Source organism: Lachnoclostridium sp. MSJ-17 (genome assembly GCF_018918205.1).
Taxonomy (GTDB): Bacteria; Bacillota; Clostridia; order Oscillospirales; family Acutalibacteraceae; genus Ruminococcoides.
This window is the reverse complement of the sequence record NZ_JAHLQB010000068.1, coordinates 1-40,445: the sequence shown is the minus strand read 5'-3', so window position 1 is coordinate 40,445 and position 40,445 is coordinate 1. Positions and strand designations below refer to the sequence as shown.

42 protein-coding genes are annotated in these 40,445 nt (G+C 50.4%); 34 read left to right on the top strand and 8 right to left on the bottom strand.

What is annotated here, in order from left to right; genetic code table 11:
• Nucleotides 1–905: 905 nt before the first annotated feature.
• Complete coding sequence (locus tag KQI64_RS05785) at nucleotides 906–1,178, bottom strand: DUF6809 family protein (protein ID WP_216523775.1); 273 nt, start codon at nucleotides 1,176–1,178, stop codon at nucleotides 906–908.
• A gap of 183 nt (nucleotides 1,179–1,361) precedes the next feature.
• Between KQI64_RS05785 and hxsD the strand changes: the two genes are divergently transcribed.
• From hxsD to KQI64_RS05735, 10 genes are all read left to right on the top strand, one after another.
• On the top strand, nucleotides 1,362–1,709 hold the full coding sequence (hxsD, locus tag KQI64_RS05780; protein WP_216523774.1) for a His-Xaa-Ser system protein HxsD: 348 nt from the start codon (nucleotides 1,362–1,364) through the stop codon (nucleotides 1,707–1,709).
• Nucleotides 1,702–1,911, top strand: coding sequence for an HxsD-like protein (locus tag KQI64_RS05775; RefSeq protein ID WP_216523773.1), 210 nt, complete (start codon nucleotides 1,702–1,704; stop codon nucleotides 1,909–1,911). Before hxsD ends, KQI64_RS05775 begins: the two co-directional genes overlap by 8 nt.
• 1 nt (nucleotide 1,912) lies before the next feature.
• Nucleotides 1,913–2,920 (top strand): prepilin peptidase, encoded by a 1,008-nt coding sequence (locus tag KQI64_RS05770; RefSeq protein ID WP_216523772.1) that lies wholly within the window; start codon nucleotides 1,913–1,915, stop codon nucleotides 2,918–2,920.
• A complete protein-coding gene (gene hxsC / locus KQI64_RS05765) occupies nucleotides 2,914–4,041 on the top strand; it encodes a His-Xaa-Ser system radical SAM maturase HxsC (RefSeq protein WP_216523771.1) in 1,128 nt (375 codons plus the stop codon). The genes KQI64_RS05770 and hxsC overlap by 7 nt, the downstream gene beginning before the upstream one ends.
• A complete protein-coding gene (gene hxsB / locus KQI64_RS05760; RefSeq protein WP_253289198.1) occupies nucleotides 4,034–5,428 on the top strand; it encodes a His-Xaa-Ser system radical SAM maturase HxsB in 1,395 nt (464 codons plus the stop codon). Before hxsC ends, hxsB begins: the two co-directional genes overlap by 8 nt.
• 10 nt (nucleotides 5,429–5,438) lie before the next feature.
• Nucleotides 5,439–6,365 carry an MORN repeat-containing protein gene (locus KQI64_RS05755; protein ID WP_216523769.1) on the top strand — a complete coding sequence of 309 codons (927 nt, stop codon included), beginning with the start codon at nucleotides 5,439–5,441 and terminating at the stop codon, nucleotides 6,363–6,365.
• Nucleotides 6,365–6,937 carry a His-Xaa-Ser repeat protein HxsA3 gene (hxsA3, locus tag KQI64_RS05750; RefSeq protein WP_216523768.1) on the top strand — a complete coding sequence of 191 codons (573 nt, stop codon included), beginning with the start codon at nucleotides 6,365–6,367 and terminating at the stop codon, nucleotides 6,935–6,937. Before KQI64_RS05755 ends, hxsA3 begins: the two co-directional genes overlap by 1 nt.
• A 26-nt stretch (nucleotides 6,938–6,963) precedes the next feature.
• Nucleotides 6,964–7,956 (top strand): DUF5050 domain-containing protein, encoded by a 993-nt coding sequence (locus KQI64_RS05745; RefSeq protein WP_216523767.1) that lies wholly within the window; start codon nucleotides 6,964–6,966, stop codon nucleotides 7,954–7,956.
• Between the two features lie 137 nt (nucleotides 7,957–8,093).
• Nucleotides 8,094–8,663, top strand: coding sequence for a helix-turn-helix transcriptional regulator (locus tag KQI64_RS05740; RefSeq protein ID WP_216523766.1), 570 nt, complete (start codon nucleotides 8,094–8,096; stop codon nucleotides 8,661–8,663).
• Entirely contained in the window at nucleotides 8,653–9,399 is a 747-nt protein-coding gene (locus KQI64_RS05735; protein WP_216523765.1) for a DUF6036 family nucleotidyltransferase, read from the top strand. The genes KQI64_RS05740 and KQI64_RS05735 overlap by 11 nt, the downstream gene beginning before the upstream one ends.
• 497 nt (nucleotides 9,400–9,896) lie before the next feature.
• On the opposite strand, the gene KQI64_RS05730 is transcribed toward KQI64_RS05735, so the two are convergent.
• From KQI64_RS05730 to ylxM, 5 genes are all read right to left on the bottom strand, one after another.
• The gene (locus KQI64_RS05730; RefSeq protein WP_216523764.1) at nucleotides 9,897–10,634 is read right to left on the bottom strand and encodes a hypothetical protein; all 738 of its coding nucleotides are present in this window, start codon (nucleotides 10,632–10,634) and stop codon (nucleotides 9,897–9,899) included.
• A gap of 63 nt (nucleotides 10,635–10,697) precedes the next feature.
• Nucleotides 10,698–10,931: a KH domain-containing protein gene (locus tag KQI64_RS05725; protein ID WP_216523763.1), complete on the bottom strand. Its 234-nt coding sequence runs from the start codon at nucleotides 10,929–10,931 to the stop codon at nucleotides 10,698–10,700.
• Between the two features lie 24 nt (nucleotides 10,932–10,955).
• Nucleotides 10,956–11,201 (bottom strand): 30S ribosomal protein S16, encoded by a 246-nt coding sequence (gene rpsP, locus KQI64_RS05720; protein WP_216523762.1) that lies wholly within the window; start codon nucleotides 11,199–11,201, stop codon nucleotides 10,956–10,958.
• Between the two features lie 71 nt (nucleotides 11,202–11,272).
• A complete protein-coding gene (ffh, locus tag KQI64_RS05715) occupies nucleotides 11,273–12,643 on the bottom strand; it encodes a signal recognition particle protein (protein WP_216523761.1) in 1,371 nt (456 codons plus the stop codon).
• A gap of 4 nt (nucleotides 12,644–12,647) precedes the next feature.
• A complete protein-coding gene (gene ylxM / locus KQI64_RS05710; protein ID WP_216523760.1) occupies nucleotides 12,648–13,004 on the bottom strand; it encodes a YlxM family DNA-binding protein in 357 nt (118 codons plus the stop codon).
• A 455-nt stretch (nucleotides 13,005–13,459) separates the two neighbouring features.
• Between ylxM and KQI64_RS05705 the strand changes: the two genes are divergently transcribed.
• The 24 genes from KQI64_RS05705 to ftsZ all read left to right on the top strand — a co-directional run bounded on the left by KQI64_RS05705 (nucleotide 13,460) and on the right by ftsZ (nucleotide 37,674).
• Nucleotides 13,460–14,389, top strand: coding sequence for a PhoH family protein (locus KQI64_RS05705; RefSeq protein ID WP_216523759.1), 930 nt, complete (start codon nucleotides 13,460–13,462; stop codon nucleotides 14,387–14,389).
• Between the two features lie 39 nt (nucleotides 14,390–14,428).
• Nucleotides 14,429–14,926, top strand: a complete 498-nt coding sequence (gene ybeY, locus KQI64_RS05700) for an rRNA maturation RNase YbeY (RefSeq protein WP_216523758.1) — start codon at nucleotides 14,429–14,431, stop codon at nucleotides 14,924–14,926.
• The gene (locus KQI64_RS05695) at nucleotides 14,926–15,417 is read left to right on the top strand and encodes a diacylglycerol kinase family protein (RefSeq protein WP_216523757.1); all 492 of its coding nucleotides are present in this window, start codon (nucleotides 14,926–14,928) and stop codon (nucleotides 15,415–15,417) included. The genes ybeY and KQI64_RS05695 overlap by 1 nt, the downstream gene beginning before the upstream one ends.
• A gap of 82 nt (nucleotides 15,418–15,499) precedes the next feature.
• The gene (era, locus tag KQI64_RS05690; protein ID WP_216523756.1) at nucleotides 15,500–16,417 is read left to right on the top strand and encodes a GTPase Era; all 918 of its coding nucleotides are present in this window, start codon (nucleotides 15,500–15,502) and stop codon (nucleotides 16,415–16,417) included.
• A gap of 96 nt (nucleotides 16,418–16,513) precedes the next feature.
• Nucleotides 16,514–16,687, top strand: a complete 174-nt coding sequence (locus KQI64_RS05685; RefSeq protein ID WP_216523755.1) for a hypothetical protein — start codon at nucleotides 16,514–16,516, stop codon at nucleotides 16,685–16,687.
• Complete coding sequence (gene recO, locus KQI64_RS05680; protein WP_216523754.1) at nucleotides 16,638–17,384, top strand: DNA repair protein RecO; 747 nt, start codon at nucleotides 16,638–16,640, stop codon at nucleotides 17,382–17,384. Before KQI64_RS05685 ends, recO begins: the two co-directional genes overlap by 50 nt.
• Before the next feature lie 4 nt (nucleotides 17,385–17,388).
• Entirely contained in the window at nucleotides 17,389–19,752 is a 2,364-nt protein-coding gene (locus KQI64_RS05675) for an endonuclease MutS2 (protein WP_216523753.1), read from the top strand.
• 14 nt (nucleotides 19,753–19,766) lie between these two features.
• Nucleotides 19,767–20,282 (top strand): ribosome maturation factor RimM, encoded by a 516-nt coding sequence (gene rimM, locus KQI64_RS05670; RefSeq protein WP_216523752.1) that lies wholly within the window; start codon nucleotides 19,767–19,769, stop codon nucleotides 20,280–20,282.
• The gene (trmD, locus tag KQI64_RS05665) at nucleotides 20,272–20,958 is read left to right on the top strand and encodes a tRNA (guanosine(37)-N1)-methyltransferase TrmD (protein WP_216523751.1); all 687 of its coding nucleotides are present in this window, start codon (nucleotides 20,272–20,274) and stop codon (nucleotides 20,956–20,958) included. Before rimM ends, trmD begins: the two co-directional genes overlap by 11 nt.
• Before the next feature lie 240 nt (nucleotides 20,959–21,198).
• Nucleotides 21,199–21,462 carry an HPr family phosphocarrier protein gene (locus KQI64_RS05660; RefSeq protein WP_216523750.1) on the top strand — a complete coding sequence of 88 codons (264 nt, stop codon included), beginning with the start codon at nucleotides 21,199–21,201 and terminating at the stop codon, nucleotides 21,460–21,462.
• 76 nt (nucleotides 21,463–21,538) lie between these two features.
• Nucleotides 21,539–23,362 (top strand): excinuclease ABC subunit UvrC, encoded by a 1,824-nt coding sequence (gene uvrC / locus KQI64_RS05655; protein WP_216523749.1) that lies wholly within the window; start codon nucleotides 21,539–21,541, stop codon nucleotides 23,360–23,362.
• Between the two features lie 307 nt (nucleotides 23,363–23,669).
• On the top strand, nucleotides 23,670–24,218 hold the full coding sequence (gene rsmD, locus KQI64_RS05650) for a 16S rRNA (guanine(966)-N(2))-methyltransferase RsmD (RefSeq protein ID WP_216523748.1): 549 nt from the start codon (nucleotides 23,670–23,672) through the stop codon (nucleotides 24,216–24,218).
• Nucleotides 24,215–24,703 carry a pantetheine-phosphate adenylyltransferase gene (gene coaD / locus KQI64_RS05645; RefSeq protein WP_216523747.1) on the top strand — a complete coding sequence of 163 codons (489 nt, stop codon included), beginning with the start codon at nucleotides 24,215–24,217 and terminating at the stop codon, nucleotides 24,701–24,703. The genes rsmD and coaD overlap by 4 nt, the downstream gene beginning before the upstream one ends.
• Before the next feature lie 59 nt (nucleotides 24,704–24,762).
• Complete coding sequence (locus tag KQI64_RS05640) at nucleotides 24,763–25,218, top strand: ATPase (protein ID WP_216523746.1); 456 nt, start codon at nucleotides 24,763–24,765, stop codon at nucleotides 25,216–25,218.
• 268 nt (nucleotides 25,219–25,486) lie between these two features.
• Nucleotides 25,487–25,894, top strand: coding sequence for a division/cell wall cluster transcriptional repressor MraZ (locus KQI64_RS05635; protein ID WP_216523745.1), 408 nt, complete (start codon nucleotides 25,487–25,489; stop codon nucleotides 25,892–25,894).
• An 8-nt stretch (nucleotides 25,895–25,902) separates the two neighbouring features.
• Nucleotides 25,903–26,826 (top strand): 16S rRNA (cytosine(1402)-N(4))-methyltransferase RsmH, encoded by a 924-nt coding sequence (gene rsmH, locus KQI64_RS05630; RefSeq protein ID WP_216523744.1) that lies wholly within the window; start codon nucleotides 25,903–25,905, stop codon nucleotides 26,824–26,826.
• A gap of 299 nt (nucleotides 26,827–27,125) precedes the next feature.
• Entirely contained in the window at nucleotides 27,126–27,659 is a 534-nt protein-coding gene (locus KQI64_RS05625) for a hypothetical protein (protein ID WP_216523743.1), read from the top strand.
• Between the two features lie 163 nt (nucleotides 27,660–27,822).
• On the top strand, nucleotides 27,823–30,096 hold the full coding sequence (locus KQI64_RS05620) for a penicillin-binding transpeptidase domain-containing protein (protein ID WP_216523742.1): 2,274 nt from the start codon (nucleotides 27,823–27,825) through the stop codon (nucleotides 30,094–30,096).
• 52 nt (nucleotides 30,097–30,148) lie between these two features.
• Nucleotides 30,149–31,177: a phospho-N-acetylmuramoyl-pentapeptide-transferase gene (gene mraY, locus KQI64_RS05615; protein ID WP_216523741.1), complete on the top strand. Its 1,029-nt coding sequence runs from the start codon at nucleotides 30,149–30,151 to the stop codon at nucleotides 31,175–31,177.
• A 40-nt stretch (nucleotides 31,178–31,217) separates the two neighbouring features.
• Nucleotides 31,218–32,477: an FtsW/RodA/SpoVE family cell cycle protein gene (locus tag KQI64_RS05610; protein ID WP_216523740.1), complete on the top strand. Its 1,260-nt coding sequence runs from the start codon at nucleotides 31,218–31,220 to the stop codon at nucleotides 32,475–32,477.
• Nucleotides 32,478–32,491: 14 nt separating this feature from the next.
• Entirely contained in the window at nucleotides 32,492–33,613 is a 1,122-nt protein-coding gene (murG, locus tag KQI64_RS05605; RefSeq protein ID WP_216523739.1) for an undecaprenyldiphospho-muramoylpentapeptide beta-N-acetylglucosaminyltransferase, read from the top strand.
• 61 nt (nucleotides 33,614–33,674) lie between these two features.
• The gene (murA, locus tag KQI64_RS05600; RefSeq protein ID WP_216523738.1) at nucleotides 33,675–34,928 is read left to right on the top strand and encodes a UDP-N-acetylglucosamine 1-carboxyvinyltransferase; all 1,254 of its coding nucleotides are present in this window, start codon (nucleotides 33,675–33,677) and stop codon (nucleotides 34,926–34,928) included.
• A 66-nt stretch (nucleotides 34,929–34,994) separates the two neighbouring features.
• Nucleotides 34,995–36,422, top strand: a complete 1,428-nt coding sequence (locus KQI64_RS05595; protein WP_216523737.1) for a cell division protein FtsQ/DivIB — start codon at nucleotides 34,995–34,997, stop codon at nucleotides 36,420–36,422.
• A 151-nt stretch (nucleotides 36,423–36,573) separates the two neighbouring features.
• A complete protein-coding gene (gene ftsZ, locus KQI64_RS05590) occupies nucleotides 36,574–37,674 on the top strand; it encodes a cell division protein FtsZ (RefSeq protein WP_216523736.1) in 1,101 nt (366 codons plus the stop codon).
• A 48-nt stretch (nucleotides 37,675–37,722) separates the two neighbouring features.
• On the opposite strand, the gene KQI64_RS05585 is transcribed toward ftsZ, so the two are convergent.
• Together KQI64_RS05585 and KQI64_RS05580 are read right to left on the bottom strand one after the other, a co-directional pair.
• Nucleotides 37,723–39,888 carry a stage V sporulation T C-terminal domain-containing protein gene (locus KQI64_RS05585; protein WP_216523735.1) on the bottom strand — a complete coding sequence of 722 codons (2,166 nt, stop codon included), beginning with the start codon at nucleotides 39,886–39,888 and terminating at the stop codon, nucleotides 37,723–37,725.
• Between the two features lie 102 nt (nucleotides 39,889–39,990).
• Nucleotides 39,991–40,236 (bottom strand): hypothetical protein, encoded by a 246-nt coding sequence (locus tag KQI64_RS05580; RefSeq protein WP_216523734.1) that lies wholly within the window; start codon nucleotides 40,234–40,236, stop codon nucleotides 39,991–39,993.
• Between the last annotated feature and the right edge of the window lie 209 nt (nucleotides 40,237–40,445).

The window sequence follows — 40,445 nt, the reverse complement described above, 5'->3', positions numbered from 1 at the left end:
TCGGGTACTTTCCCGACCTTTTCCCAAAAAGCCTACACGTCGGCACACGGGGCGCGACGTCGGCACCGTTTGGTTAGGGACGGTTGGGACGATAAAGACGATATTTCAGGCACCCCCTAAATATCGTACATACCGTACTTATCGTCCCTCTTTACGGTTTTGAAACAGTCCTTTCACTATTCAGTACATTTTTTGTCTGTTTCGGGGTGGGTAAAAAATAAAAAAATGTCTTTCTCTGTTGTGCACAAACGAGAGCTGTGACTTTTGTGAAACATTACGGCAATTGATGATTTGCCCCTCTACTTCTCTATTCCACACTTTTTTCAAAATTTATGCGTACTATTTTTCCCTTCACTATATAGCCGACGAGAAGGGCTTTCTTAGAACCATTTTACAAAGAAAAATATTTTTTACGCTTTGCTAAAAACGCCAATCGTTTTTTACAATTGTTGTTTAGAAAAATTTGTCCTCTACTTTTTATTCCACACTTTTTTTATTGAAATTAAGGTGAAAAGAAAATCTTTTCTGTTTTAACTAAAATAGACATAGATTTTTTGTAGGATATTACATAAGGCAATTTGTTGCCCTACTACTTCTTTATTGCACACTTTTTTCGGTTTTGGTCGGATAAAATTTTCCCCTTCACTTGTATAGGAAAAAACATGGGGGTAAACAACCGATTAAGGAAAAAATATTTCAGATACATAAATCTTTGTATGATTGCACAAAAAATCAGCACATGAATCGGCAAATTGCCAACTCATGCGCTGCTTACTGTGTTTGATTCTTATGGTCAATATTGCGCCCCACAAACCGCGACAAATCGCCTGTGTGGGCTTTGTTTGGTGAGGTTGGGTTCGTATCCGATTTTCTGTTTTGCGCGACACGGGGCAAAACAGGGAGCGTCAGGTTTTGCCGTAGCTCAATGCTTCTACCGCGATTTTGATACCGAGAGAAAACCCCCGGATGAACGCGTCGCGTTCTCCGAGGGTCAATAGCTCAAGGTAACTTTCCTTGAATTTTTGGAATGTTTCCTTCTGCTGTTCCGTCAGCGTAGCTGTCAATGCTTCATCGTGACGGACAACGAGCCTGTTTGCCATGTCATACTCGCTGCCCTTGATGATTGGATTTTCATGTGGAATGATATTCCCGTAATAAAATTTTTCCAGAGTGGTCATTTTGCTCACCTCGCTTTCTCAGCAAGACACAATACCACATGAGCTTTTGAAAGTCCAGAATAAATAAAAAACGAATAGGCGGTTTTTGAGTCAAATAAGATGTTGTTTTCTCTTGAAATTGACAGAGTTGTCAATTATAATATAAACATATATTGATGTGTGAATTTACAAGGAGCACTGAATATGGAAATCAGATACAAGAAAGAATTATATCCAAAGAATGTGCTGTTTCAGGCATGCTACCGATTAACGGATAATGCATATATTCATTTGGATTGTGACGAAAAAGAATATATTGTCAGCATTCGTCCGAAAGATGGTTCTGATACTCGGGATTATGCTTCTTTGTTTTCCAATCAGATGATAGAAGAATCAGCGAGAGAAGAAATTTGTAATCAGACAAACAATATCCGGCAAATTTTGTTTGCACGTTCAATGGCGTCTACCGTTATTTTTGAAGAAGAAAACGACGAAAATGATATGTACGAAGATGATAAATCAGCGATGAAGGATTGGTTTGAAAATGAGTGATCTCAAACTGAAAAAGGAATTGTTTTCTCTTACAAATATCTTTCAATCAGTCAATGCGTTTTCTGAAATTGCGGATATTTCCGTTTCCGAAGAAGCTGATGTATATAACTGTAAGTTCTGTGCTTGTGTGTATGATGAAGATGATACAATCAGAGAATTTGAAAACTACCTGATTGATTTGAGTTACAAGAATAGGCAGTAAAATGATTTATGTAGAGAGTTTTCTGATCAGCGCACTGATTTTTGTTGGGGGATATTGTACCTTTTTTGATATTAAAAAAGGTATTATCCCAAATATTGTAATTTTTATCGGCACGGTAGGTGCACTTATCGGTAACGTGATATTATTTATGCTTTCGGGAGTGGATCAGCTTCCGATATTCTTGTTGCATATTGTTTCGGCATCGGTTATTGCGATGTTAATGTATCTGTTAAGAATATGGGCAGGCGGTGATGTGAAATTGTTTGTATTACTATCCGCACTGACACCCGTAGAATGCCTGAAGCATAGAATACCGCTGCCCGCAATCATGATATTTATCGGAGCTTTTTCGTTCACATTTCTGTTTTTGGTCGTTCAGTCGGTTGTTTTCCTGATAAAGAAAGAAAAAACCTATCAAGTCACTCAAAAAATCAAACTGATTCCGTTTGTTTCCTGTGTTGCGTTTACAATGGCAGTACAGGCGGTGATAAGATTTGCATTGAAAGCGATTTACAGCGAGTATATCGGCGTTTTCATGTTTCTTAATGCTGTTTTGGTTTTGCTTTTTGGCAAGATGAAATTTTTACATAATGTCATATGTATTATTATTTGTTCCGTTATCTGTACTGCCGATATTATTCTTTTTGTTCTGAACCATACAGCGGCTTTTGATGTACGTCCGTTATTGATAGTGTTGCTTGTTATTGCGCTTCGTTTTTTTGCAGGAAGATACAATTATCGTGAAATAAAAACGAAAGACGTAAGAGCAGGCATGGTATTGTCTTATGCGACTGTTTTCCGATTTACGCAGTCAAGGGTAAAGGGTCTGCCTCAGACAACCTCTGAGAACATGGGTTCGCGTATTTCACAAGAGGAAGCTGAGAGCATTATCCGTTGGGCGGATTCCAAATACGGACAAGAAACCATTGTGATTCTTCGAAAAATTCCGTTTGCTGTATTCATTACAACAGGATACATAGCTTATATTGTAATTGGTTTTTTATGGTAAGTTATCTTAGTCAATATCATGGCGGTTACCGCATCTTCACCGTCATCAAGGAAATTGAAAAAGCGGATATATGGCTCTCTGCGGGGCTTTCAGCTGGTGTTTTGAAAGAGGATTCTTTATTACTTCTTCCGGATAATATAATGATTCCTTTTACATCAGAAGAAAAGAGGCGCATGGAGCAGATTCATGAATTTGATGTATTAGATATCAATGAAAACGGTATTGTCTACCGCTGGTATTCGTCGTTTGACGGTGACGCGGGAATTGCAACTACTTCTGCCTGTAATTCAAACTGTATTATGTGTCCTGCGGGAGACAATGAAAGGCGGCACCATAATCATCTGACGGTTGAGCAGCTCGAAACAGTTGTCCGTCATATGCCGAAAGATTTGTATTATTTTACAGTCACGGGTGGAGAACCTACCTTGATCGGAGAGGATTCTTTTATACGACTGATGAATACAGTCAAAAAAGAATTACCTCAGACTAAGATTCTGTTATTGACGAACGGAAGAACGCTCGGTGACCGCAACTTTATGGAAAGATTTCTGAATAGTAAACCTGATTGTTTACGTGTGGCGATACCCTTGCATGGCAGCACTGCTGCAAAACACGATTATATCACAAGGGCACAGGGCAGCTTTCATCAAACTATCCGCGCGATAAAAGCCTTGTTGAAAGAAAAAATAGAACTGGAATTGCGGATTGTTGTCAGTAAATTGAACAGGGATGATATCACCGGGATTGCTGCATATATAGCGCATCATTTTCCGTCTGTTACAGTAGTAAATTTTGTCGGGCTGGAAATGCGCGGAAATTGCGTTATCAATGCCGACAAGGTATTGTTATCATACGAAGATGCGTTTCAAGCTTCCAAAGCAGCGATCAAGCTGTTGATACGCAGCGGCATTGACGTTGGTTTATACAACTTTCCGTACTGTATGATTGATAAGAGCTATTGGCCGATTGCGCAAAAAAGTATTTCTGCGTATAAATCTGTATTTTATCCATCATGCGAAAAGTGCGAAATGAAAAATGCCTGCTGCGGTATTTTTAAAGCGACGATGAGGTTCTACAAGCCTGCGGTGCATCCGATTGTACACGGTGAAAAAGATGATTAACTACTTCAATTTTGCAAAAAGAAAAAACGGATATTTGCTGACAAATGATTTCGGAAAATATCAGTTTGTGAGAAAAAATACCTTTGAGGAGCTGGTTCACAATCGCGTCAGCAACAACAACCCTGAAAAACAGCTATTGGCTGAGAACGGTTTTTTGATTGAACAGCCGATAGAACTGTTTGTCAAGGAGAATGCGCCGTGGCTGAGGGGCATGAAGGAGTATTGTCTGGGCGGCACTTCTCTTCACATCTTTGCTGTGACAAATAAGTGCAATCTTGACTGCGTTTATTGTCAGGCTCACAGCAGTGATTCTTCACTGAACCAATCTATGACGGCGGAAACCGGCAGAAAAGCAGTTGCATTCGCTATGCAGTCTCCCAACAAAAATCTGACATTTGAATTTCAAGGCGGAGAACCTCTGTTGAATTTTGAAGTGGTTAAAGAGATGATTGAATACAGCAAGAAAATTAACCGCGACAAAATAATTCAATACACCATAGTGACAAACCTCGTTCATTTGAATGAAAAAAAGCTGCAATATCTGACAGAGAATAGTGTGTCGATTTGCACATCTCTCGACGGCCCTGAAAATGTCCATAACCATAACCGACCTTTTCGCAGTAACGGCCTTGGCAGTTACAATGATGTTGTAGCAAAAATACTGTCACTCAAACAAAGGCAAATTAAAATCGGGGCAATTCAAACAACCACTAATTACAGCCTGAGCTATCCGCGTGAGATTATCAACCAGTACAGGCAACTTGGTATTAATACGATTTTTCTCCGACCGCTGACACCATTGGGTTTAGCGGATTCATCATGGCGTTCTTTAGGCTATACTTCAGAACAATTTTTGACGTTCTATCGAGCTGCCTTTGATTACATCATGGAACTTAACCTGCGCGGAGAATATTTTTCCGAAACACACGCAGGGTATTTTATCAAGAAAATTTTTTATCACTATGCCGACAATTATATGGAGCTGCGTTCTCCTTGCGGTGCAGGAATCGGTCAGATGAGTTACTATCATGACGGCAGCGTGTACACTTGCGATGAGGGCAGAATGATGTCGGAAATGGGTGATCAAACCTTTCGGCTCGGAAATGTGCTGACAGATTCATTTCAAGATTGTGTTTGTTCTCCCGTATGTGCAGCGGTATGTAAAGCATCCGTTGTGGAATCGCTTCCAAAATGCGCGAGATGTGTTTATCAGCCGTACTGCGGTGTGTGTCCTGTTGTGAATTACGCGGCGGCGGGCAATCTTTATGAGAAGAACAGCAAGGATTTTCGATGCGAGGTATATAAGGGAATCATGGATTTGATTTTTAATGTTATCGAAGAAGGTGACGATCGGAAAATCAATATCCTTAAATCTTGGGCAAACTGAGGAAACATCAATGAAATTGAAAACCCCACACAAAATCATTATTGGAATCGGTTCATTCCTACTGGTATACGGAGCGACCTTTGCGGCTTTCAAAGTGATGGAAAAAACAAAGGGAGTAGAGGTAAACGTTAACGCGTTATCAGGAGAGATAACCGAACACAAAACTTATACAGAGACCGCTGACGGCTCCTATATCGGCGATATCATAGACGGAATTTTTGAGGGTAAAGGTCAGTTTAATTTCTTGTCAGGTGAAATCTATGCCGGCGACTGGCTGGAGTCTAAAATGGACGGCGAAGGAAAAATGATTTTCAATGGCGTCGGAGTTTATGATGGTGAGTATACCGATTCAAAAAGAGGTGGTTACGGTACATTCACTTGGGAAAACGGCGATGTGTATAAGGGCGTGTGGTTGGAGGACAAGATGAATGGCAGAGGAGAATATACCTTTGCCGACGGCTCGGTACTCAGCGGGACTTTTGCCGATAATCGGTTTGACAGCGGTGAGTATACGGTAACCGGAGAAAAATACACACTCAAACGAACCGTAGCCGATGGCAAACTTAACGACAAGGTTTCGATTGAACTTGCATCAGGAGACTCGTTCTACGGAACCGTTTCAGACGGAAAATTCAGCGGAACAGGTACTGTTAATTATGGTAACGGAGACAAATATTCGGGCAGCTTTTCCGCGAGCAAGCGTAATGGTGACGGTACCTACACATGGGACGATGGCGCTCGGTATTCCGGCGCGTGGTCAAAGGACAAAATGTCCGGAAAAGGTACATATTATTACAGTGAAGATGATTATCCGAGATTGGACGGCGAATTTGATAACGGTGTACCCGACGGTACATGTACCTACTATGAAACCGCAGATGTGAAATATCGCACTACATGGTCAGATGGCGAATGTACAAAAGTTGAGGAAAAATAATGAAGGATGATAAATTTCCCAAGATAAAAAAATCCATACAGGATTTCTTTGAGGACGAAGACGGCAGCATCACCAGAAGCAAGGCGCTGGCAATCGGAGGAATGGTAATTGTTTTGGGCGTATTACTGGCGGATACGGCGTATGCTGCACATAGAACGCATTCCACCCACCGAACCCATTCGACACACAGAACCTCGAACAGTCAACATGGCAGCCACAATACGCATTACACCCACTCCACTCATAGTAATACACATAATAATCACGCGACTCACGGTTCACACGATAGTCATTCTTCTCACGTTTCCTATACTTCCGCTTCCAATTACGGTTCGACTCCGACATCCAGCGGACGTGATTGGCCCAGTCTGTCAAAAATGGAGTCTATTTCCATTCCGGCAAAGCCGGGAAGTGAAAATCTATCTCAGTTTTCCGAAATACTGGATAACAGCAAAATACCGGAGATATTGCCTCCCAACATAGCGGCTGATACCCCACAGCAAAGCGTACCGGATGCAGATGCATTACAGACACCGCCCGATACACCGCAGTTTACTGTTTATGAGGATTGAAGATGAGGTCTTTTTTTAAATCAATTATGGGTATTGCAGGTGTAATCCTTCTCGCGGCTGCAGCGTGCGGATTGTCATTGGGAACCTACACCTTGTATCAGAATCATCAAAATGAAGAAACACGTAACGCTTTTTTTCAGGCATCTCCCGATGAAGCAGATATATTGTTAAGTATTTCAAATCATGAGGACCTTCTGTTTGACAGGGAAGCGTATAAAAAATTTGAGACATCCTGTCTGGGTAATACCAATAGCAATTTGCTTGCCTCAGGCATCTACGCCAAAAAGGGAAATATCGTTTGCACTTCCGGCGACGGCACAACCGTAACAATTGACGGTCAGGAGAAAAAGATATCAGACCATCCGTCATCATATCTCAATGTGATTAATGAAAGTGTTTTTTACCGTGATGACACGGACAGAAAAATATACCGCTACTTCATTAATGATGGTACAACGGAATGTGCGGTAAATGCTAACTGTGGAGAAACGATTGTCAGCGTCAAAGGAGTCTATTATATCGATTATTCTACTAAAAAACTGTTCTTTCTCGCGTTTTCCGATAAGGAGCCAAAGTTGTTTTTCAGCAAAAGAATTTCATCTTTTGCAGTAGTTGGCAACAGCGCATTTGTGCTTACTGAAGATAACACCTTTGGGTTTCTGAGAGAAAGCGGCTCTTTTACACCAATCAGCACAGAGGTTGACCGCTTTTTCTTCGATGGCTCTGCGCACATTCAAAAAGGTTCCAATATTTATCGGATAGATTCTTTCACACAATCGGAATGTGTAGCGGAAGATACAGATGGAGTTCTCATATATGAAGGCAGCGGTTATCTGTATATTGCCGAAAAAGACAGCATTACGAGATTATTAGATAATGGCGATACGGAAAAAATCTGTTCGCTTGAGGAAAATGAAATCGTAAAAACAATGATTGAAACAGGCAGCGCGTATGAAATCAGCCTTTTTGTTGAAAAAGACGGTTTGTATGCCAAAAAAATGTTGTCAATAAAAAAGTGATATCATTCCTTAAGGATATCAAAAACTGATAAAAACAGGTTGCTCTGCAGATTTAAAGCTTTCAGAATACTCAAACAAAAAACGCTTGACATTATAACGGTATACCGTTATAATGATGGTGAAAGAAGGTGTGCACAGTGACGTTGAATCAAATCCTAACCGATAATCATATCTCAAAATACCGCTTGTCAAAAAACAGCGGCGTTCCCTATATGACGATCAACGATATTTGCAGTGGAAAGACGAACTTGGCGGAGTGCAGTGCGAAAACCATCTACAAGCTTGCGAAAGAGCTTCGTATTTCAATGGAGGAACTTCTGGAACCATACTTACAGCCGCGTGCCGCGTTCGACTTATTCAAAAGCAACGTTTGTCACCGGTTGAAAGAATTGGGCGATATCCCGTTTTTGATCGATACATTGGAGAGTGACGACATCAACACTTATTACCGCCGCCATTGGTATCCCGAGTGCCTGTATCTGCTTGCTATGGTTGATTATGTCAGTCGTGAGAACAATATCTCTCTTTGTGAGGATTACAATGAGCTGCGCCGTTTGAAGCTGCCGAAGGTGCTGTATCCGAACAGCGTCATTGCGGCGTTTGCGGTCTCCTCTGACGAGGATATCAAGCGGAAAGCCGAAAGGGAAGCTATTCCCGAATTTATGCGTTTCAATATCGTGGAGAGCGAGGTGCGCAATGTCGTCTGATTACAATGTGATTAACAAGGATAATTTGAATCGCTATCTCAACGAGTTGTCAAAAGCCTATAAGAAGCTCGGCGGCAAGCATATGCCCGCTGAAATCATTCTGATCGGCGGCGCAGCGGTTATTGAAAACTACGGATTCCGCGATATGACGACAGACGTCGATGCGGTTATTCATGCAGCTTCGGTAATGGAAGACGCGATAAGACAGGTCGGCGACAAATTTCAATTGCCGCATGGATGGCTGAATTCCGATTTTACAAAAACCGTATCCTATAGCCGTAAGTTAGAAGATTATTCGATATTTTACAAAATCTTCAATCAGGTGCTGACCGTTCGCACGGTGAACGCCGAATATCTGATTGCTATGAAGTTGCGCTCAGGAAGAAAGTATAAAAACGATCTATCCGATATTATCGGCATTCTTGCAGAGCATGAAAAGCTCGGCGATACGATTACCTACGAGCGCATAGACAAGGCAGTTGTCAGTCTCTACGGCTCGTGGGATGGGATTTCGCCCGAAACCGTGACATTTATAAAAGGTGTTTTGAGTGACGGCGAATATCAGAGAGTATTTGAGGCTATCAGAAAGAACGAAGAAAACGCGCGTGAGATTTTATTGGATTTCCAAGAAAAATATCCAGACGTTTTAAAGGACGATAACGTTAATTATATTTTACATAAACAGCAATCCAAGCAGGAACTTCTGGAAGAACTCAAAAAGAAGAAAAACGAGTAACCGCAAATATATAGGCACAACCCTCATTTGGATTGCTCGAAATTTTGTTTCTCTTGATTGGTTTGTTTTGAACCATTATCGAGTCATTAGGGCTTTGACCAGGGCTAATGAGATTGCAAACGATTGATTTTGAGCTTTACAATGTGCGGATAGATCACATGAACATTGTGAAAACTCAAACATAATTCTTTGAGCCCCGTTATCTCTATCGTGAAACACAGACAATTTTTTTTGGGATTGTCTGTGTTTCATTATGCAATTCCAAAAAAAATTACGGACTACTTGTCTGTTGTGTTATATAGCTTTTTGTCAGATTAGAGTCATATCATTGCCTTTTAGTACATTTGCATATAGAAAAACACCGCACAGACGCATCTTGTGTTCTGTACGGTGTTGATTGCCTTGGCTCCCAATCGGCTTATTCTCTGTAGCTTTCAAATCATCCTTATTAGTATCAGCCTTTTCGGCGCTCCTTTTTGCGTGTCCGGATATGATTTTTAGTTTGACTTGAGATTTACGCTGCCTGTGCGTGCCGACGGACTGTACTGCATATCCTCGCGAACCACGCCGCTCTGGAAATACTCGCGCTGGTGCTGGTAGGCGTCCTGATAGTTCTGCTGCAGCGTCTTGTCCTCCGTGTCAAAGCGGACGTCCGTGGGCTTGAAGTAGGTCAGATACTTCTTCTCTCCGTTAAGCATGATCGTGCCCGCGGGATATTCAATGTCGCCGGTTGCCTCGGTGTCGGTCGCGTATACCGCGAAGAGCAGACCCATGCTGTCAAAGCCGTACTTGTCGATTCCGTTGATAAGGTTCGACGCCTCGTAGAACTCAAAGTAAAAGCCTCTGTTTGAGTTTCCGTTCTTGCAGTATACCTTGTTCTGCCACTCGGGTACGGTGAAGTTGATGCCGAGGGTCTCGCTGGCACAGGTCGGTGTGGTTACAAGGTAGAAGCCGCCGTCAAGCTGAGAAGGATATTCCGAGGTATTCGAGCTTTCTTCGGGCTTTTGGGTCGTTGCAGCCGGAGCTTCGGTCTGCTTTGCGACTGTCGGTGGCTCTGTGGTTGCCGCCTGAGTCGTCGCGGGAGCAGTTGTTGACGCAACGGTTGTCGCGGGCGCTGTCGTCGGCTCGTTCTTGCCGAAGGGGAGAAGGCTCCTGATGATATTGCAGCCAGAAAACGCGGTTATTACGATCGCGGCTGTCGTCGTTGCAGCGAGAGCTGCGGTCAGCTTTTTCATATGTACATCTCCTTTGTCATAATTTTAACAAACAAAAAAGGGCGTGACACGCCCTTTCGATGTTTAGTCGATTTCAACCATTACTTTTTCATCCATGCGGATAGACGCGCTCTTGGCGATCGTGCGGATAGCCTTGGCAATTCTGCCCTGCTTGCCGATAATTCTGCCCATGTCGTCCTCTGCAACGTGGATGTGGTATACGGTCACGCCTTCCTCGTTGGTCTCGTCCCTGTCAACGCTGACTGCGTCGGGATCGTCAACCAAACCCTTGGCGATGATAGCAAGTAATTCCTGCATTTTAGTTTTCCTTCCTGCGCGAAATTAGTCGATGATGCCGTTCTTCTTGAGCAGAGCCTTTACGGTATCGGTGGGCTGAGCGCCGTTAGCGATCCACTTCTTAACAGCCTCGGCGTCTACATTGAACTCAGAGGGCTTCTTGAGGATATCATAGGTACCGATTTCCTCGATGAATCTGCCGTTTCTGGGATATCTTGAATCCGCAACGATTACTCTGTAGTAGGGAGCCTTCTTTGAACCCATTCTTCTAAGTCTGATTTTTACTGCCATAATTTACACCTCTATAAAAAATTTGATTATATATTCACCATTGTAAAATGGAAGAATAGCCTGTTGTTTATTTAGAAGGGCATTCCGTTGCCGCCCATCGGCATTCCGCCGAGACCCGGGAGCATCTTGTTTTTGCGGCGCTTCTTCGAGCCCTTGCCGCCCTTCATCTGCTTTATCATCTTCTGCATCTGCTCGAGCTGCTTTAACAGCTTGTTGACCTCCTCAACGCTTCTGCCCGAGCCTGCCGCGATACGGCGTTTTCTCGAGGGATTGATGATCGAGGGTTTTGCTCTCTCCTCGGGAGTCATCGAGTAAATGAGCGCCTGCAGCCAGTCTATCTGCCTGTCATCAATGTCGACGTCGTCGAGCTGGTTGCCGATGCCGGGAAGCTTTGAGAGTATGCCCTTGAGCGGTCCCATCTTCTTTATCTGGTTGAACTGCTCGTTGAGGTCGTTGAAGTCGAGCTTGTTGTTGAGCATCTTCTGAGCCATTTCCTCGGCTTTTTTCTCGTCGAGCTTGCTCTGCGCGTTCTCGATAAGCGTGAGAACGTCGCCCATGCCCAGAATACGGCTCGCCATTCGGTCGGGGTGGAATACTTCGATGTCGTCGAGCTTTTCGCCCGTACCCGCGAACTTGATAGGCTTGCCGGTGACAGCCTTTACCGAGAGCGCGGCGCCGCCTCTGGTGTCGCCGTCGAGCTTTGTGAGGATAACGCCTGTGATTTCAAGAAGATCGTTGAAGCTCTTCGCCACGTTGACAGCGTCCTGACCGGTCATCGAGTCGATAACGAGGAGGATCTCGTCGGGATTGACCTCAGCCTTTACCTCCTTGAGCTCGTTCATCAGCACCTCGTCGATGTGCAGACGGCCGGCGGTATCGAGGATAACCACGTCGTTGCCGTAGTCCTTTGCGTGACGTACAGCCGCCCGCGCGATTTTGACGGGGTTCTCGGTGCCCATTTCAAAAACGGGAACCTCAGCCTTCGCGCCGACGACCTTCAGCTGGTCGATAGCGGCGGGGCGGTAGATATCGCAGGCTACGAGCATCGGGCGGCGGTTCTGCGCCTTGAGCATCTTCGCGAGCTTTGCCGAGTGGGTGGTCTTACCGGAGCCCTGCAAGCCGCACATCATAATGACTGTCGGCGGCTTTGAGTTGAACTGTAGCCTTTCGTTTTCACCACCCATCAGAGCGGTCAGCTCCTCGTCGACGATTTTTATTACCATCTGAGCGGGAGTAAGGCTCTCCATTACGTCCTGACCGATGGCGCGTTCCGTCACCTTGTTGGTAAAGTCCTTGGCGACCTTGTAGTTAACGTCCGCCTCGAGCAGCGCAAGTCTGACCTCGCGCATCGCGCCCTTAACGTCGTTCTCGCTCAGCTTGCCCTTGCTTTTAAGTTTTTTGAACGCGTTGCTGATTTTATCCGCAAGTCCTTCAAATGCCATAAGCTTATTCCTTTTCTTTAAGCTCGCCCGTCTGCCTCAGGATATCCTCGGCAAGCGAGCGGATGTCGTTGTCGTCTGTTGATTCGGAAATTTTCCGCGCCTTGACGGAAATGTCGTCAAGTCCCGCCTCAAGCTGCTGAAACCGGCTGAGAAGTCCGAGCTTTTGCTCAAACTCAAACAGCTGCTTTTCGCCGCGCTTGATTTTGTCGCGGACGCCCTGCCGGGTAATGCCTGTTTCTGCGGCGACCTCGGCGAGGGACAGGTCGTCGTTGTAATAAAGCTCCGCCATCTGCTTGCACGAGGGCTTCAGAAGCTCTCCGTAAAAGTCGAGCAGCAGCGAAACCTCAATATTTTTTTCCATTTTCATAGCTCCTTGCTATGCGGTCTGTAAAGCTTTTTTCTTCACACCTGAGCTATTATACAGCATAAAGACGGATTTGTCAAGCTGTTTGAGCCATGAATAATGCTTTGAAAACAGGCTGATTTTTTTGCGGAACATTCATAAAAAGGAAAAAATTTTTTATTAGTATTATCTAAAAAATCGTAATTATCTCCGTGCAAAGCGATAATATATTGCTCTCAAATTTGATAATAACAATAATACACGCTGATTATTGAGCTGTTCGGGCATAAAACTTCTAAAAACACGGAGAAAAACAATCACATATTTGTATATAGTTTATAAACTTTATAATATTGTTTAAAAAAGCTGATTTTTATAAGTTATTCCTGAAAAATTGTGTTATAATTTTAGTATTATCAGCATTACATTATCGGGAGCTGTGCCTTACGGAACAAATTATCAGTATTGACAGAATGGAAAACGCGGTCGCGCTGTTCGGAAGCTTTGACGAAAATATCAAGCTCATCGAGCGCGAGTTCGGCGTAAAAATCACCTGCCGCGGAAGCGAGCTCAAAATCGAAGGCGATGTTGAGAACGCCGCACGCGCGAGAACGGTCATCGAGAGCCTGCTGCAGTTTCTCAGCCGCGGCGAAGCGCTCTCGGAGCAGAATATCCGCTACTGCATTTCGCTTGTCCGCGAGGGCAGCGAGGAAAAAATCGAGCAGCTCGCTGGCGACTGCATCTGCATCACCTCAAAGGGCAAGCCGATCAAGCCTAAGACCATCGGTCAGAAGCGCTACTGCAATATGATCGCCAAGAACACGATAACCGTCGGCGTAGGTCCCGCGGGCACGGGCAAAACCTATCTCGCTGTGGCAATGGCGGTCACGGCGTTCAGGGGCAAGCAGGTCAACCGCATAATTCTGACGCGTCCCGCTGTTGAGGCGGGCGAGAAACTGGGATTTCTTCCCGGCGATCTGCAGAGCAAGGTCGACCCTTATCTCCGCCCGCTCTACGACGCGCTGTTCGATATGCTCGGCGCCGAGACCTATCAGAAGTACGTGGAGCGCGGAAACATAGAGGTTGCACCTCTTGCGTACATGCGCGGCAGAACTCTCGACGACAGCTTCATCATTCTCGACGAGGCGCAGAACACCACGCGCGAGCAGATGAAGATGTTCCTGACCCGTCTGGGCTTCAACTCCAAAATGGTCATCACGGGCGATATCACTCAGATCGACCTTCCCAACGGAGCCAAGAGCGGTCTTAAGGACTGCATGAAGATCCTGCGCAATATCGAGGGCATAGGGCAGTGTACCTTCGACGAGAAGGACGTTGTCCGCCACAAGCTTGTTCAGGATATCATCAAGGCTTACGCAAAATTTGAAAACGGCAGACAATAACTATTATTCATATCGATTTATATCAGAAAGGGTGAAAAAATGGCAGACAAAATTAAGGTAGTAATTACCAACAAGCAAAAGGCGGTTAAGATCCCGACGGGTATTCGCATGCTTGTCCGCCGCTGCTGCAACGCTGTGCTGAAGCTTGAGAACTTTGAGGGTCCTGCTGAGATCAGCGTCACCTTCACGGACAACGCGGGTATCCGCGAGCTCAACAAGCAGTACCGCGACAAGGACATCGACACAGATGTGCTGTCCTTCCCGATGGGGGAAAACGGGGTGTATGACATCGACATGGAAACAGGCGCTAAGATATTGGGTGACGTCGTCATTTCCATGGAGAAGGCGAGAGATCAGGCGGAGCGTTTCGGACACTCCTTCCAGCGCGAGGTAGGTTATCTTACCGCCCACAGCGTGCTTCATCTCCTCGGCTACGACCACATCGATAATCTTGAGAAGGTCAGAATGCGCGAAAAGGAAGAGCTCGTTATGGAGCAGCTCGGTCTTCCCGCTTCCTCGAGCTACATTCTAAACTGATGAAAAAACAGCTTCTCAGCTTTTTTTACGCGTTCCGCGGCTTTTGGGACGCTGTCTGTACGGAGGCTCATCTGCGGTTTCATCTCGCGGCGGCGTTTTATGTGCTGCTGCTGTCGCCGTTTTTTGAGCTGGACGCCGCTCAGTACGGCGTGCTTATCGTGCTTATCGCGGCGGTGATTTCCGCGGAGCTGTTCAATACCGCTCTCGAGACCGTCTGTGATCTGATTACGAAGGAGAGAACCTACTACATCCGTATCGCAAAGGATATTTCCGCGGCGGCGGTGCTTGTGTTCGCTCTCGCGGCGGTCGCGGTTGCGGTCGTGTTCTTCTGGAACGCGGCGGCGTTTGCGGCTATGTTCGGTTTTTTCGCGGCAAATCCGATTTTGGCGGCGGCGCTGTTGCTGTCGGCGGTGATCTCGGTGTTTTTTGTCGCGCTCGGACCGAGAGAAATATGGGGAAAAATTCGTAAAAAAAGCAAACCAAAGGGCTAAACTTCGCGTTAGCCCTTTTCTTGCGCGTTTTTTTGTGTTATACTGAAATAATAAATACAAATAATACAAACGAGGTGTTCTCATGCAATACGATACAAACGGCAAAAGCGCGTTTATCGCGATCGTCGGCAGACCGAATGTCGGCAAAAGCTCGATACTCAACCGCCTTCTCGGGCAGAAGATAGCGATAGTTTCCTCAAAGCCCCAGACGACGCGCAACCGCATTACGGGCGTGCTGACTGACGGCGAGTACCAGATCGTGTTTTTCGACACACCGGGCATGCACAAGCCGAAGAACACTCTCGGCAAATACATGGTTCGCTCCGTTAATGAGAGCGTCGGCGGCGTAGACTGCTGCATGCTCGTGGTCGAAGCGGGCAAGGAGCCGTCTCCGGCGGATCTGTCGCTGATCGAAAAATTCAAGTCTATCGGAATGCCGGCGATCCTCGCTATCAACAAAATCGATATGCTCAAAGAAAAGGACGCGCTGATGAAGCAGATCCTCACCTATTCGCAGCTTTACGATTTTGAGACGGTGGTTCCCGTGAGCGCACAGGACGGCAGCGGCATGAACGAACTGCTCGACGAGCTGAAAAAGCAGTCGTCCGAGGGCGGTCATTTCTTTGACGACGACACCCTCACCGACCAGCCCGAGCGCGTTATCGTTTCAGAGCTTATCCGCGAAAAGCTGCTGCGCCTCTGCGACAAAGAGATTCCGCACGGCACCGCGGTTCTGATCGAAAAGATGAAAACGCGCGACAACGGTATCCTCGACATCGACGCGACTATCTACTGCGAGCGCGATACCCACAAGCGCATCATCATCGGCAAAAACGGCGCGATGCTCAAAAAAATCAGCACCTACGCGCGTCAGGATATAGAGCGCTTCTTTGACTGCAAGGTTTTTTTGCAGACGTGGGTCAAGGTCAAGGAGGATTGGCGCAACCGCGCGCAGCTCGTTCAGAACTTCGGCTACGATGAGCGCAACTTCGACAAGTAAGACTTGAGCAAATTCGCGTACTAAAGCGCGGATAAAAAATATTTACCAGCCATAAACCGCCGCTTCCGCGCGACACTATTCTATGGAGGTGTTGTTATGGAGGAATGGTATATGTGGCAGGTGTTTTTCACGACGGGCAGCGTGCTCGACTATATCCGTTACAAAAGCATTCAGAACGCCGCTGACACAGGCGCGGACACGGTGCTCAGGGAGATTGACGATGAAATTCCAGACGGACGGACTGATTATCAGAGAACAGAATATCGGTGAAAACGACAGGCTCGTCTGGGTTCTGACGCGCTCGAACGGCGTGGTAAAGGCGTTTGCGCGCGGCGCGAAAAAGCTCGACAGCGCGAAATGCTCCGCGACCTCGCTGCTTTCCTACTCCCGTCTCACGCTTTACAAGAGCCGGGAGAATTACATAGTAGGCGACGCAAAGACGCTCAGGATTTTCTCGAAGCTGCGCCATGACGTGCGCAAGATGTGCCTTGTTCAGTATTTCTGCGAGATCGCCCGGCACATCTGCCCGAGAGAACAGCCTGCCGACGAATTCCTGCGGCTGTTTCTCAATTCTGTTTACCTGCTTTCGGAAAACAAGCGCGGCGAGCTGCTGGTAAAGGCATGCTTCGAGATGAGGTACATGTGCATGGCAGGCTACAAGCCGGACCTGCTGATGTGCCGCAAATGCGGAGCTTATTCCGCGCCGCTTGTTTATTTTCTCCCTCGCGAGGGCAAGCTCGAATGCTGCAATTGCCGCCGCAGCTCCGACAAGGTCGCTCCGCTCAGCGAGGCGGCTCTGACCGCTCTGCGCCACACGGTTTTTGCCGAGGACTCAAAGCTGTTCTCGTTCGCTCTGTCGGACGAGGGACTGAGAATGCTGAACAACGCCACGGAGCTTTACCTGAGATGTCAGCTAGACAGGGATTTTCAGGCATTGAATTTTTATAAAACCATTACTAACGGGTGAAACTATGAACCGTAATTACAAAACGCTTGAACTTGATAAAATACTCGAAAGATTGGCAGCGATGACGACTATCGAGGACGCAAAACAAGAGGCTCTCAACCTCGAGCCGCAGTTTGACCTCAAACGGGTCGAGCTGCTGCTGAAGCAGACCGACGACGCTGTTGCCCTCAGCGGCAGATTCGGAGCGCCGTCGTTCGGAGGAGCGGCAAACTGCGCCTCAAGTCTGAGAAGGGCGGAAGCCGGCGGCTGTCTGAGTACAGGCGAGCTGCTCTCGATCGCGCGCACGATGCACGTTATCCGGACCGTCAGGGAGTGGCACAGCCGCTGCGCTTCGGTCGAGACCGCTCTCGACGGCTATTTCAGCGGACTTGTTTCGAACAAATACCTCGAGGAGAGGATAACCACCGCGATCATCAGCGAGGACGAGATCTCCGACAAGGCGAGTCCCGCGCTCTCGGATATCCGCCGCAAAATCCGCACCGCTTCCTCAAAGGCGCGCGAGACCCTCGACAAAATCATACACAGCTCAAAATACATCAAATATTTGCAGGACGCTATAGTGACCCAGCGCGACGGAAGGTACGTCGTACCCGTAAAGTCAGAGTGCCGCAACAACGTGCCCGGTCTTGTTCACGACACCTCCGCCTCGGGTCAGACGGTTTTTATCGAGCCGATGGGCGTCGTGCAGGCGAATAACGACATAAAGGTTCTCCGCGGCAAGGAGGAAGAAGAGATCGAGCGCATTCTCTTTGACCTCAGCGCAAACGCGGGCGAGTTCGCGGACAGCATTATCCGCAGCTATAAGAACCTCGCACAGCTTAATTTCATCTTCGCGAAGGCTGATCTTGCGTACTCCATGAGAGCGAGCCGTCCTGTTATGAACGACCGCGGCGAGGTCAATATCCGTCAGGCGCGTCACCCGCTTATCCCGAAGGACAGGGTAGTGCCGGTGGACATCACCCTCGGCAAGAGCTTTGATACCCTCGTCATCACGGGTCCGAACACCGGCGGCAAGACCGTCACTCTCAAGACCCTCGGACTTTTTACTCTTATGGCTATGTGCGGACTGCTCGTTCCCTGCGCGGACAACAGCGAGCTCAGCGTGTTCCGCAGGGTTCTTGTCGATATCGGCGACGAGCAGAGCATTGAGCAGAGTCTGTCCACATTTTCGGCGCACATGACGAATATCATACAGATACTTAAGCTCGCCAACGCAGGTTCTCTCTGTCTTATCGACGAGCTGGGCGCGGGTACGGACCCCGTCGAGGGCGCGGCTCTCGCTACGGCGATTCTCGAAAGACTGCGCGAAAAGCACGCTAAAATCGCGTCGACCACGCACTACGCTGAGCTCAAGGAATTTGCTCTCCGCACAGAGGGAGTTGAAAACGGCTGCTGCGAATTCGACGTCGCTACATTGCAGCCGACGTACCGCCTGCTCATAGGCGTTCCCGGAAAGAGCAACGCCTTCGCTATTTCAAAGCGGCTCGGAATGGACGCGTCCATAGTCGACCGCGCAAAGGAGCTTGTCTCGACCGAGAGCCGTCAGTTTGAGGACGTCGTCGGAAAGCTTGAGCAGCAGCGGCAGAGCCTTGAAAGGCAGGTCGAGAACGCCAACCGCCTGACCGCGAAGGCGAACACCGAGAAGCAGAGAGCCGAGAACGAAGCGAGACGCGCAAGAGAGGACGCGGAGCGCGAGATCGAACGTGCGAAGCAGGAAGCTCAGCGGATAGTATCGCGGACAAGGGCGCAGGCGGACGCTCTGATCGAGGAGATCGAAAAGGCGCGCCGCGAAAAGGAGATGACCGCCGAACAGCGCACGAAGCTGCGGCAGGACATCAACCGCATGGAAGCCCACGCAGACCCCGTAAAGCTCAAAAACACGCCCGACGAGGAGTATGTGCTTCCGCGCCCGCTCAAGGTCGGCGACACTGTGCTCATATATGACATAGACAAGAACGCCACGGTGCTCGCGCCGCCCAACAAGGACGGTCAGGTGCTGGTTCAGGCGGGAATAATAAAAACGCGCGTGGACATAAAGAACCTGCGCCTGCTCAAATCTCAAATCAAGCCGAAGGCTGACCGCTTCTCGTCGACGCGTCGAGTGCCGAGCCGCATGGACGTGCGCCCCGAGACAGAGATCGACGTCCGAGGCGAAACAGGCTTCGACGCGGTGAATATCGTCGACAAGGCGATCGACAACGCGATGCTCTCGGGCGTGGGCAAGCTGACGATCATTCACGGCAAGGGCACGGGCGTGCTGCGCCGCGAGATAAATCAATTCCTGCGCACAAACAAGCACGTCAAGTCGCACCGGCTCGGCACCTTCGGAGAGGGCGAGGACGGCGTGACTATCGTCGAACTTAAATAAATCGGAGTTTAGATATGAAAAAGCAATTTTTGGAAACCGGCAGAATCGTCGGAACACACGGAATAAAGGGCGAGCTGAGAATTGAGCCGTGGTGCGACTCACCCGAATTTCTCTGCGCCTTCAAGAAGCTCTACCTCGACCCGGACGGCGCGGCAGTCATAGAGGTCAAGAGCCGTCCGCACAAGAACATCACCCTCGCGAAAATCAAGGGCGTCGACACGATCGAGGAAGCCGAGCGTCTGCGCGGAAAGACTGTGTACATCAACCGCGACGACATCAACCTCGGCGAGGGCGTGCATTTTGTACAGGACTTGCTGGGGCTTGAGATCCGCGACGCTGACAGCGGCAAGGTCTACGGCACTCTGACCGACGTGCTGCGCACAGGCGCGAACGACGTTTACGAAATTACGGACGGCGGCGGAAAGAAATACCTCGCGCCGGTGATCGACGAGGTCGTTATCGAGATCAACACCGACGGCGGATATGTCCTGCTCCGTCCGATGAAAGGAATTTTTGACGATGAGGATTGACATCATCACTCTCTTTCCCGAGATGTTCGAGCCGGTGCTCGGCGACAGCATAATCGGACGCGCGCAGAAAAGCGGAGCCGTCGAGATACACACCCATCAGCTCCGCGATTTTGCCTTTGACAAGCACCGCCGCGTCGACGACAGCCCCTACGGAGGCGGAATGGGCATGCTGATGAAGGCTGAGCCAATCGCGCTGTGCTTTGAGCACATCTGCGAGGAAACAGGCAGCCGCCCGAGGTTTATTTATATGTCTCCGCAGGGCAAAACTCTCTGTCAGCAGCGCCTGCGCGAGCTGAGTGCGGAGGAGAATATCGCGATACTCTGCGGTCACTACGAAGGCGTAGACCAGCGCTTGCTCGATATGTTCATCGACGAGGAGATATCTATAGGCGACTACGTGCTCACCGGCGGCGAGATTCCCGCGATGGTATTTGCGGACGCGCTGTGCAGAATGGTTCCCGGTGTGCTTACGAACAACGAGTGCTTCACGGAGGAGAGCCATTTCAACGGGCTGCTCGAGTACCCGCAGTACACAAAGCCCGCCGAGTGGAGGGGCATGGAGGTGCCGGAGGTGCTTCTCAGCGGCCACCACGCGAATATAGAGAAATGGCGCAGGGAAAAGAGCCTTGAGGTCACTGCGCAAAAACGCCCGGACCTGTTGAAAACCACGGAGTAATCAACAAATTTCCGCGCCGTTATTCTAACCTTTTGATTTTTAAAATAACATAACTGTATATTTTTTGTAAAAATGCACAATAAACCGAATAAATTCATTCTCAGTGGTGATTATAAGCACGAAATTGAATATTCTTATTGACCTTCCACGAAAAAAATATTATAATAGTAGCGTTATAAGTCCCTTCCGAGGGTAAACTACGAAACTAAATTTATGTATTTAGAGAAGAGGGTAATAAAAATGTATGTTAAGGAAGTTTTAGTTCAGAACAAGGCCGGACTTCACGCTCGTCCCGCGACATTCTTCATTCAGAAGGCGAACGAGTACAAGGCTACCATTTGGGTAGAGAAGGAAGAACGCCGCGTTAACGCGAAGAGCCTTCTCGGTGTGCTTTCACTGGGCATCATCGGCGGCACTACGATCAAGATCATTGCTGACGGCTCCGACGAGACTGACGCTGTTGAGGGACTTGCGGCTCTGGTTGAGAGCGGCTTCGCTGAGTAATCAGAATCATAAACAAGCATTATTTTTAGGGCGAAGTAACTTCGCCCGTTTTATTTTTAAACCGGAAGGAAATCACATGAATCCCAAACTTTCCGAGCTGCGAAAAAAGGCAATGGCTCTGCCTTTGCTGCCGGGCGTGTATATAATGCACGCAAAGGACGGCGAGATAATCTATATAGGCAAGGCTAAGGCGCTCAAGAACCGCGTAAGTCAGTACTTCGGCTCACAGAACAACCACGCCGAAAAGGTGCGCCGCATGGTTGACAACGTGGACAGCTTCGAGTATATCATCACCGACAGCGAATTTGAGGCGCTGATCCTCGAGTGCAGCCTTATAAAGCAGCATACCCCGAAATATAATATCCTTCTCAAGGACGACAAGGGCTACTCCTATATCCGCGTCGGAGCGGGAGACTGGGGAAAGCTCAGCTATGTGCTGCAAAAGCAGGACGACGGCGCGACCTACATCGGGCCGTACAAGAGCAGCTACTACGTCAAGAGCGCGGTCGAGGAGGCAAACAAGATATTCATGCTTCCCACCTGTAACCGCAGATTCCCTCAGGATTTCGGCAAGGCGCGTCCCTGTCTTAATTACCATATCAAGCAGTGCATGGCTCCCTGCACGGGCAGGGTAAAGCTCTCCGATTACCGCGAGAGCATGGAGCAGGCGCTGGACTTTCTCAAGGGCGGCTCGTCGAATTCCGTAAAGCAGCTCACAGAGCAGATGGAACAGGCTTCGGAGAATCTCGAATTTGAGCGCGCCGCGAGGATAAGGGACAAAATCGCCGCCGTTAAGAAGATGAGCGACAAGCAGAAGGTCGTTGCCAACAAGGTGCTCGACGAGGACGTTATAGCAGCGTTTTCCGACGGAGCAAAGACCTGCTTCCAGGTGTTCCGCTTCGAGGGCGGCAGGCTGTTTGACCGCGAGAGCTTCATCGTCGACAGCGGCGAAGGCGATACCGAGGAGTTTATTCTCCGTTACTACACTCTACGTCCCGACGTGCCTAAGAATGTCGCCGTAGATACTGAGTGGGACGGTATGGACGAGGTCGCGCGCTGGCTGAGTGAAAAGCGCGGAAATAAGGTTAGCCTGACTGCGCCCAAGAGGGGAGAGCAGGCTCAGCTTGTGAGCATGTGCCGCTCAAACGCCGCCGAGGCGCTCGCCCAGCAAAAGGGCGCAACCGTGCGCGAGTACGGAGTGCTTGAGGAGCTCAAAGAGGTGCTCGGACTTGACGCTCTGCCCGAGTACATCGAGTCATACGATATCTCGAACCTCAACGGCAGCGAAAACGTCGCGGGAATGATCGTCTATCAGAACGGCAGACCGCTCAAATCCGCCTATAAAAAGTTCAAAATCAAGGGCTTTGAGGGTCAGGACGACTACGCTTCAATGGCTGAGGTTCTTACGCGGCGCTTTGAGGAGTACCGCAGGGCTGAGAACGCCGAGGGCTTCGGCAGATTGCCCGATCTGATTCTTCTCGACGGCGGCGCGGGACAGGTACACGCGGTCAGAGAGGTAATGAACAAGCTCGGTATCGACGTGCCGCTGTTCGGTCTTGTCAAGGACGACAAGCACCGCACGCGCGCCGTTACGGGCGACGGCGGCGAGATCGCGATAAATTCGCGCAGACAGCTTTTTACATTCCTGAGCAAAATGCAGGACGAGGTTCACCGCTTCGCTATCGGATACCACCACGCGCGCCGCAGCAAGAACACCTTCCGCAGCTCTCTCACTTCAATAGAGGGGATCGGCGAGGTGAGGGCAAAGGCGCTGCTCAAATACTTCCGCACGGTCGACAACATCAGCAAGGCCGATCTGGAGGAGCTTGAGGCGGCTCCGAAGATGACAAAGGACAGCGCGCTCGCGGTCTACAGGTATTTTCACGCGGAAGAGAGTTGAACTCCGGCGATCACCTGAATCTGATTTGTTAATCGTTTTGTAATCATTTGTAGGGGCGAGCATTGCTCGCCCGGGGTTGCTGCTCAAAACATTGCTTTTTTATCAACTTATGGACAAGAAAACAGCGTTGGTTCAGCGGGCTTGCAATGCAAGCCCCTACAAATGCAAGCCCCTACATTTGTTTACATACCTTCACCGCTCCAACAAATCAATTATAAAATCAGATTCACGCCCTCTCACGATAATTTTATTGCAAAAAAGAAAAATGTATGATATAATACATTAAACAGTCTAAAAGGAAGATTTTATGCGAGTGATCACAGGTACCGCGCGCGGCAGACGGCTGCTGACCCTTGAGGGCGAGGACGTTCGTCCGACCACAGACAGGGTGAAGGAAGCGGTTTTTTCAATCATACAGTTCGAAACAGAGGGCAGGGCGTTTCTCGACCTCTTTGCAGGCTCCGGGCAGATGGGCATTGAGGCTCTCAGTCGCGGCGCTAAGGAGGCGGTCTTTGTCGACAGCGCAAAGAAAAGCGTCGATATCATACGTCAGAACCTCAAGTCGACCAGCCTTGAGCCCAACGCCAAGGTGTGCCGTCTCGACTGGCAGAGCTTCCTCTCGATGAACACGGAAAAATTCGACATTGTGTTCCTTGACCCGCCCTACGGCAAGGGAATATTGCAGTCCGCGCTCGAAAAAGTCGTATCTCATATGAAGGAAACGGGCGTTATCATAGCGGAAAATCCTTTAAATGAGGAAATTTTGTCAAAATACGGTGATTTTGTACTTGACAGACAGTATCGCTATGGTAAAATAAAAATAAGCACATACAGGCATGAGGATTTTGTGAAATGAAAAGAACGGTAATCTATCCGGGCAGCTTCGACCCTGTCACGCTCGGGCATCTTCAGGTGATCCGCAGAGCGGCAAAAATGTTTGACAAGGTGATCGTAGCGGTTCTTATAAATTCATCAAAATCCCCGACCTTCTCCGTTGAGGAGCGAATGGATCTGCTCCGTCAGGTCACGGAGGATCTGGACAATGTCGAAATCGCTGGCTTCGACGGTCTGCTTGCCGAATACGCGCGCGAGCGCGGCGTCAACGCGATCGTCAAGGGTCTGCGAGCGGTTTCCGACTTCGAGTACGAGTTCCAGATGGCTATTGCCAACAAGAAGCTCAATCCCGACCTCGAGACAATTTTCATCACGGCGGATTCCGATCTGATGTATCTTAGCTCGAGCATGGTAAGGGAAATCGGCTCAATGGGCGGCGATATCAGCAATTTCGTGCCGGAATGTGTACACGACAGGATCGTCGGCAGATTAAGGGATAAAAAGTAACTGCTTTTTATTATAAAGAAAATTACAACTTAACATATAAGGATAAGGAGTGGAAGAAAATGAAAGTTGATGATTTGATTTTAGATTTACAGAATCTGGTTGACAATGCCAGAGCCGTACCTCTCTCGGGCGGCAAGGTCATGGTCAACAGCGACGAGGTGTTTGAGATTATCGCTCAGATACAGGACGCTATGCCCGCCGAGGTAAGACAGGCTAAGAACATCGTTGCCGACAGAAAGCAGATTCTCAACGAGGCAAACAGCGAGGCGGAGAATATTATCCGCGCCGCAGAGGAGCGCAAGAAGATCATGCTCAACCAGAACGAGCTGGTTCGTGAGGCGCAGGCTAAGGCAAAGGAGATCGTGGACGACGCCAAGGCTAAGTCCGCCGAGATCCGCAAGGCCGCCAACGTTTATGCCGACGGCATTCTCAAGCGCGCCGAGGAGAGCCTTTCAACACAGCTCACCGACATCAAAAAGACGCGTTCAACGCTCGCAAATTCTCAGAAAAAGTAATAATCCAAATACTTTTGAAAGGTCTGACGGAGAGTCGGGCCTTTTGTTTTTTGCATGAAAGAGGTCAAAACCGATCATTTTGCATGTGTTTTATAACCTGACGGAGGAATTTGGGAATAATAACGAAAATTTTATTAATTTGTAATATCTGCTTGATTTTTGGAGCCTTATAGGTTATAATGGTGTTAATCGGTGTCACTTTGTGTCATTGAGTGACAATCGGATGCTGAAAATCGCGATACGGAGGTGGGCAAGCGTGTTTTTGGGTATGTCAAACCATAATATAGACTCCAAGGGCAGGATCGTGCTGCCCGCAAAATTCCGCGAGGAGCTCGGCGAGAGCTTCATTGTCGCGAACGGCTTCAACGCAAAATGCGTTCAGGTGATGTCAAAGTCGGAGTACGAGAATATCTCCGCGCGCATCCGTCAGCTTCCCGCGAAGCAGGCGATGGCTATGCAGTACAACTTCACCGTGACCGCGTCCGAAGTGACTCCGAATGCTCAGGGACGGTTCGTGATTCCTCCAGCTCTGCGCAAGATCGCCAAAATCGAGGGCGAGGCGCTTGTGCTGGGAATGGACACAAGAATCGAGATCTGGAGCAGAGAGGTATATGACGAGTTCATGCTGTCACAGCAGCCGGTGCTTGAAGAGGCGCTGGAGAACTTCGTGTTCTAGGAGGCGTTATGGATTTTTCCCACAAGCCCGTCCTGCTCGAAGAAGCAATCGAAGGACTCGCAATAAAAGAAAACGGAATATATGTGGACGGAACTGCGGGCGGAGGCGGTCATTCGAGCGAGATACTCAAACGCCTCCGCGGCGGCACACTGATCTCGATCGACCGCGACCCCGACGCGATTCAGACGCTTACAAAGCGTTTCGCAAAGAACGAGAATTCGATCATCGTCAAGGGAAACTACGGGGATATGCGCGAGCTGCTCGCGCAGAGAAAGCTCTACAGGGTCGACGGAGTGCTGCTCGATATCGGCGTTTCCTCACATCAGCTTGACACAGCTGAAAGAGGATTTTCATTTCACGAGGACGCGCCGCTCGATATGCGCATGAGCCAGAAGGGTACGACGGCGGCTGAGCTTGTAAACACCCTGCCGTATGAGGGGCTGCGCAGGATTTTGTTTGAGTACGGCGAGGAGAAATACGCCGGCTCTATCGCTAAGGGAATAATCGCCGCCCGTGAGCAAAAGCCGCTCGAAACGACGTTTGAGCTTGCCGAAATCGTTAAGGCGAACGTGCCGCAGAAGGTAAGGCGCGACGGTCACCCTGCGCGAAAGACATTTCAGGCGATACGTATCGCGGTCAACGACGAGCTCGGAGAGCTGACGCGCGGACTTGAGAACGCGTTTGAGCTTTTGGACAGCGGCGGAAGGCTTGCTGTTATCACCTTCCATTCGCTCGAGGACAGGATAGTGAAGCAGCAGATGGCTCAGTGGTGCAGGGGCTGCACATGCCCCAAGGACTTCCCGGTCTGCGTCTGCGGAAACACCCCAAAAGCAAAATTAGTCAATAAAAAACCCGTTTGTGCAAATGAAACAGAATTGGCGGAAAACCCCAGAGCGAGGAGTGCAAAGTTGAGAATATGCGAAAAAATTTAAGTTTTTTCCTCTCAGCTATGGACAAACGCCGAGTTTTGGTGTAAAATATAACAAAACTGTAAATAATATTACAGCTACAACCGCTTGTGATTTACAAGCCTGTTATGACTAGATATCCGGTAAAAACGGCTTGAAACCGTAATTTCGGACAGATTGTGTGTGAATTCTGAAATCAAATTGTTAAAACTTTGAAACTTTTTGACTTCAAAGAATTAAATTGCTGACTTATTTCTGAAACGTCAGCGAAAAAGTGTGTTTTGTGAAAATTTTGTATAGAGAAAGGCATAAGGTGCAATCCAATGGCATATAACAACAATGCTGCTTATGACTTAAACCTTTTTGACGAGGAAAATACATACTCCTCCGCCGCTCCCAAGCGCCGTGAGGAAGAACCCGTCAGAAAGCCTAAGAAAAAAGTAAAAAATAATGTGGTCGAGTTTTCCGAGGAGGACAAGCTCAAGTCCAGACGCCGCAGGCATAACCCCTTAAAGCTTTTGCTCGGCGGAGCAAGCGCAGCGGTAGTCGCCGTGATCATCGGTTTTATCATCGTCGGTCAGGTGCAGCTCACAGAGCTCAACCAGCAGATCATTTCGGCTCAGGAGACCCTCGAGGACACCCAGAGCATCTATACTCAGAACCAGATGAAGCTCGAAGCGAATCTCTCAAATGCGGAGATCGAAAAATATGCCGCTTCACTCGGCATGACCAAAGCATCGAATGCCCAGAAGGAATTTATCTCCCTCGAAGGCGGCGACAAAGCGGAGGTAAGCGTACAGAAGAGTGAAAATATTTTCACCAAGTTTATCGATTCAATTAAAAATCTTTGGTCATAACATTCATTGAAATTAAATATAATGAACTGACATATCAGAATGAGAGTTAAGGCTTAAAATGTCTTGGCTCTTTTCCTTGTTTATAGAGGGCAAATGCAAAATAGCGATTTTATTCAATACTTTGCTGTGAACTAATACATGATTGCGGTGGAAGGAGTATATTTTGGAAGATAACAAGAAAAAATCAACACCTCCCAAAAAGCGCGCCGACAAGGGACCGAACCAGCGGCTGCGCCAGAGAACGGCGGTTCTCATCATCCTGATACTCATCGTAGGCTTCGGAGCGACGCTGCTGCGGCTCTCGTTTCTGACGATGGTGCAGGGCAGCGAGCTTCAGGAAAAAGCCGTAAACCAGCAGCTCAGCGATACGGTTCTCACAGCCAAGCGCGGCTCGATTTACGACGCGAAGGGCACCACGCTCGCCGAGAGCGCCTCGGTGTGGCAGGTCGTGCTCGCGCCGATAAACTTTGAGAACGACGAGCAGCGTCAGGCTGCGGCTAAGGGTCTTTCGGAAATCCTCGGGCTCGACTACGAGAACGTTCTCGAAAAGACAAAGCAGCAGAACTACTACACCGTAGTCAAGCGCAAGGTCGAGGTTGAGCAGCGCGATCAGGTCATGGAGCTTCAGGAAAAGCTCACCAAGGACTACGACTGCGGAGCGGTCATTCAGCTGCTTGACGACTACAAGCGCTACTATCCCAAGGACGACCTCGCTTCCTGCGTAATCGGCTTCACCGGCGCGGACGAACAGGGACTTGAGGGCGTTGAGTACAAGTACGACGACTACCTCTCGGGCACACCGGGACGTATCGTCACCGCAAAGAACGCGCGCGGCACCAACATGCCCTTCCAGTTTGAACAGAACGTCGAGAGCGAGGACGGAAAAAACATCTACCTCACGATCGACGAGGGAATACAGAGCATCTGCGAAAAGCACATGGCTCAGGCGATAATCGACAACAACGTTCTCAACCGCGGCGTATGCATCGCGATGGACGTAAACACGGGCGCGATTCTCGCGATGGTCACAGCCAACGGCTACAACCTCAACGACCCGTACACCCTTCCTGCCGAAACGATGCTCAAGATAAAGGAGCTTCCCGAGAACGAGCAGGACGCCGAGGAGAGCAAATCCCTCGCGGCGATGTGGCGAAACAAGTGCGTTGCGGATACATACATGCCCGGTTCGGTATTCAAGATGTGTACCGCTTCAATGGCTCTTGAGGAGGGCAAAATCACCGACAGCTCTCGCTTTACCTGCGGCGGCTACATGCGCGTCGAGGACTACGACATCGGCTGTTCGGTAACCTCGGGTCACGGCACCCAGACCTTCCTCGAATCCTTCTGCCATTCCTGCAACCCCGCGTTCATTCAGATAGGACAGCTCGTAGGAATAGACAAGTTCCGCGACTACTACACCGCCTTCGGCTTCTCGGAGAAGTCGGGCATAGATCTTCCCGGTGAGGCTGACGACAGCTTCTGGCCTGAGGGTCAGATGGGTCTGGTCGACTTGGCGGTTGCGTCCTTCGGTCAGAACTTCAATATCACTCCTCTGAGCATGATAACAGCCTGCGCCGCTGTCTGCAACGGCGGTTATGTTCTCCAGCCCTACGTTGTTTCAAAGATAACCGACTCCAAGGGCAACGTCGTAAAGACGATGGAGAAGAAGGTCAAGCGTCAGGTTATTTCAAACGAGACCTCAAAGAAAATGTGTGATATGCTCGCGGCGTATCCTGAGGTCAACGGAGCCTCGGGCGGTTACGTAGCAGGCTACAAGACCGGCGGCAAGACCGGTACCTCCGAGAAGATCGGCGTTGAAAAGAAGCAGAGCTCGTTTGAGAAGGACTACATCTCGTCCTTCTGCGGAATCGCTCCCACCGACGATCCGCAGATCGCGCTGCTTGTTTTCCTCGATACCCCCGACGGCGGAGCGTACTACGGCTCCCAGATCGCGGCGCCTATCTTCATCAATATCATGACGGAGCTGCTTCCGTACCTCGAGGTCAAGACGGATTACTCCGACGAGGATCTCGCGTACCTTAACGTCAGCATGGGCGACTATACCACTCTCTCTGTTGACGAGGCGCTCAAGAAGGCTGAAGCCGACGGCTTCATCGCCACCATTATTGGCACGGGTTCAACCGTACTCTCACAGATTCCTCAGGTATCCTCACAGGTCGCGGCGGGTTCAAACGTCGTGCTCTACACCGAGGGCAACCAGCCCGAAAAGGTCACCGTGCCGAGCTTCATCGGCTGCGCGGCTTACGAGGCGAACAGCGTCGCGCTGCAGGCGGGACTGAACGTCAGCTATTCGGGCGCTGTAAGCTCGGGCGGAGTTGCGGTAGCGCAGAGTATCGCCGAGGGCGCCGAGGTTCCGAGAGGAACGGTCGTCAGCGTGACCTTCGCAGCGAACACCAGCGACGGCAACAGCGACTAAAATAGTATTGAGATTATTTGTCATATAAGCGAAAATGAAAGGAACGGTAAATATGTTAGTTTACGGAATATGGACGTTTTGCGCGGCAATCGCTGCCTTCCTGATTTCGGCTGTGACGGGAAAGTTTCTGATTCCCTTCCTGCACAAGCTCAATTTCGGGCAGACGATACTTGAGGAAGGCCCCAAGTGGCACAAGAGCAAGCAGGGTACACCGATCATGGGCGGTATCATGTTCATCATCGCCATAGCCGCGGTGTCGGTAATCAGCACTGTGGTCTACATGCTCACGGGCTCCTCGTTCATCGAGACCTATTTCTCGGATATCAGCCGCGAGGTCACCTTCATCTTCGCAGGTCTCGGCCTTGCGCTCGCCAACGGTCTTATCGGCTTTGTTGACGACTACACCAAGGTAGTCAAGAAGCGCAACCTCGGACTCACCGCCATTCAGAAGCTCGTTCTGCAGTTCGCGGTGGCGGGCGCGTATCTCGCGACGCTCGGAATCGCGGGCTACGGTACCTCAACGATCATTCCCTTCGTCGGCTCTGTCGATCTGGGATTCTTCTACTACATCATCGCGGCGATCGTTATCGTCGGCGTAGTCAACGCGGTAAACCTCACCGACGGCGTCGACGGTCTTGACGGCTCGATCACTTTCTTCGTCGCCGTAAGCTTCATGCTTATTGCAAGCAAGCTCTACTCGCTCGGCATCACCGCCGTAAGCGCGGCTGTCGCCGGAGCCTGCCTCGGATTTTTGGTATGGAACTTCCACCCCGCTAAGGTATTCATGGGCGACACAGGCTCGCTCTTCCTCGGCGGCACAGTGTGCGCTCTCGCGTTCGCGGTCAATATGCCCATACTTCTCCTTCCGCTCGGCATCGTTTACCTCTGCGAGATGTTCTCGGTAATGCTGCAGGTCGGCTACTTCAAGCTCACCCACGGCAAGCGTCTGTTCAAGATGAGCCCGATCCATCACCACTTTGAGATGTGCGGCTGGAGCGAGGTCAAGATCGTCGCCGTATTCAGCGCGGTCACTGCTCTTTTCGGAGCGGGCGCGTTTCTGCTTGTGCTCTTCGGAGTATGATCACAAGATAAACCAATAAATATTCCTTTGGAGGTAAAATATGGCTCCAAACAGAAAATTACTGTATAAGGGCGACGTTAACCGCATCTACGACGATGAGTACAAGGCGTCGCAGGCGGCAAAGAAGGAGAAGCTGTTCATCAGACCCTCTCGTCAGCGCAAGATGAAGAACGCCAAGTGGTTCGGTATCGGCATGGGAATCGACCTGCCGTTCTGCATAATCCTGCTCGTTCTGCTGACAATAGGAACGATTATGATGTTCTCCGCAAGCTACGCCTTCGCCTACTACACCCAGAACGACAGCTACTACTTCCTTATCCGTCAGCTGATATTCGTCGTAGTCGGCATAATCGCCATGGGCGTAATGTCCTTTTTCAACTACAACAAGCTCCACAAGATAGCGCCGCTCGTACTCGGCATAGCATATGTCTGTCTGCTTGCGGTACTCGTGCTTCCCGCGGGCGACGGCGGCGTAAAGCGCTGGATACCTCTGGGCATGTTCAATATCCAGCCCTCAGAGATCGCGAAATTCGCGGTTATCCTGTTCTTCGCACACTGGGCGAGCAAGTACTACGACAAGATGCAGCTCGCGAAGTTCAGCGTGCTGCCGGGCATCATTGTATTCGGCTCGATCGCGATGCTGCTGTTTCTTGAGCCGCACTACTCGGGTATCGTAATCATCGGTATGCTCACCGTACTGATGCTCTATATCGGCGGAATGAAAACAAAGTACCTGCTTATCGGCGGAGTAATCCTCGGCGGTCTGGTGCTTGTGCTCGCGGTGACGGGCGGTCTGAGCTACGCTATGAGCCGAATGGACGGCTGGGGTCAGGCGCTCGAATACACAACCGAGGAAATGTGGCAAACCACATGGCAGACCCGAAACTCGCTCTACGCGATAGGCTCGGGCGGCTTGTGGGGACTCGGCCTCGGACAGTCGCGCCAGAAGTACCTCTATCTGCCCGAGCCGCAGAACGACTTCATCTTCGCGATAGTCGTCGAGGAGCTCGGACTTATCGGCGCGGCGATCATCCTCCTGATTTTTGCTCTGCTCGTATGGAGAGGAATCACGCTCTCTCTGCGTTCAAAGGATAAATTCGGAAAGCTGCTCGGTATCGGATTGACCTCGCAGATCGGCATTCAGGTCGTCCTCAACATTCTCGTTATCACCGACTGGCTGCCGAACACAGGTATCAGCCTTCCGTTCTTCAGCTACGGCGGTTCCTCGCTGATCATGCTTCTGGCGCAGATGGGCATCGTGCTCTCAATTTCGAGAACGGCAAATATTGAACGGCAGTAATTTTGGAGGTTTCTATGAAAGTATTACTCGCGGGCGGCGGTACGGCGGGTCACATCAATCCCGCTCTCGCTATCGCAGGCTATATCAAATCCAAGCGCCCCGACACCGAGTTCCTTTTTATCGGCAACGAGGGCGGAATGGAGCAGCGGCTTGTTCCGCAGGCGGGCTTCGAGATAAAGTCCATCACTATAAGCGGCTTCAAGCGCAGCCTCAAGCCAAAGGCGGCGGTCGAGAACATCAGGACTCTAGGCAGAACCGTTTCCTCGTCGGCTCAGGCTAAGAAAATCATAAAACAGTTCAAGCCCGACATCTGCATCGGCACGGGCGGCTATGTTTCGGGTCCCGTTGTGCGATCGGCGGCAAAGCTGGGAATACCCTGTCTTATCCACGAGCAGAACGCCTATCCGGGCGTTACAAACAAGCTGCTGAGAAAGCGCGTTGAGAAGGTCATGCTCGCAGTCGAGGCGGCGAAGAAATATTTCCCCGACGTTGACGTCGCGGTGACCGGAAACCCTGTCCGCGGCGAAATTCTCACCGCCGACAAGGAGCTTTCACGTGAAAAGCTCGGTCTTGACCAGCGCCCGGTTATTCTGTCCTTCGGCGGCAGTCTCGGCGCTCAGAAGGTCAACGAGGCGGTTGCCGACATCGTGGCGCGCAGCGGAATCGACGGAAGATATCAGCACATTCACGCTTACGGAAAGTTCGGCGGATTTTTCCCGTCGCTCGTTGAGGAGAAGGGCGCCGATCTGAGCAAGGCTCCGAATCTCGACATAAGACCGTATATCGACAATATGCCAGAGTGCATGGCAGCAGCCGATCTGGTTATCTGCCGCGCGGGAGCTATCACGCTCAGCGAGCTGCAGGCAATGGGCAAGCCCGCTATCCTTATCCCTTCGCCGAACGTCGCGGAGAATCATCAGTACCACAACGCTATGGCGCTTGTAAACGCCGGAGCCGCGGAGCTGATCGAGGAGAGCGATCTTACAGGCGAGCTGCTGACCAAAAAGGTCGATGAAATGCTTTCCGACCGCGAAAAGCTCAGAAAATACAGCGAGTGCGCAAAGCGTATGGCTATCACAAACGCCGGCGAGCGCATTTACGCGATCGTGAAAAAGACGCTCGAAAGCAGAAAGTAAAACTCACGAACCCCGCGTTTTAACATATGATATACTGTATTCTTGAAAAGAGGGTGTCAGTATGTCAAGGTTATTGATTGCGGGACGGCAGCGGCTCGAGGGTGAGACGGAGGTTCAGGGCGCGAAAAACAGCGCGCTCCCGGTAATAGCGGCTACCCTTCTCACAAAGGGCGAAAACGTCATTTTCAACTGTCCGCAGCTCTCGGACGTCGAGGCGTCATGCGAGATTCTGCGCTATCTCGGCGGCAGTGTCCGGCGAAGCGGAAACGCGCTGCTTATCAGCTGCGACGGGGTGAACGAGTACGGGATCCCCGATTCGCTTATGCGAAAAACGCGCAGCTCGATCGTGTTTCTGGGAGCGGTGCTCGCGCGGACGGGAAGAGCAAGACTGAGCTTTCCCGGCGGCTGCGAGATAGGTCCGCGGCCGATCGATATGCACCTCAAGGCGCTGCGTGAGCTTGGCGCCGAGATCGAGGAAAAGCACGGCGTGCTCGAATGCAGAGCGCCTTACGGACTGCGCGGAGCTAAAATTGCCCTATCGTTCCCGAGCGTGGGAGCGACTGAGGACGCTATGATCGCCGCCGCTTTGGCGGACGGCACGACTACGATATCAAACGCGGCGAGGGAGCCGGAGATCCGCGACCTTGCCGATTACTTAAATAAATGCGGCGCCGGCATCTACGGCGCGGGCGAGGGCGTTATCGTCATCGAGGGCGTATCCTCGCTGCACAGCGCAGCTCATACAATAATTCCCGACCGTATCGTCGCGGCGACTCTGATGTCCTGCGCGGCGGTAACAGGCTCTGAGATCATTCTCAAGGGAGCTGTCGCGAGCCACCTCGGGGCTGTCATTCCGGTTTTTGAGGAGGGCGGCTGCAGCGTAAAGCTCAGCGACCGAGGCATGGTTTTCAAGGCTCCCAAGCGGCTGCGCTCAATGCGTATCGTCCGCACAATGCCGTACCCGGGCTTTCCGACAGACGCTCAGGCTCCGCTGATGGCGGCGGCATGCGCTGCGGACGGAACTACGGTTTTTATCGAAAACATATTTGAGAACCGCTACCGGCACATACCCGAGCTTATGAGAATGGGCGCGTCCGTCAGGACAGAGGGCAGGGTCGCCGTCGTAGAGGGCGTACAAAGACTCTACGGCGCGGCGGTCGAGGCAACGGATTTAAGAGGAGCCGCGGCGCTTGTCACGGCGGCACTATGCGCTGAGGGCAGCACGTCGATCGGCGGACTGCGTTACCTCGAGCGCGGTTACGAGAATCTTGATCTGGTTCTCTCATCCCTCGGGGCGGACATAAAAAAAGTTTAGGGCAATAAGCGGTATTTGCGCACCGCTTGCCTTGATTAGGAATTCTGAGAAAAAGGAGGTATGCCCATGGCACTCAGCTCAAAAGAAAAAAAGGAGCTGGCGCGGCAGCGTAAGGAAAACGCGAAGCAGGCGCAGAAGTTCCATAAGGAGCAGGAAAAACGGGCGAAAAAATCCTCTTCAAAATCAAAAAAACAAACCGACGAGAAGCCCGCAAAGCCTTCCGCGAGCAAAATCGAGGAAGTTGTTAATTCGGGCAAGACCGCAAAATTTCAAAAAATCAGCCGTGAGGAGAAATTCCGCCGCGAGAGCGAGGAGAAGATCCGCAACCTCAAGCCGCAGGATTTTGAGGACGGCTATTACATAGACGAGTACAGCGAGAAGCAGCGCCGCGAAAGACGCGCAAAGGTTATCCGCAAGCAGGAGACCGAGACTATCCGCCGCAACAAAAAGCCGATGACCACAAAGCAGATACGCATCCGCCGTATCCTTATCACAGCGGCGATTCTGCTCACGGTAATCGCGATAGGCGTTATTCTCAGCTTCACGGTACTTTTCAAGACGGAGAATATCATCGTCGAGGGCTGCTCATACTATTATGACGACCAGATCATCGGCTACAGCAACGTTTCCCTGCAGCAGAACATTTTCATCGCGAAGATGAACAGCACGCCGCAGGATATCATCGACAACTTTGCCTATGTTGAGGACGCCCGCGTCGATTTCAATATACCCGACACTATCACGATAACGATCACAGACGCGGTTCCCGCGTACTACATGACCGAGGGCAACAACTACCTGCTCATAAGCGCGAAGGGCAGGGTGCTTGAGCGCGTCGACACAAAGCCCGAGGGACTTCCCGAGCTGATCTGCGGCGAGGTTACCGGCAAGGAGGTCGGCGAGTACATCAAGTTTGACGACCCGTCGGTACCCGAGCTGCTCAACACGGTCGCAACCAGCCTGTCGGATAACAACTTCACGAACATCGTCGGATTCGACGTGACCGACACGACTGCTATCACCGTCAATTACGACGGCAGGATAAATATCAACCTCGGCGTCGCAGAGGATCTGGACTACAAGCTGCGCACCGCTCAGGCGATCATCGAGAAAAAGCTCGATCCCAACAACACGGGTCAGGTTTACGGAAATCTCGACGTTTCGACCTGCGCCAAGAATAAAATGTCGCACTACGTTCCCGCGGCAACGGTTCCGCAGGCTACGATGGCGACCTCGGGTTCGGTTCCGTCAACTACAGGACCTGCCGACGGTTCGGGCGAAGGCACGGACTGGGGCGATTATTCCGACGATCTGTACGGCTTGTACGGCGTCTACAACTGGGAGGATAATTCCGACGAGTGGAGCGACGACAACAACGACTGGAACGACAACAATGGCGACGGCGGCTACGATAACGGCGGCTACGATAACGGCGGCTACGATGGCGGCGGTTCTCAGGATAACGGCTATGACGGCGAGGTTCCCGAGTACTAGACCCGAAAAACAAAAATTTATTACTTAAAAAATACCCTAAAACCCATTGATATTTTCACGATAGTGTGATAATATAGTAACATAAGTATGTATAATACGAAATTAGGCACTTTTCTGTGATAGATAAGATTGCGTTAAGGAGGACAACAAAATGGCTTTTGAGCTGGAACTGGAAAATGAGTACACCCCGAAAATTAAAGTAATAGGCGTAGGCGGAGGCGGCGGCAACGCTGTCAACAGAATGGTCACCACAGGTATCAAGAACGTTGAGTTCATCGCGGTCAACACCGACGAGCCTGTGCTCCGTCTTTCAAAGGCTACGCAGAAGATACACATCGGCGAGAAGCTGACAAGAGGCAAGGGCGCCGGCGCAAACCCCGCAATCGGTCAGAGCGCCGCTGAGGAGAGCAAGGACGAGATCGCAGCGCTCCTCAAGGACACCGACATGGTATTCGTAACCGCAGGTATGGGCGGCGGCACCGGTACAGGCGCAGCTCCCGTTATCGCAAAAATCGCCAAGGATCTCGGCATCCTCACCGTCGGCGTAGTTACAAAGCCCTTCGCTTTTGAGGGCAAAAAGAGAATGACTCAGGCTGAGCAGGGCATCGCAGAGCTCACTCCCTGCGTAGACTCGCTGATCATCGTTCCTAACGAGGGACTCAAGAAGGTTTCCGACACAACCATCACACTTCTCAACGCGTTTGAAATGTCAGACGACGTTCTCAGACAGGGTGTTCAGAGTATTTCCGACCTGATCCTTCTTCCCGGTCTGATCAACCTTGACTTCGCGGACGTTACCTCCGTAATGAAGGACGCCGGCAACGCTCACATGGGCATGGGCAAGGCTTCCGGCAAGGACAAGGCGAAGATCGCCGCTACAAAGGCTATTTCCTCTCCGCTGCTCGAGACCTCTATCGACGGCGCAAAGGGCGTTATCATCAACATCACCGCTTCCTCGGATATCAGCCTCGAGGATATCGACACTGCCGCTACCATGATCAAGGACAAGGTCAGCGAGGATGCGAACATCATTTGGGGTGCTGTTATCGATGACAAGATGAACGACGAGATGAGCGTTACCGTTATCGCTACAGGATTCGGCGCTCCCGGCGAGCAGCCTGCTCCGGCGCCCGTTGACAACGTTATCGTTGACACTCCCGTTGAGACAAAGACAACGTCCAGAGCGACCAAGGACACCACCGACGATGAGGACGACACCTTCTACGACATCATGTCGATCTTCAATAAATAATCAATCGCAAAAGTAAGGCGGTACAGCACAGGCTGTACCGCTTTTTTGCTAGTTTTCCATCTGTTTGCCGAGAAAAGCCGCCGCAGACTGAGCGAGCTTGATCTCAACTCCCGTCGGGATTTTCATTTCTTCTCCGGTGAGCATAACTACGGCGCCCATAACGTCGCCTGAGGCGATAATGGGGTAGATGACCGCCGCGTCGTGCTCGACGCCCTCAATCGGCTGAACGTTGCCGAGAGTCTGGCTTGTAGCGGCGTAGCTTTTGCGGTTGTCCATGTAGCTCTCGAGAATCGAGCTGACCCGCCGCTCCAAAAATTCGCGCTTCGAAACGCCCGCCGCCGCTATAACGTGGTCGGTATCGCAGATGAGAGTCGGCAAAGAGCTTATCCGCGCGATTACGTCCGCATACTGCCCCGCAAATTCGCTCAGCTCCCCGACAGGCGAGTATTTCTTGAAAATAACCTCTCCGTCGGTAGCAGTGTAAATCTCCAGCGGGTCACCGTCACTGATAATATTGACATCATAGACCTTGTCTTTTTGGCATTTTGCCTTCGAGACGAGTGTGACAGATAAGTTATCCATGATGCCTGAATCAAAATTTGCAGCTTCCTCCATATCCTCGGCAAGCGTTCCGCAGCGCAGCAGGCTGTCAATGTCCGCTTTGAGCTGAACGTCAACGTGATCCTCGTACACGCGGATCCGCTCGATGATCAATTGCAGGTCGCTGCGGTCGAGCTTGTCCTTGTTGAGTATGTCGTCGAATACCTCGAGCGCGAGCTTTGCCGTGCGGTTTACCCTGATGATGGTATTTCTTCGGTCAACAGTGAGGTCGATCTGATTTTGTATTCCCGTGATTCGCCGCGTGAGATCGTCCTCCAATTCGTCGTAGGTTTCCTCGAGCATTTCCTCCTGGTCGGGGTGCTTCATGATGTCGCGGATGCGCTGACGCTTGGTCGCTTTCAGCTCCTCCTGCAGGTCAAGCAGGATTTCCTCAAGGTTTTCCTCGCTTCTGTCCTGCTCCTTCATGTCCTCCGCTTCCTTGGCGAGGTCGGCGTTTAGCTGCGTCAGCATTTCCGCAGAGTTGTCTTTCACCATTTGGAGATAGGTTTTCAGGATTTCGTCGAGCTTGTCAACGCGGATGTGGTGGCTTGTGCAGCCCTTCAAGCCGCGCCGGTGGTAGGTGCCGCAGCGGTAGGCGTCCTTCAAGTCAGCACGGCTCATGGCGAACATCGGACTGCCGCAGTCGCCGCATTCGAGGAAGCCCGAGTAGACGTTGTCGTATTTTTTCTGACCGCGGTAGTTGCCCTTGGAGCGGCTCTCCATCAGTGCTTTGACCGTGGCGAATTCGCGGTAGCCGATGATCGCCTGATGGTGGTTTTCGATCACGATATGTTCGCTCTCGTCGAGCTTGACGTCCTTGCCGTTGATTTTCTTGCGCGTGTATTTGCTCGAGCGCATGGTGCCGATGTAGAAGTCGTTTTCCAGAATTCCCTGTACTGTCACGATCGACCATGCGGAGTTCACCTTGCGTTTGTATTCCTTGCCCTCGGCTTCTTTGCGCTGACGCTCAGACATGCGCGGCGTGGGAATCCCATCGTCGGTCAGGGTATTAGCGATTTTCATATAGCCCATGCCGCTTTGATAGAGGCGGAAGATTTTGCGGACGATCTCCGCTTCGGTGGGGACGATTTCAAATTCCTGCCGCGCATTGATGATGTAGCCGTAAGGTGCGGCGCAGATCCACTTGCCGTCATGCTGACGGCGCTTGACGACCGAGCGCACCTTTTTCGAGGTATCGGTGACGGGCATTTCGTTGATGAGGAACTGGAACTGTATCTTCAGCCAGTCGTCGTCGTTCGGAAAGTCGATGCCGTCGCCGATGGAGATGATGCGAACGCCGTAGTCGCGCAAGTCCTCCAGCTCCACCAAGCCGCGGCTGTTGCGGCGCGAGAATCGGGAGAAGTCCTTGACGATCAGAATGTCAAGCTTATGGGAGAGAAGCTGTTTGCGCATCTTCTGGTAGCCCTCGCGCTGTTCAAATGTATAGCCTGAGCGGTCGCGGTCTTCGTAGAAGGTCAGACTGCTGCCGGGGAATTTCTGCCGGACATAATCCTCAATGATTGCCTTTTGGTTCTCGATGGAGGTGTTGTCGCGGTTCTGCTCCTCGTCAACGGAGATACGGCAGTAGCCCGCAATGTCAAATTTTTCTATCAATTTACATCACCTGCTTTGCGTGATATTTTAGATAATATTGTATCACGGCTTTCGGAAAATAGCAAGAGGAAAAAGACGCTGCCACCGCGACAGCGTCTTTTGTCATGCAGATTCTTTACCAGCTCTGACCTCGCGTTCCGCAAAGAGCTTTCGGTTGTAGCGGAGCAGCTCGCTCGTCAATTCCGTCAGATCCTGACCTCCCGAGCGAAAGACGGCGACAAGGAATTTCTGTTTTCGGAACCTGTCATAGAGCGGTCTGAGCTGTTCCTGAGCCGACGCGTCCGCTGATTCCGCCTTGGTAAGCCAGATGCAGACCAGCTTTTTCTCAGGGTGAATATCAATTTGCAAACGGCTCACCTCCTGTTCATATTATTGCCTTGTTGGCATGATAATATACGGAATAATATTTCAATTCTCCCAACCTTCCTGCCAGTCAATGGCGTCTTCAAAGTGAAGCATACCGTGAATCTCTTTCACTTCTTCCTGGCATTGGTATCTGAGACGCTCCACGGAAGCGGGGTCATACTTACTGAGGTTGGCGAGAATGTTTTCAACCA

Bases quoted from the DNA above. Each gene is read 5' to 3' on its own strand.
- KQI64_RS05635 (WP_216523745.1), top strand. From the start codon at position 25,487: ATGTCAAACCATAATATAGACTCCAAGGGCAGGATCGTGCTGCCCGCA.
- KQI64_RS05755 (WP_216523769.1), top strand. From the start codon at position 5,439: ATGAAATTGAAAACCCCACACAAAATCATTATTGGAATCGGTTCATTC.
- KQI64_RS05730 (WP_216523764.1), bottom strand. From the start codon at position 10,634: ATGAAAAAGCTGACCGCAGCTCTCGCTGCAACGACGACAGCCGCGATC.
- era (WP_216523756.1), top strand. From the start codon at position 15,500: ATGCAATACGATACAAACGGCAAAAGCGCGTTTATCGCGATCGTCGGC.
- uvrC (WP_216523749.1), top strand. From the start codon at position 21,539: ATGAATCCCAAACTTTCCGAGCTGCGAAAAAAGGCAATGGCTCTGCCT.
- ybeY (WP_216523758.1), top strand. From the start codon at position 14,429: ATGGCAGACAAAATTAAGGTAGTAATTACCAACAAGCAAAAGGCGGTT.
- KQI64_RS05775 (WP_216523773.1), top strand. From the start codon at position 1,702: ATGAGTGATCTCAAACTGAAAAAGGAATTGTTTTCTCTTACAAATATC.
- KQI64_RS05610 (WP_216523740.1), top strand. From the start codon at position 31,218: ATGGCTCCAAACAGAAAATTACTGTATAAGGGCGACGTTAACCGCATC.
- KQI64_RS05705 (WP_216523759.1), top strand. From the start codon at position 13,460: ATGGAAAACGCGGTCGCGCTGTTCGGAAGCTTTGACGAAAATATCAAG.
- KQI64_RS05625 (WP_216523743.1), top strand. From the start codon at position 27,126: ATGGCATATAACAACAATGCTGCTTATGACTTAAACCTTTTTGACGAG.
- hxsB (WP_253289198.1), top strand. From the start codon at position 4,034: ATGATTAACTACTTCAATTTTGCAAAAAGAAAAAACGGATATTTGCTG.
- KQI64_RS05695 (WP_216523757.1), top strand. From the start codon at position 14,926: ATGAAAAAACAGCTTCTCAGCTTTTTTTACGCGTTCCGCGGCTTTTGG.
- KQI64_RS05640 (WP_216523746.1), top strand. From the start codon at position 24,763: ATGAAAGTTGATGATTTGATTTTAGATTTACAGAATCTGGTTGACAAT.
- KQI64_RS05675 (WP_216523753.1), top strand. From the start codon at position 17,389: ATGAACCGTAATTACAAAACGCTTGAACTTGATAAAATACTCGAAAGA.
- rsmH (WP_216523744.1), top strand. From the start codon at position 25,903: ATGGATTTTTCCCACAAGCCCGTCCTGCTCGAAGAAGCAATCGAAGGA.
- KQI64_RS05685 (WP_216523755.1), top strand. From the start codon at position 16,514: ATGGAGGAATGGTATATGTGGCAGGTGTTTTTCACGACGGGCAGCGTG.
- KQI64_RS05745 (WP_216523767.1), top strand. From the start codon at position 6,964: ATGGGTATTGCAGGTGTAATCCTTCTCGCGGCTGCAGCGTGCGGATTG.
- rpsP (WP_216523762.1), bottom strand. From the start codon at position 11,201: ATGGCAGTAAAAATCAGACTTAGAAGAATGGGTTCAAAGAAGGCTCCC.
- KQI64_RS05660 (WP_216523750.1), top strand. From the start codon at position 21,199: ATGTATGTTAAGGAAGTTTTAGTTCAGAACAAGGCCGGACTTCACGCT.
- hxsA3 (WP_216523768.1), top strand. From the start codon at position 6,365: ATGAAGGATGATAAATTTCCCAAGATAAAAAAATCCATACAGGATTTC.
- ftsZ (WP_216523736.1), top strand. From the start codon at position 36,574: ATGGCTTTTGAGCTGGAACTGGAAAATGAGTACACCCCGAAAATTAAA.
- rimM (WP_216523752.1), top strand. From the start codon at position 19,767: ATGAAAAAGCAATTTTTGGAAACCGGCAGAATCGTCGGAACACACGGA.
- murA (WP_216523738.1), top strand. From the start codon at position 33,675: ATGTCAAGGTTATTGATTGCGGGACGGCAGCGGCTCGAGGGTGAGACG.
- ylxM (WP_216523760.1), bottom strand. From the start codon at position 13,004: ATGGAAAAAAATATTGAGGTTTCGCTGCTGCTCGACTTTTACGGAGAG.
- KQI64_RS05785 (WP_216523775.1), bottom strand. From the start codon at position 1,178: ATGACCACTCTGGAAAAATTTTATTACGGGAATATCATTCCACATGAA.
- trmD (WP_216523751.1), top strand. From the start codon at position 20,272: ATGAGGATTGACATCATCACTCTCTTTCCCGAGATGTTCGAGCCGGTG.
- murG (WP_216523739.1), top strand. From the start codon at position 32,492: ATGAAAGTATTACTCGCGGGCGGCGGTACGGCGGGTCACATCAATCCC.
- ffh (WP_216523761.1), bottom strand. From the start codon at position 12,643: ATGGCATTTGAAGGACTTGCGGATAAAATCAGCAACGCGTTCAAAAAA.
- KQI64_RS05735 (WP_216523765.1), top strand. From the start codon at position 8,653: ATGTCGTCTGATTACAATGTGATTAACAAGGATAATTTGAATCGCTAT.
- mraY (WP_216523741.1), top strand. From the start codon at position 30,149: ATGTTAGTTTACGGAATATGGACGTTTTGCGCGGCAATCGCTGCCTTC.
- KQI64_RS05725 (WP_216523763.1), bottom strand. From the start codon at position 10,931: ATGCAGGAATTACTTGCTATCATCGCCAAGGGTTTGGTTGACGATCCC.
- KQI64_RS05595 (WP_216523737.1), top strand. From the start codon at position 34,995: ATGGCACTCAGCTCAAAAGAAAAAAAGGAGCTGGCGCGGCAGCGTAAG.
- rsmD (WP_216523748.1), top strand. From the start codon at position 23,670: ATGCGAGTGATCACAGGTACCGCGCGCGGCAGACGGCTGCTGACCCTT.
- hxsD (WP_216523774.1), top strand. From the start codon at position 1,362: ATGGAAATCAGATACAAGAAAGAATTATATCCAAAGAATGTGCTGTTT.
- coaD (WP_216523747.1), top strand. From the start codon at position 24,215: ATGAAAAGAACGGTAATCTATCCGGGCAGCTTCGACCCTGTCACGCTC.
- recO (WP_216523754.1), top strand. From the start codon at position 16,638: ATGAAATTCCAGACGGACGGACTGATTATCAGAGAACAGAATATCGGT.
- hxsC (WP_216523771.1), top strand. From the start codon at position 2,914: ATGGTAAGTTATCTTAGTCAATATCATGGCGGTTACCGCATCTTCACC.
- KQI64_RS05770 (WP_216523772.1), top strand. From the start codon at position 1,913: ATGATTTATGTAGAGAGTTTTCTGATCAGCGCACTGATTTTTGTTGGG.